The organism is Domibacillus sp. F004 (assembly GCF_057814295.1).
Genome location: NZ_JBVATB010000007.1, coordinates 115,343 through 172,053, shown reverse-complemented (window position 1 = coordinate 172,053; position 56,711 = coordinate 115,343). Strand labels below are relative to the sequence as shown.

At 42.4% G+C, this 56,711-nt stretch carries 65 protein-coding genes and 1 pseudogene (2 of these 66 running past the window's edge); 25 read left to right on the top strand and 41 right to left on the bottom strand.

Annotated features, from left to right (window positions below; translation table 11 throughout):
- The 4 genes from ACZYRN_RS16415 to ACZYRN_RS16400 all read right to left on the bottom strand — a co-directional run.
- Positions 1-93, bottom strand: the 5' end (the start) of a protein-coding gene (locus ACZYRN_RS16415; protein ID WP_488912705.1) for a YwhD family protein. The gene continues 414 nt to the left of window position 1, outside the view; only the first 93 of its 507 coding nucleotides appear in the window; its start codon is at positions 91-93; the stop codon falls past the left edge of the window.
- 13 nt (positions 94-106) lie between these two features.
- Complete coding sequence (locus ACZYRN_RS16410; protein WP_488912704.1) at positions 107-745, bottom strand: site-2 protease family protein; 639 nt, start codon at positions 743-745, stop codon at positions 107-109.
- Positions 746-837: 92 nt separating this feature from the next.
- Positions 838-2,148: an HD domain-containing protein gene (locus ACZYRN_RS16405; protein WP_488912703.1), complete on the bottom strand. Its 1,311-nt coding sequence runs from the start codon at positions 2,146-2,148 to the stop codon at positions 838-840.
- A 137-nt stretch (positions 2,149-2,285) separates the two neighbouring features.
- Positions 2,286-2,510 (bottom strand): YuzB family protein, encoded by a 225-nt coding sequence (locus ACZYRN_RS16400; protein ID WP_488912702.1) that lies wholly within the window; start codon positions 2,508-2,510, stop codon positions 2,286-2,288.
- 167 nt (positions 2,511-2,677) lie between these two features.
- On the opposite strand from ACZYRN_RS16400, the gene ACZYRN_RS16395 reads away from it, so the two are divergent.
- Positions 2,678-3,217 carry an RsfA family transcriptional regulator gene (locus ACZYRN_RS16395; protein ID WP_488912701.1) on the top strand — a complete coding sequence of 180 codons (540 nt, stop codon included), beginning with the start codon at positions 2,678-2,680 and terminating at the stop codon, positions 3,215-3,217.
- Positions 3,218-3,225: 8 nt separating this feature from the next.
- Here the strand turns inward: ACZYRN_RS16395 and lipL are convergent, their stop codons facing one another.
- Positions 3,226-4,059: an octanoyl-[GcvH]:protein N-octanoyltransferase gene (gene lipL, locus ACZYRN_RS16390; protein WP_488912700.1), complete on the bottom strand. Its 834-nt coding sequence runs from the start codon at positions 4,057-4,059 to the stop codon at positions 3,226-3,228.
- A gap of 115 nt (positions 4,060-4,174) precedes the next feature.
- On the opposite strand from lipL, the gene hemQ reads away from it, so the two are divergent.
- The 3 genes and pseudogenes from hemQ to gerQ form a co-directional block, all read left to right on the top strand.
- A complete protein-coding gene (gene hemQ / locus ACZYRN_RS16385; RefSeq protein ID WP_488912699.1) occupies positions 4,175-4,921 on the top strand; it encodes a hydrogen peroxide-dependent heme synthase in 747 nt (248 codons plus the stop codon).
- Between the two features lie 147 nt (positions 4,922-5,068).
- Entirely contained in the window at positions 5,069-5,491 is a 423-nt protein-coding gene (locus ACZYRN_RS16380; protein WP_488912698.1) for a cell wall hydrolase, read from the top strand.
- Between the two features lie 97 nt (positions 5,492-5,588).
- Positions 5,589-5,831, top strand: a pseudogene (gerQ, locus tag ACZYRN_RS16375) (spore coat protein GerQ); the annotation flags it as partial.
- 46 nt (positions 5,832-5,877) lie between these two features.
- Here the strand turns inward: gerQ and ACZYRN_RS16370 are convergent.
- The 4 genes from ACZYRN_RS16370 to ACZYRN_RS16355 all read right to left on the bottom strand — a co-directional run bounded on the left by ACZYRN_RS16370 (position 5,878) and on the right by ACZYRN_RS16355 (position 7,484).
- A complete protein-coding gene (locus ACZYRN_RS16370; protein WP_488912697.1) occupies positions 5,878-6,249 on the bottom strand; it encodes a DUF423 domain-containing protein in 372 nt (123 codons plus the stop codon).
- A 12-nt stretch (positions 6,250-6,261) separates the two neighbouring features.
- Positions 6,262-6,525, bottom strand: a complete 264-nt coding sequence (locus tag ACZYRN_RS16365) for a YwdI family protein (protein ID WP_488912696.1) — start codon at positions 6,523-6,525, stop codon at positions 6,262-6,264.
- Positions 6,522-6,701 (bottom strand): uracil-DNA glycosylase, encoded by a 180-nt coding sequence (locus ACZYRN_RS16360; protein WP_488912695.1) that lies wholly within the window; start codon positions 6,699-6,701, stop codon positions 6,522-6,524. The genes ACZYRN_RS16365 and ACZYRN_RS16360 overlap by 4 nt, the downstream gene beginning before the upstream one ends.
- Positions 6,702-6,800: 99 nt before the next feature.
- The gene (locus ACZYRN_RS16355) at positions 6,801-7,484 is read right to left on the bottom strand and encodes a uracil-DNA glycosylase (RefSeq protein WP_488912694.1); all 684 of its coding nucleotides are present in this window, start codon (positions 7,482-7,484) and stop codon (positions 6,801-6,803) included.
- 224 nt (positions 7,485-7,708) lie between these two features.
- Here ACZYRN_RS16355 and pdxK point away from each other — a divergent pair, with 224 nt between their 5' ends.
- Positions 7,709-8,503 carry a pyridoxine/pyridoxal/pyridoxamine kinase gene (pdxK, locus tag ACZYRN_RS16350; RefSeq protein WP_488912693.1) on the top strand — a complete coding sequence of 265 codons (795 nt, stop codon included), beginning with the start codon at positions 7,709-7,711 and terminating at the stop codon, positions 8,501-8,503.
- Positions 8,504-8,687: 184 nt separating this feature from the next.
- Here the strand turns inward: pdxK and ACZYRN_RS16345 are convergent, their stop codons facing one another.
- On the bottom strand, positions 8,688-9,260 hold the full coding sequence (locus tag ACZYRN_RS16345; RefSeq protein WP_488912692.1) for a nitroreductase family protein: 573 nt from the start codon (positions 9,258-9,260) through the stop codon (positions 8,688-8,690).
- 115 nt (positions 9,261-9,375) lie between these two features.
- Here ACZYRN_RS16345 and ACZYRN_RS16340 point away from each other — a divergent pair, with 115 nt between their 5' ends.
- Positions 9,376-9,723 (top strand): YojF family protein, encoded by a 348-nt coding sequence (locus ACZYRN_RS16340; protein ID WP_018394908.1) that lies wholly within the window; start codon positions 9,376-9,378, stop codon positions 9,721-9,723.
- A 27-nt stretch (positions 9,724-9,750) separates the two neighbouring features.
- Positions 9,751-10,452 carry a bacillithiol biosynthesis deacetylase BshB2 gene (bshB2, locus tag ACZYRN_RS16335; protein ID WP_488912722.1) on the top strand — a complete coding sequence of 234 codons (702 nt, stop codon included), beginning with the start codon at positions 9,751-9,753 and terminating at the stop codon, positions 10,450-10,452.
- 512 nt (positions 10,453-10,964) lie between these two features.
- Here bshB2 and ACZYRN_RS16330 read toward each other — a convergent pair.
- From ACZYRN_RS16330 to ACZYRN_RS16320, 3 genes are all read right to left on the bottom strand, one after another.
- On the bottom strand, positions 10,965-11,180 hold the full coding sequence (locus tag ACZYRN_RS16330) for a DUF6366 family protein (RefSeq protein WP_488912691.1): 216 nt from the start codon (positions 11,178-11,180) through the stop codon (positions 10,965-10,967).
- Positions 11,181-11,482: 302 nt separating this feature from the next.
- Positions 11,483-12,730, bottom strand: a complete 1,248-nt coding sequence (gene ilvA, locus ACZYRN_RS16325; RefSeq protein WP_488912690.1) for a threonine ammonia-lyase IlvA — start codon at positions 12,728-12,730, stop codon at positions 11,483-11,485.
- 43 nt (positions 12,731-12,773) lie between these two features.
- Positions 12,774-13,646 (bottom strand): Cof-type HAD-IIB family hydrolase, encoded by an 873-nt coding sequence (locus tag ACZYRN_RS16320; protein WP_488912689.1) that lies wholly within the window; start codon positions 13,644-13,646, stop codon positions 12,774-12,776.
- Positions 13,647-13,860: 214 nt separating this feature from the next.
- Here ACZYRN_RS16320 and ACZYRN_RS16315 point away from each other — a divergent pair, with 214 nt between their 5' ends.
- Complete coding sequence (locus ACZYRN_RS16315) at positions 13,861-15,198, top strand: YjiH family protein (protein WP_488912688.1); 1,338 nt, start codon at positions 13,861-13,863, stop codon at positions 15,196-15,198.
- Positions 15,199-15,278: 80 nt separating this feature from the next.
- Positions 15,279-16,361, top strand: a complete 1,083-nt coding sequence (locus tag ACZYRN_RS16310; protein ID WP_488912687.1) for an AI-2E family transporter — start codon at positions 15,279-15,281, stop codon at positions 16,359-16,361.
- 75 nt (positions 16,362-16,436) lie between these two features.
- Here ACZYRN_RS16310 and ACZYRN_RS16305 read toward each other — a convergent pair whose 3' ends face one another.
- Positions 16,437-16,562: a hypothetical protein gene (locus ACZYRN_RS16305; RefSeq protein ID WP_488912686.1), complete on the bottom strand. Its 126-nt coding sequence runs from the start codon at positions 16,560-16,562 to the stop codon at positions 16,437-16,439.
- Between the two features lie 104 nt (positions 16,563-16,666).
- Here ACZYRN_RS16305 and ACZYRN_RS16300 point away from each other — a divergent pair, with 104 nt between their 5' ends.
- Complete coding sequence (locus ACZYRN_RS16300) at positions 16,667-17,470, top strand: alpha/beta hydrolase (protein WP_488912685.1); 804 nt, start codon at positions 16,667-16,669, stop codon at positions 17,468-17,470.
- Here ACZYRN_RS16300 and ACZYRN_RS16295 read toward each other — a convergent pair.
- The 3 genes from ACZYRN_RS16295 to ybaK form a co-directional block, all read right to left on the bottom strand.
- On the bottom strand, positions 17,461-18,459 hold the full coding sequence (locus tag ACZYRN_RS16295; RefSeq protein ID WP_488912684.1) for a PRK06851 family protein: 999 nt from the start codon (positions 18,457-18,459) through the stop codon (positions 17,461-17,463). The genes ACZYRN_RS16300 and ACZYRN_RS16295 overlap by 10 nt on opposite strands.
- A 182-nt stretch (positions 18,460-18,641) precedes the next feature.
- Entirely contained in the window at positions 18,642-18,932 is a 291-nt protein-coding gene (locus ACZYRN_RS16290) for a hypothetical protein (RefSeq protein ID WP_488912683.1), read from the bottom strand.
- A 113-nt stretch (positions 18,933-19,045) separates the two neighbouring features.
- Complete coding sequence (ybaK, locus tag ACZYRN_RS16285; protein ID WP_488912682.1) at positions 19,046-19,498, bottom strand: Cys-tRNA(Pro) deacylase; 453 nt, start codon at positions 19,496-19,498, stop codon at positions 19,046-19,048.
- Between the two features lie 64 nt (positions 19,499-19,562).
- Between ybaK and ACZYRN_RS16280 the strand changes: the two genes are divergently transcribed.
- The gene (locus tag ACZYRN_RS16280; RefSeq protein ID WP_488912681.1) at positions 19,563-20,213 is read left to right on the top strand and encodes a LytTR family DNA-binding domain-containing protein; all 651 of its coding nucleotides are present in this window, start codon (positions 19,563-19,565) and stop codon (positions 20,211-20,213) included.
- Positions 20,214-20,335: 122 nt separating this feature from the next.
- A complete protein-coding gene (scpC, locus tag ACZYRN_RS16275; protein WP_488912680.1) occupies positions 20,336-21,856 on the top strand; it encodes a succinyl-CoA:acetate CoA-transferase ScpC in 1,521 nt (506 codons plus the stop codon).
- 206 nt (positions 21,857-22,062) lie between these two features.
- Here the strand turns inward: scpC and ACZYRN_RS16270 are convergent, their stop codons facing one another.
- Positions 22,063-23,904, bottom strand: a complete 1,842-nt coding sequence (locus ACZYRN_RS16270) for a cation:proton antiporter (RefSeq protein WP_488912679.1) — start codon at positions 23,902-23,904, stop codon at positions 22,063-22,065.
- Positions 23,905-24,105: 201 nt separating this feature from the next.
- Between ACZYRN_RS16270 and ACZYRN_RS16265 the strand changes: the two genes are divergently transcribed.
- From ACZYRN_RS16265 to ACZYRN_RS16255, 3 genes are all read left to right on the top strand, one after another.
- Positions 24,106-25,725, top strand: coding sequence for an ABC1 kinase family protein (locus tag ACZYRN_RS16265; RefSeq protein WP_488912678.1), 1,620 nt, complete (start codon positions 24,106-24,108; stop codon positions 25,723-25,725).
- 64 nt (positions 25,726-25,789) lie between these two features.
- Positions 25,790-26,683 (top strand): manganese catalase family protein, encoded by an 894-nt coding sequence (locus ACZYRN_RS16260; protein ID WP_488912677.1) that lies wholly within the window; start codon positions 25,790-25,792, stop codon positions 26,681-26,683.
- 98 nt (positions 26,684-26,781) lie between these two features.
- Entirely contained in the window at positions 26,782-28,335 is a 1,554-nt protein-coding gene (locus ACZYRN_RS16255; protein ID WP_488912676.1) for a diguanylate cyclase domain-containing protein, read from the top strand.
- 60 nt (positions 28,336-28,395) lie between these two features.
- Here the strand turns inward: ACZYRN_RS16255 and purU are convergent, their stop codons facing one another.
- Positions 28,396-29,304, bottom strand: a complete 909-nt coding sequence (gene purU / locus ACZYRN_RS16250; protein WP_488912675.1) for a formyltetrahydrofolate deformylase — start codon at positions 29,302-29,304, stop codon at positions 28,396-28,398.
- A 133-nt stretch (positions 29,305-29,437) separates the two neighbouring features.
- Here purU and ACZYRN_RS16245 point away from each other — a divergent pair, with 133 nt between their 5' ends.
- Together ACZYRN_RS16245 and gdhA are read left to right on the top strand one after the other, a co-directional pair.
- Positions 29,438-30,781, top strand: coding sequence for a sodium-dependent transporter (locus ACZYRN_RS16245; RefSeq protein WP_488912674.1), 1,344 nt, complete (start codon positions 29,438-29,440; stop codon positions 30,779-30,781).
- A 266-nt stretch (positions 30,782-31,047) separates the two neighbouring features.
- A complete protein-coding gene (gene gdhA, locus ACZYRN_RS16240) occupies positions 31,048-32,433 on the top strand; it encodes an NADP-specific glutamate dehydrogenase (protein ID WP_488912673.1) in 1,386 nt (461 codons plus the stop codon).
- 187 nt (positions 32,434-32,620) lie between these two features.
- On the opposite strand, the gene ACZYRN_RS16235 is transcribed toward gdhA, so the two are convergent.
- Both ACZYRN_RS16235 and dat read right to left on the bottom strand, forming a co-directional pair.
- Complete coding sequence (locus tag ACZYRN_RS16235; RefSeq protein ID WP_488912672.1) at positions 32,621-33,505, bottom strand: SGNH/GDSL hydrolase family protein; 885 nt, start codon at positions 33,503-33,505, stop codon at positions 32,621-32,623.
- Positions 33,506-33,584: 79 nt separating this feature from the next.
- Positions 33,585-34,415: a D-amino-acid transaminase gene (dat, locus tag ACZYRN_RS16230; protein WP_488912671.1), complete on the bottom strand. Its 831-nt coding sequence runs from the start codon at positions 34,413-34,415 to the stop codon at positions 33,585-33,587.
- A 150-nt stretch (positions 34,416-34,565) separates the two neighbouring features.
- Between dat and ACZYRN_RS16225 the strand changes: the two genes are divergently transcribed.
- From ACZYRN_RS16225 to ACZYRN_RS16205, 5 genes are all read left to right on the top strand, one after another.
- Positions 34,566-35,033 carry a GyrI-like domain-containing protein gene (locus tag ACZYRN_RS16225; protein ID WP_488912670.1) on the top strand — a complete coding sequence of 156 codons (468 nt, stop codon included), beginning with the start codon at positions 34,566-34,568 and terminating at the stop codon, positions 35,031-35,033.
- Between the two features lie 170 nt (positions 35,034-35,203).
- Complete coding sequence (locus tag ACZYRN_RS16220; protein WP_488912669.1) at positions 35,204-36,169, top strand: S-layer homology domain-containing protein; 966 nt, start codon at positions 35,204-35,206, stop codon at positions 36,167-36,169.
- A gap of 192 nt (positions 36,170-36,361) precedes the next feature.
- The gene (locus ACZYRN_RS16215) at positions 36,362-37,234 is read left to right on the top strand and encodes a cation diffusion facilitator family transporter (protein WP_488912668.1); all 873 of its coding nucleotides are present in this window, start codon (positions 36,362-36,364) and stop codon (positions 37,232-37,234) included.
- 190 nt (positions 37,235-37,424) lie between these two features.
- Positions 37,425-38,204: a Cof-type HAD-IIB family hydrolase gene (locus tag ACZYRN_RS16210; RefSeq protein ID WP_488912667.1), complete on the top strand. Its 780-nt coding sequence runs from the start codon at positions 37,425-37,427 to the stop codon at positions 38,202-38,204.
- 150 nt (positions 38,205-38,354) lie between these two features.
- Complete coding sequence (locus ACZYRN_RS16205) at positions 38,355-38,645, top strand: hypothetical protein (protein ID WP_488912666.1); 291 nt, start codon at positions 38,355-38,357, stop codon at positions 38,643-38,645.
- A gap of 97 nt (positions 38,646-38,742) precedes the next feature.
- On the opposite strand, the gene ACZYRN_RS16200 is transcribed toward ACZYRN_RS16205, so the two are convergent.
- The 4 genes from ACZYRN_RS16200 to ACZYRN_RS16185 all read right to left on the bottom strand — a co-directional run bounded on the left by ACZYRN_RS16200 (position 38,743) and on the right by ACZYRN_RS16185 (position 41,158).
- Positions 38,743-39,207 carry a GNAT family N-acetyltransferase gene (locus ACZYRN_RS16200; protein ID WP_488912665.1) on the bottom strand — a complete coding sequence of 155 codons (465 nt, stop codon included), beginning with the start codon at positions 39,205-39,207 and terminating at the stop codon, positions 38,743-38,745.
- A gap of 228 nt (positions 39,208-39,435) precedes the next feature.
- The gene (locus ACZYRN_RS16195; RefSeq protein ID WP_488912664.1) at positions 39,436-39,849 is read right to left on the bottom strand and encodes a (deoxy)nucleoside triphosphate pyrophosphohydrolase; all 414 of its coding nucleotides are present in this window, start codon (positions 39,847-39,849) and stop codon (positions 39,436-39,438) included.
- Positions 39,850-39,940: 91 nt separating this feature from the next.
- Positions 39,941-40,384, bottom strand: a complete 444-nt coding sequence (locus tag ACZYRN_RS16190; RefSeq protein ID WP_488912663.1) for a threonine/serine exporter family protein — start codon at positions 40,382-40,384, stop codon at positions 39,941-39,943.
- Between the two features lie 12 nt (positions 40,385-40,396).
- Positions 40,397-41,158, bottom strand: a complete 762-nt coding sequence (locus tag ACZYRN_RS16185; protein WP_488912721.1) for a threonine/serine exporter family protein — start codon at positions 41,156-41,158, stop codon at positions 40,397-40,399.
- A gap of 178 nt (positions 41,159-41,336) precedes the next feature.
- On the opposite strand from ACZYRN_RS16185, the gene ACZYRN_RS16180 reads away from it, so the two are divergent.
- Entirely contained in the window at positions 41,337-42,242 is a 906-nt protein-coding gene (locus ACZYRN_RS16180; RefSeq protein WP_488912662.1) for an AEC family transporter, read from the top strand.
- A 68-nt stretch (positions 42,243-42,310) separates the two neighbouring features.
- On the opposite strand, the gene ACZYRN_RS16175 is transcribed toward ACZYRN_RS16180, so the two are convergent.
- Together ACZYRN_RS16175 and ACZYRN_RS16170 are read right to left on the bottom strand one after the other, a co-directional pair.
- A complete protein-coding gene (locus tag ACZYRN_RS16175) occupies positions 42,311-42,886 on the bottom strand; it encodes a metallophosphoesterase family protein (RefSeq protein WP_488912661.1) in 576 nt (191 codons plus the stop codon).
- Between the two features lie 121 nt (positions 42,887-43,007).
- Entirely contained in the window at positions 43,008-43,148 is a 141-nt protein-coding gene (locus tag ACZYRN_RS16170; protein WP_488912660.1) for a hypothetical protein, read from the bottom strand.
- A gap of 57 nt (positions 43,149-43,205) precedes the next feature.
- Between ACZYRN_RS16170 and tnpB the strand changes: the two genes are divergently transcribed.
- Positions 43,206-44,366: an IS200/IS605 family element RNA-guided endonuclease TnpB gene (tnpB, locus tag ACZYRN_RS16165; protein ID WP_488912659.1), complete on the top strand. Its 1,161-nt coding sequence runs from the start codon at positions 43,206-43,208 to the stop codon at positions 44,364-44,366.
- A 176-nt stretch (positions 44,367-44,542) separates the two neighbouring features.
- Here the strand turns inward: tnpB and ACZYRN_RS16160 are convergent, their stop codons facing one another.
- The 3 genes from ACZYRN_RS16160 to ACZYRN_RS16150 all read right to left on the bottom strand — a co-directional run bounded on the left by ACZYRN_RS16160 (position 44,543) and on the right by ACZYRN_RS16150 (position 46,809).
- The gene (locus ACZYRN_RS16160) at positions 44,543-45,238 is read right to left on the bottom strand and encodes a DsbA family oxidoreductase (RefSeq protein WP_488912658.1); all 696 of its coding nucleotides are present in this window, start codon (positions 45,236-45,238) and stop codon (positions 44,543-44,545) included.
- A 67-nt stretch (positions 45,239-45,305) separates the two neighbouring features.
- A complete protein-coding gene (locus ACZYRN_RS16155) occupies positions 45,306-46,307 on the bottom strand; it encodes a PQQ-dependent sugar dehydrogenase (RefSeq protein WP_488912657.1) in 1,002 nt (333 codons plus the stop codon).
- Between the two features lies 1 nt (position 46,308).
- Positions 46,309-46,809: a dihydrofolate reductase family protein gene (locus tag ACZYRN_RS16150; RefSeq protein ID WP_488912656.1), complete on the bottom strand. Its 501-nt coding sequence runs from the start codon at positions 46,807-46,809 to the stop codon at positions 46,309-46,311.
- A gap of 37 nt (positions 46,810-46,846) precedes the next feature.
- Here ACZYRN_RS16150 and ACZYRN_RS16145 point away from each other — a divergent pair, with 37 nt between their 5' ends.
- Positions 46,847-47,404, top strand: a complete 558-nt coding sequence (locus ACZYRN_RS16145; protein WP_488912655.1) for a hypothetical protein — start codon at positions 46,847-46,849, stop codon at positions 47,402-47,404.
- Here the strand turns inward: ACZYRN_RS16145 and ACZYRN_RS16140 are convergent.
- The 11 genes from ACZYRN_RS16140 to ACZYRN_RS16090 form a co-directional block, all read right to left on the bottom strand.
- On the bottom strand, positions 47,401-48,201 hold the full coding sequence (locus tag ACZYRN_RS16140; protein WP_488912654.1) for a YihY/virulence factor BrkB family protein: 801 nt from the start codon (positions 48,199-48,201) through the stop codon (positions 47,401-47,403). The genes ACZYRN_RS16145 and ACZYRN_RS16140 overlap by 4 nt on opposite strands.
- A gap of 192 nt (positions 48,202-48,393) precedes the next feature.
- Positions 48,394-48,978, bottom strand: a complete 585-nt coding sequence (gene pduL, locus ACZYRN_RS16135) for a phosphate propanoyltransferase (protein WP_488912653.1) — start codon at positions 48,976-48,978, stop codon at positions 48,394-48,396.
- A gap of 103 nt (positions 48,979-49,081) precedes the next feature.
- Positions 49,082-49,792: a DNA alkylation repair protein gene (locus ACZYRN_RS16130; protein ID WP_488912652.1), complete on the bottom strand. Its 711-nt coding sequence runs from the start codon at positions 49,790-49,792 to the stop codon at positions 49,082-49,084.
- Positions 49,793-49,892: 100 nt separating this feature from the next.
- Positions 49,893-50,159, bottom strand: coding sequence for a phosphocarrier protein HPr (locus tag ACZYRN_RS16125; RefSeq protein ID WP_488912651.1), 267 nt, complete (start codon positions 50,157-50,159; stop codon positions 49,893-49,895).
- A gap of 155 nt (positions 50,160-50,314) precedes the next feature.
- Positions 50,315-51,346, bottom strand: a complete 1,032-nt coding sequence (locus ACZYRN_RS16120) for a zinc-binding dehydrogenase (protein WP_488912650.1) — start codon at positions 51,344-51,346, stop codon at positions 50,315-50,317.
- A 390-nt stretch (positions 51,347-51,736) separates the two neighbouring features.
- Positions 51,737-52,711: a class II fructose-bisphosphatase gene (glpX, locus tag ACZYRN_RS16115; protein ID WP_488912649.1), complete on the bottom strand. Its 975-nt coding sequence runs from the start codon at positions 52,709-52,711 to the stop codon at positions 51,737-51,739.
- 190 nt (positions 52,712-52,901) lie between these two features.
- Entirely contained in the window at positions 52,902-53,552 is a 651-nt protein-coding gene (gene dhaL / locus ACZYRN_RS16110) for a dihydroxyacetone kinase subunit DhaL (RefSeq protein ID WP_488912648.1), read from the bottom strand.
- Positions 53,553-53,565: 13 nt separating this feature from the next.
- Entirely contained in the window at positions 53,566-54,570 is a 1,005-nt protein-coding gene (locus tag ACZYRN_RS16105) for a dihydroxyacetone kinase subunit DhaK (RefSeq protein ID WP_488912647.1), read from the bottom strand.
- Between the two features lie 2 nt (positions 54,571-54,572).
- Positions 54,573-55,037: a ribose 5-phosphate isomerase B gene (rpiB, locus tag ACZYRN_RS16100; RefSeq protein ID WP_488912646.1), complete on the bottom strand. Its 465-nt coding sequence runs from the start codon at positions 55,035-55,037 to the stop codon at positions 54,573-54,575.
- A gap of 169 nt (positions 55,038-55,206) precedes the next feature.
- A complete protein-coding gene (locus ACZYRN_RS16095) occupies positions 55,207-56,478 on the bottom strand; it encodes an MFS transporter (protein ID WP_488912645.1) in 1,272 nt (423 codons plus the stop codon).
- Positions 56,479-56,564: 86 nt separating this feature from the next.
- Positions 56,565-56,711, bottom strand: the 3' end of a protein-coding gene (locus tag ACZYRN_RS16090; protein ID WP_488912644.1) for an MDR/zinc-dependent alcohol dehydrogenase-like family protein. 975 nt of this gene lie beyond the right edge of the window; the window shows 147 of its 1,122 coding nt (coding positions 976-1,122); its start codon lies off the right edge, out of view; its stop codon occupies positions 56,565-56,567.

Genomic DNA, 56,711 nt, shown 5'->3' with positions numbered 1-56,711 from the left:
CTCTAAGCTAAGCGATCCTTTTCCAAACCCTTTATGACCGTCTGTTGGATCATTTTTAATAATATTGAATCCAACTTTTTTCTTGTTTTCCATAAATCATTCTCCTTTACAAAAATAAACTAAAGATCGATTGAAAACCACCGATGACGGCTGGTATCGCTATACTAAAAATGGGCTGAATCGTGAACTGATCAAGTGGTGTAATAACTAAAATTAAAAAAATCAACACACCATACTGCTCATACTGCGTCATTTTCACACGCGTACGGGCCGGCACAAGATCTTCAATAATCCGGTAGCCATCAAGCGGTGGAAACGGCAGCAAATTGAATACGAACAAAACAACGTTAAGCTGCATCATCATAAGAAGCAAGTCAATAACGAACACAGGTGCATCATTCATCGCGAATACAAAAATGCCATAAGCAATAAATGCAATAAGAAAGTTGCTAAGCGGCCCAGCCAGTGACACAAGCACCCCAGCTAGTTTTGGATTTACAAAATTGCGGCGATTCACTGGTACAGGACGCGCCCAGCCAAATCCTGCAATTAAAATAAATATCGTACCGATCGGGTCAAGATGGTGCACAGGATTAAGGGTTAGCCTGCCTTGATCTTTCGCCGTATTATCACCAAATTTATAGGCGGTATATGCGTGTGCAAATTCATGCACAGTAAACGCGACGAGCAAGGAAATGATGACAAATGGCATTTGTTCAAGTTCAAAAGCCAGAAAACTTTCCAATGAAATGCCTCCTTTTAAGACAGAATAGGCGAGTTAAAAAGTCAATGATGATCATAGCAGGATAATGGCTGATTACTAGAATATTTCTGCTTTTATTTCCGGTAAATCTTTAAAATATCTCTAATTTTCTTTTTCGTTGTCCGATTTGATGATTCATCACGCAGAAAGTCTACTGGGAAATACAGTTTATGATCGGTGCGCCGCTTGCCTGAAATCGCCTTCATAATTTCAGAACGGGTTGATAGCTCCTGCAATGTGACATCATCTTTCATTAATAAATAAATTGGCTGACGCTCAGATTCGATGCCTGGACGGTAAAAATCATAAGGCAAATCAGATGAAGAATCGTGAACGAGATAATAGTCTGGATCAATGTCTGCTTCCCGAAACAATGCTTCCAATTCTGCATACTTTTGTGTCTCTTTCGCTGGATCAAACTCAATATATTTAAACAAATTTCGGTCCATAAACCGGCTGCACAAATCACGTAAAATCGCATCTTCTTCTTCCTGCCACACGTGGAAATAAAACATAACAACTGATTCATCCAGTTTTAAGTAGTCTATAAGTGTACAGTTTCCATTAAACAAAGACTTAAAGTGGGATGGCTCGTGCGCAAACGAATAACCTTCTTTGTACAATTCTTTCGCTCTATGTAACGTTTTCGAAAGCAATACTTCTGCACTCCGCGTTACCGGATGAAAATAAACTTGCCAGTACATTTGATAGCGGCTCATAATGTAATCTTCCACCGCATGCATACCACTCTGCTTAAAAACTGCCTGCTTCTCACGCGGACGGATCACACGCAAAATGCGCTCCATATCAAAATGACCGTAACTAACGCCTGTAAAATAGGCATCCCGCTGCAAATAATCCATCCGATCAGCATCTATCTGACTTGAAATTAAACTCACAACCAATTTATTTTCATATGTTTTATTTATGACCGCCGCTACTTTTTCCGGAAAATCATCACTCACTTTTGACAAAACATGGTTTATATCTGTCTCACCGAGCACAATGAGTTTCGTATATTCCTCATGATCAAGTGCGAATACTTTTTCAAACGAATGCGAAAATGGACCGTGGCCGACATCATGTAAAAGCGCGGCGCATAAGCTTAACAATCGCTCATCTCCATTCCACTCCGGTCGGCCATGAAACACATCATCAACAATCCGGCGCACAATCTCATACACACCGAGTGAATGATTAAACCGGCTGTGCTCGGCTCCATGAAAGGTAAAATAAGTTGTTCCGAGCTGGCGAATTCGGCGCAGCCGCTGAAACTCTTTTGTGCTAATTAAGTCCCAAATAACGGCATCTCGCACATGTACGTACCGGTGAACGGGATCTTTGAACACTTTCTCTTCCTTCAACTTCCGCTTCGCATAACTCATAACGTGCCTCCCACCAGTCCCTTTTTTTGTTTATTATAACGGAAATTCACATCTTTATGGGAAAATTTTCACGAAGGCAAGCATATACTGTTAAAAATATAAAAAATCACCTATTTCAGAAGAATAGGTGATGATATTTAGGACTTTATTTTCTTAACAATTTTTCCCATAAGCTCATCTTCTGTCAACGCCGCAACTGGACGATTATTTACAAATGCAAACGTCTTTTTACGGCCCGGCCCGCAGTATGACTGACATTTCACATCAATCGCCGCCTCGGGATCAAGTTTTTGAAGCTTTGGAATCAATGTTTTAAGGTCGACTGCCTGGCAGTCATCGCAAACACGAAATTCATTCGCCATTTAAAACATTCCTTTCTCTTGCATTCAACCGGTATTTTACATGGAAAAAAGCGTGTTTGCAAGCTTTCAATCTTCTTCATCCAAACGGTATAAAATGTGTATTCTCTGGCCATCCTTATTTTTAAAGACTATTTCAAAGACTATTTCTTAAAGGAGAGATGATTCAAATGAAAATTCGTCAAGATGCTTGGTCTGAAGAAAATGATTTACTGCTTGCTGAAACCGTTCTCCGACACGTGCGCGAAGGCAGCACACAGTTAAATGCGTTTGAAGAAGTCGGTGATGAGCTCAACCGGACATCGGCTGCCTGCGGCTTTCGCTGGAATGCTGTCGTTCGCCAACAATATGAGAAAGCACTCAGCCTCGCAAAAAAACAGCGTAAACAGAGAAACCGGACACTAGAGAAAAAAGTGCTTTACTCGCCGCCAACAGACGGAATTAATATGACAGATGTCATCGCTTATTTACAAAGCATGGAATCCATTGATCTGCTAAAAGCAGAAAATGAGAGACTACGTTCTGAAAATGAACAATTGCAAAATAAGTTGAATCAGATTGAACAATCTTCAGAAATTATGCAGGAAGACTATGAAACATTAATGAAGATTATGAATCGTGCCCGCAAATTCGTGGCACTCGATGATGAAACACCTGCTGTCACTTTCAAAATGGAACGTAACGGAAACTTAGAAAAAGTAGCGGAGTAACGGACCACTTATCCAAAAGCTTTTTCATTACGCTCAATCATACGGGTTAAATTCCAGTCAAACATATCTGCTTCAAAAGCAGTCATCTCGCCGCCTTCAAGCGGACCTCCGATTTCTTTTAGAGACTGTAAAAAGCGGATTAACACATCTTGAACCGATAAATGTGGACTCCCGATCAATTCAGCGAGCGATGACATTACTTCAGGCTGAATATCGGGATACGTCCACTTTGTTTCAGCATCCCGCTTTGCTGCTTCATAGAATTCACGAATTTGTTCAGCTCGATCGGCTCCGCTTCCATTTACACATACATAAATTTGTACAGCGACACCTTTTCTCAGACGGCGCTGTGAAATACCCGCAAATTTTTTCCCGCGAATACTAAGGTCATAGCTGCCTGGACAATACGATCCTACGATTTCATACGCATCAATTTTCACCTCTGAAAACATGTGGCGAATGAGCGCGTACATTGCCTCGTAACCTCGGTCAATATCGATTCCTTTTTCCATATCGGGTATAATGAGCGACAAATTGAGCACTCCTTCATCGAGCATTACAGCGAGACCACCAGAGTTGCGGACGATGACATGAAATCCAGCATCTTTTAATACTTGAAGACCGTCTTTTAAATAAGGTAGTTTTGTATCTTGAATGCCTAACACAACCGTGTCATGGTGGACCCAGGCGCGAACCGTTGATGGGCTCTTCTTTGCACCAACGGCCGTGCAAAGCGCATCATCAGTCGCAAATGAATGGATAGGATTGAATCCGGGTCCGTAAGACGATTGATCTATAAAGCGCCAGACAGGGCGGCGCAGGAGATCTTTTGATTGATCCATAGCAGTATATTCTCCTTCACAAAATACTCTCTTTTTACTGTAGCCTTATGATGGGAGTGATTCAAGTGTTTTATGGTATAGTGGGGATGAAACTAATTACATAGGAGTGATGATGATGAGTGAAGCAGCAAAAACGCTTGAAGGCTGGTATTGCCTGCATGATTTCCGGTCGATTGATTGGACAACATGGAAGATGATGCCAAGTGATGCACGCGAAAGTGCGATCAGCGAATTCCGTCAATTTCTTGCTACATTAGATGCGACGCAGGAGTCGAAAACAGGAAGCCATTCGTTTTACAGTGTTGTCGGTCAAAAGGCCGATTTCATGCTCATGATTTTACGTCCGACAATGGAAGAATTAAATGTGATTGAAAATGAATTTAATAAGTTGAAAATTGCTGAATTTACCATCCCTGCTTATTCATATGTATCGGTTGTGGAACTCAGCAACTATCTTTCTTCTGATGAAGATCCATATGAAAATCCGCAGATTCGCGCACGCTTGTATCCAGAACTTCCGAAAACGCAGTATATTTGCTTTTATCCTATGGATAAGCGCCGCCAGGGAGAAGACAACTGGTACATGCTGCCGATGAAAGAGCGGGGAAGCTTAATGCGCAGCCATGGTATGATTGGCCGTCAATACGCTGGTCTCGTAAAACAAGTGATTACCGGTTCTGTCGGATTCGACGACTATGAATGGGGTGTCACTCTTTATTCAGATGACGTGCTTCAGTTTAAAAAATTAATTTATGAAATGAGATTTGATGAAGTAAGTGCACGCTACGCCGAATTCGGCTCATTCTTCGTTGGCAACTTGCTAACAGACGAGAAATTCGCTCAAATGATGCATGTGAATTAAATAAAGTGAAACAGAACCGCGTCTTTATTAAGGCGCGGTTCTTTGCCGTCTGGATTTTCAGGATAAATGAAGAGATTTCATCATCAATAGAATAATCAATGCACACAGATTTTCATTTTTGCATACATTGCAAAGGGAGGTGTTGTTTTGGCAGTTGTTGCTCATACCGAAGAAGATGTGAAGCTGCTTGCCCGCCTGATGCGGGCCGAAGCGGAAGGCGAAGGACCACTCGGAATGCTAATGGTGGGAAATGTCGGGGTGAACCGGACGCGATCAGACTGTCTTGATTTTACCCAGCTGCGCTCTATTCGCGATATGGTTTTTCAGTCACCAGGCGGCTTTGAAGCAACACAGAAAGGTTACTTTTATCAAAGGGCGCGGCAGAAAGAAATTGATCTTGCCCGCAAAGCAATTAATGGCGGGCGATATCATCCAGCATCCAACGCACTTTGGTTTTTTGAGCCAGAAGGAGACTGCCCTGCTCAATGGTACGGTCAGTCTAACATCGGACGATACAAGTCACATTGTTTTTTCAGCCCGCTTCCATCTGTTTGTCCAAGAGTTTTTTAAATAAGGGGGAAAAATGAAGATGAATCCATACGGTTATATGCCAATGCCTGCTCAAGGACCAGTACCCGGTCAACCTGCTACGCCGCCTCGACCTGTCGTGGAAGAATCCTATATTGAAAACATTTTCCGGTTAAACCGAGGAAAAATGGTAACAGTGTATACGACATTTGAAAACAACAAGGAGTGGAACGCAAAAGTGTTCCGGGGACGTATTGAAGCAGCAGGCCGCGATCACTTAATTTTAAGCGAACCTTCTGGAAAACGTTACTTAATTCCACTTCTTTATCTTGACTATGCGACATTCGATGGTGAAATTGCGTACGAATACCCGTACCGTTAAAAAAGATGAGGGACCCTTATCCAGGGCTCCCCTCACCTTTTTTTCTTTACATATTTTTTACCGCAGCAATCATTACGAGCACCCACGCGATCAAAAAGGCAACACCGCCAAGTGGTGTGATGGCTCCAAGTTTGCTAATCGCTGTGACAGCAAGGACAAACAGACTCCCTGAAAATAAAATAATTCCTATGAGCATCAGCCAGCCAGACCAGTTTAATGCAGAGCTGTCTGGAAACTGCCCCATTAAAAAGCCGACAATGATTAAACCAATTGCGTGAAACATTTGATATTGGACTGCGGTTTGCCATATTTCCAAATACTTCGGTTCCACTTTTCCCTCAAGTCCATGTGCGCCGAATGCACCGAGTGCGACAGCTAGAAAAGCATTAATTGCGCCTAAAATAATAAATAATTTCATTTTTTTGCTCCTTTAAAAATCAAAAATAGAATCTCCGTTAGAACCATCATCTGTTGTGATCCGATCTGTTTGCTGTATGGTTGGAGGCGACTGCGTCATGACGGCCGGCTTCGTAACAGGATACGGTTCGTATGCATTTACTTCCGCTCCAAGCATTAACTCGCACATTGATTTAATCGCATACACATGCTTCTTGACGTCATCCGGTTTTGCGCTCTTCGCAGCAGCCATTTCCTGCTCAATCTTTGTCAGTACTTTTTCATGCGAAATATTCACTTTTTTCCACCTGCTTTCACAGCAAACTTATAACATGGATGCCCCGATGAACGACGAACGACAATCGATGGGATTTGTTTTGTTTTAAACTTATATGCATGGCAGCCACGCGGTGCTGCAGGATCCCACGTTACATAAAAATACTGGCACTTTAAACAATTTGGTTCTGCAGACAACGTTTTCTCCCCTTTCCCACAGATTAATGGGTAATAAATCCCCAAAGATGGACGATGCACTTTATTTTAACAAAAATCGACATGTTTCACGTGAAACCTTTACGACAATTCATTCAAACACCAGTTGATCGGTGCCTCTCCCATTTCCGTGAGACAATCATTCACCTTTGAAAATGGACGGCTTCCAAAAAAGCCCCGTGATGCAGACAATGGGCTTGGATGCGGCGATTGAATCACGCGATGCTTCGTTTCGTCAATTAACGAGCGCTTGCTTTGAGCCGGACGGCCCCAGAGCAAAAAAACGGCCGGTTTTTCCCGCTCACTAATGAGTGTAATAACACGGTCTGTGAAGGTCTCCCACCCTTTCCCCCGGTGTGAATGAGCTTGTCCATCCCGCACAGTCAGCACAGTATTTAATAGCATTACCCCTTCGTCTGCCCACTGTTTCAAATAACCATGATTTGGAACAGGACAACCGAGATCTGCGTTTAACTCTTTGTAGATATTTTTAAGTGACGGCGGCGGTTTAACACCCGGCTGCACCGAAAAACTAAGTCCATGTGCCTGTCCCGGACCATGATAGGGATCCTGTCCAAGAATGACGACTTTAACCTTTTCATATGGCGTAAAATGGAGAGCGTTGAAAATATCATCCATACTTGGATAAATAATGTTGTTTTTATATTCTTCTTTTAAAAAAGACCGGAGCTTCATATAATAGGGCGCGTCAAATTCGCTGGCAAGGAGTGGACCCCAATCGTTTTTTAAAATCTGTTTCGTCATTTAATTCACCTCATCGTCCATTATAATCGAGCCAGCCTTTATTTGAAAATAATGTGAGCAGGCAAAAATATGTATTTGTATATAATCAAGACGAATCTCGGCTTTTCACAGACATGAGGACCACAGCCATCCTAGCGGCCTTTGAAAAAGGTTGTTTTTTCTTGTGCATTTGCCGATAGTTTTTTACACTAAGGGCAGTGTATTTAGAAGGAGGAACTTTCACCATGAAAAAAACATTAACGATTGCAGGATCAGATACAAGCGGCGGCGCTGGTATTCAAGCCGATTTAAAAACATTTCAAGAACACGGTACGTACGGAATGACAGCTCTCACAACGATCGTCACAATGGATCCCGAGAATGGCTGGAGCCACGGCGTGTTCCCGCTTGCGATTGATGCGCTTGAAGCACAGTTGAAAACAGCCATGTCAACAGGCATTGATGCATTGAAAACAGGTATGCTTGCTACACCAGAAATCATCCAGACAGCTGCAGCATCGATTAAAGCAAATGGGGTAAATAAAGTTGTCATTGATCCGGTGATGGTTTGTAAAGGTGAAGATGAAGTGCTGAACCCGGAGGCGGCGGAAGCAACGCGTGATTTATTGCTGCCGCTTGCCACAGTGGTGACACCGAACTTGTTTGAAGCGTGGCAGCTATCCGGTGTCGGCCCGATCCGTACGATTGACGATATGAAAGAAGCAGCGAAAAGAATTCATAAGCTTGGCGCAAAAAATGTTGTTGTGAAAGGCGGTAAACAGCTAGAGCATGACAAAGCAGTGGACCTTTTCTATGATGGCAATGAATTTGTTTTACTTGAAGGTGAAAAACATAACACGACGTACAATCATGGCGCCGGCTGCACATTCGCAGCAGCGATCACCGCAAACCTTGCGAACGGCCAAGACGTAAAAACAGCGGTCAATCATGCGAAAGAGTTCGTTAACGCCGCGATTAAACATGGATGGAAGTTGAACGAATACGTAGGTCCGGTTATGCATGGAGCGTACAATCAATAATAAGTTTTGAGACCGCCTGGCTGCACGCCGGCGGTTTTTTAAAAAGAGTAATCGGAGTTTTTGCTCACTTATTTCATTTCCGACCGCTTGTCACATTTTTTGATCCCTCATACTAATTTCTGATCACTCCCCACGCTTTCTGATCAATTTCACCCAAATAAAAAAACGACTCTTAGGCCGTTTTTTATTTTCCAAAATACGTAATTTTTTGTTCAATTGGTGTGCGTGGCTTTGCTTTTGGCAATTCGTCATAGTAGCCGAATTGAAGCATAGCAAGAATTCGCTCGCCCGGTTTCACGCCGAGTGCTGTTCTAAATTTCGGTGCATCCACCCATGCTGGCGTTTTCCAGCATGTGCCGATTCCTTTCTCCCATGCGAGCAACTGTGCATTTTGAATAAGTGCACTCGCTGCAGAAAAGTCTTCCAGTCTTTCTTTTTGACGGGCATCTTCCGGCACCACCACAAAAACAAAGGCACCAGGCAGCTTAAATCCGGCAGTCTTTTTGTCCAGTTCTTCAGGCGATAGCGTTGTCCAATTCGGAATTGTGCATTCTTTCATCGTCATGCGGATCGCATCAAGTCCGCTTTCTGCTGCGACGATAAAGCGCCACGGTTCGCGGTTCCCATGGTTAGGCGCCCACGCGGCATCCGCTAAAACGGCAGTTATATCAGACTGCTCTACCGGACGGCCATTGAATTTTTTAATCGAGCGGCGTTCTTCAATGATTGTTTTTATCGATTGACTCATAACAGACACCCCTATTCAAATTATTATCCTTTCCCATCATACTCAAAAAGCTGGACTTTCGCCAATTGGATAAAATTTTAGTACAATGAGTAAAGAACTGATTTTGACTGGAGGGTTAAGCGATATGGAACCGATTTTACCCGAAAAAGTGCAGGAGCTCGTGGATCGATTTGCGGGTGAAGAAATTTATCTTCATCTGGAAACGACGAACGGCGCATATGCATCGCACTTTGACGAAAAGTTTTTCTCTGCAGGTGCCTACATCCGCAATGCAAAACTTACATATGAGCATGGCAAAATTGTTGGTGATGGACCATATCGAGTTGGATTAAAGCTCGAAATTGGCTGGGTATACGCAGAAGGATTGACGCATTATGGATTTGATGAAGACGGGCACTTGCTCATGGCGGGCCATGATTTTGACGGAAAACTGGCGGTTGCCTTGCAGATGGGTACAACGCCGTTCAAGTAAAAGGAAAGGATTGAGAACATGAAAACGATGGAAGTTGAACAGGAGCGGCATGTACTTGTTATTTTCCCGCATCCCGATGATGAAGCATTCGGCGTATCCGGCACGATCGCCATTCATACAAAACGCGAAACACCCGTTACATACGCGTGCCTCACACTCGGTGAAATGGGACGAAATCTCGGAAATCCGCCTTTTGCGACACGTGAGTCGCTTCCCGATATTCGCAAAGCAGAACTAAAAAAAGCAGCGGAAGCGATTAAGATTCAAGATTTACGTATGATGGGCCTGCGCGATAAAACGCTTGAATTTGAAGATGATCAAAAAATGATGAATATGGTGACCGACTTAATTAATGAGCTTGATCCATCGCTCGTGATTACCTTTTACCCGGGCTACTCGGTTCATCCGGATCATGAAGCAACGGCACGTGCTGTTGTGCGTGCCGTACGGGCAATTGATGAGGCAAAACGGCCCAAGCTTCATTGCGTAGCTTTCGCTAACAATACTGCTGAAGAGATTGGTGAAGCCGACATCCGTTATGATATCCGCCACGTATACGATCAAAAAATGGACGCAATGAAAGCGCACATTTCGCAGACGATCTGGATGTTAAAAGAGCTTGAAGCCGGTGTCGCACAAGAAGGAAGCGAACTGCACGATCGATTTAATTATGAGCACTTTTGGACGTACACATTTGATGAAAATGACAAAGTAACCGACATTAAATAAAAAAACGCAGGGCTTTAATTTTTACTGAAAGATATGAAAAACGAAGTTTAAGACTTTATATCACAAACACAACATATTGTTTAACAATAATAAGAAAAAAGAAAAGGAGTGGGATTCCCACTCTTTTTATCACGACATGTTTTTGTTTTTTATTAGGCTGTTTTCGTATAGATTGTTGCTTTCTTGACCAATTATACAACTGTGGAATTGTTAAGATGTGCATAATAAAAGATCTCAAAAAGTTAAAGACATATAAAATTAAACAGTAAACAAGGTAAAGAATAATATTCTTTACCTTGTTTTTTATCTTTGTTAACCAATTAAAAATACATCGTTAATAACGTCTGTTCTAAACCTCTAGCAGCAGACCTCTGTTGCCACAACCCTTTGTGAATGACGATGTTACACATAAGAAAAAGACCCTTATCGTCATTTACTTGGTAAACAACCATTCAGGTCTTCTTTCGTCATTTTTTACACGTCTTATGTGTATTTACCGAAATGAGGTCTTCTTACTTTAAGAATATTGATGCGACTATAAAACCTATTATAATAACAAGGATAAGTATTCCAGTACCCTTCCAACCTAAACTACCTACTAAATCAGCAAAGTTTCCAGTTTCAGCCCTATTAAACGCATCGTTCATATTTCCAGTTGGGTTTCTTTTTAATTCTTCTTGTCTTAGTCTTTCTCTTCTTCTTTCAGGTGTTTCTTTGTCTTCGCTCATTATCACACCCCCATTTTCTGTAATTCTAACATATGTTTCTTATTACTTTTTAGATAAATCTTACCTTTAAATAGATGTGGTAATAAAAGTGATGATAAAGATTTTAAATGTAGTGATAAATGGTGAAAAAAGCGCCAAAAAAGGTGTATCAACAATTTTGTTGATACACCTCTAATTTACATTGTTATACAACATGGGTCGTCGTAGAGTGAGTCTGTCTAAACTACAATAACTATAAATTCAGTATTACATATATGCCTGCGTTTTTTTACTTCACTCTGTTTTTTGTTCTGATTTCGCCTTTAAATCAGCAAACTAAATAGCAGCGGATCGTTATTGATTTCCATGTACGGGAAGCCGTTTTCTTTCATACGCTTCACGAGTGGGGCATAGTCTTCTTTGCATTTCAGCTCAATGCCAACAAGCACTGGACCTTCATCACGATTTGTCCGCTTCGTGTATTCAAAGCGGGCAATGTCATCCTGCTCACCGAGTACTTCAGCCATAAATTTGCGAAGTGCACCGGCGCGTTGCGGGAACGTGACGATAAAATAATGCTTGAGCCCTTCATAAATAAGTGAACGCTCTTTAATTTCTTGCATTCGTTCAATGTCATTATTGCCTCCGCTAATGATGCAGACGACATTTTTCCCTTTGATTTCATCTTTATAAAAATCGAGTGCCGCGACAGGTAATGCACCTGCTGGTTCAGCAACAATCGCACTTTCATTGTATAGCTGCAAAATCGCTGTACACACTTTACCTTCAGGAACAACGGAAATACCGTCGAGCACGTCCATGCAAATATCCATCGTCAAGTCACCGACTTGCTTCACAGCTGCACCATCAACGAATGGATCAATTGTATCAAGACGTGTAACTTCCCCTTTATTTAATGATGCTTTCATCCCCGCGGCACCGGCCGGCTCAACGCCGATCAATTTCGTATTCGGGCTGATGCCTTTTAAATACGAACCAACCCCTGCAGCTAACCCGCCGCCGCCAATTGCACAGAACATGTAGTCAATCGGCACCTGCGCGTCGTTCAAGATTTCAACGCCGACTGTGCCCTGTCCGGCAATCGTTCGGTGATCGTCGAAAGGATGAACAAATATTTTCTCTTCTGCTGTGCAATATTCCATCGCCGCTGTGTACGAATCATCAAATGTATCTCCAGTTAACACGACCGATACATTTTCACCACCGAATCGTTTCACCTGTGATATCTTTTGACGGGGTGTTGTCGACGGCATGAAGATTTTCCCTTCAATTCCAAGTGCATGGCATGAATAGGCGACACCTTGTGCGTGGTTGCCGGCACTTGCACACACTACACCTTTTGCCCGTTCTTCTTCTGTTAGACTACGGATAAAATTATAGGCCCCCCGTAGTTTAAATGAGCGGACAATTTGCAAGTCTTCCCTTTTTAAATATACATTGCAATTATAACGCGCCGATAAAATTTCATTTTTTTGAAGCGGCGTTCTGATGACAACATCTTTTAATACTTGATTCGCTACGACGATTTCTTCGATTGATACTTTCGACAAGGTTAGTTCTCCTTTTTTAGTACAAATTTTAAGAATTATTTTATCATTTAACCATACTTCGTTCTAGTGCATCTTCAATCGCCTGCGCGACACCATTTTCATTATTACCGGCTGTTTCAAATCGGCATGCCCGTTTAATGTTTTCATGTGCATTGCCCATCGCATACGAATACTTTACTTTTTCAAGCATGGATAAATCGTTGTAATTGTCTCCCACTGCCAAGGCATCATTCATCGACAATCCTTTAGACGTTAAAAAAGCTTCGAGCGCAATCCCCTTTTGGGCCAGCTCACTCGTTATCTCCAAGTTTTCATCCCCAGACGAACTAACAGCAATGCCTCCAATGCCTTCAAGCCGGTCTGATGCTTTTTGCAATAATTCATCGTCTGTTGAAAAAACAAAAAACTTGTAAATGTGTTGATCGATGTCGTGAATGATCGATTCATATTCATCTACCGGTAAAATGAGCTTTTCATCTACGCGCCGCTTTGCCTTTTCACGAATTTCTTCAACGGGTGTTTCTGGATGAGCCGATAAGACAATGTCAACGAGCAATTCAACCGCTTTATCCGGATTATCTGTGTATGCACCTTTGTTTGTAAACACTTCAAAATACACACCGATATCTTTTAAACGGCGGTAAATATTAGATGAAACCTCGTCTTTAAGTGCAGTGAATTGAACAATTTCGCCCGCTGTGTTGCGCGTTTCCGCTCCATTTACAGCAATAATCGGGCACTCAATTCCGGATCCTTCAAGTGCAAAGCGCGCCTCTGCATATGAACGCCCTGTTGCAACAATCACTTCCACACCAAGTTTTTGCGCTTTTTTAATCGCATCTCGATTTGCTTCGCTCACTTGCATTTTTCCGTTCAATAACGTGCCATCCATATCCGTCGCGATGCTTGTAATCATTCTTTTCACCTTCTCGTTTATGTTGAATTCCTTCTTATTTTAACATGAAATCACTTGGAAATACGTATAAAAGGTATGTGTGGTCAGCATTAATGATTAAAAGCGCTTTCAAAAGTCTGTATTTTATGAATATGATTGATTTCATGGATTTTCGGGAACAGTTGAACTAAAATGTGCAAGGTATGATTGTTTATACAAAGAAAGGATTTTATCTATGCATGAAAAAACATCCCCGTGGTTTTTTATTATCCCATCACTGATCGGGGTTTTGTTGTTTATTACGCCTGTTCCGGCCAAAGACGGGTTAACGATTCCAATTGCGATTATGTCCAATGCACTTCAAGATTGGATTGGCGAGTTTATCCCAACAATTATGACCGCTTTGATCGTCTTAGTTGCACTTGCGACGATTGCCGTGAAAATAACGCGTCCTGCTTTCGTGCGTCATTCTGCCTTTTTGGCCAATTTGTTTGATGTTTCACCGGTCTGGGCTGTTGTCCGCGTTGTCGGTGCTATTTTTGCGTTTATGACGTATTTTCAACTAGGTCCAAAAGCGATTTGGTCTGATGCAACAGGTGGCACACTGCTTATCAGCCTATTACCTGTCTTGTTTTCGGTCTTTTTGTTTGCAGGGCTCCTATTGCCGCTTCTTTTAAATTTTGGTCTACTTGAATTTGTTGGCTACTCACTTACAAAAGTCATGCGGCCTTTATTTAAATTGCCCGGACGGTCATCGGTTGATGCACTAGCTTCATGGCTCGGTGACGGGACAATTGGTGTACTGCTCACAAGCAAGCAATATGAAGAAGGCTTTTATACGAAAAAAGAAGCTGCGATTATTGGGACAATGTTTTCCGTTGTTTCCATTACATTTTGCCTTGTCGTCATCGACCAAGTCGGGCTCGCAAACTATTTCATTCCTTTTTATTTGACTGTTGTTTTAGCCGGAATCGCCTGTGCACTCATTATGCCTCGTATTCCGCCACTTTCAAGAAAAGCAGATACGTTTATTAATGAAAAACCTCGTCAAGCGGATGATGAAGCGATTCCCGAAGGTTATACAGCCTTCTCGTACGGCTACGAACAAGCAGTGAAACGCGCCGCCCAAAATAAGTTATCGGAAACTGTACAGGACGGCTTTAAAAATGTGCTTGATATGTGGCTTGGTGTTGCACCGATCGTTATGGCGCTCGGAACAACGGCACTTATTATTGCCGAAACAACACCTTTGTTCCAGTGGCTTGGCATGCCTTTTATTCCGCTTCTTGAATTATTGCAAATTCCGTTTGCACAGGAAGCATCTGAAACAATTATGATAGGATTTGCTGATATGTTCCTTCCTGCGATTATCGGTTCAGGGATTGAAAGTGAATTGACGAAATTCGTCATCGCCGCCTTATCGGTTTCACAGCTTATTTATATGTCTGAAGTAGGCGGACTGCTGCTTGGAACGAAAATTCCTGTTTCATTTAAAGATTTACTGATTATTTTTCTGATCCGTACACTTATTTCTTTACCAATTATCGCAGGTGTCGCACATATTTATTTTTAAAAAGCCCGGAACTATCCGGCTTTTTTTTTCGTATAAACGGGTAATTATGGTATGTTGACATGTAGAAAGGATGTGTCTATATGACAAATAAACTCTGGTTTCAGACCGGAATTGGCATATTACTTGCCATGCTTATTATTTTTATGTTTCAAGAAATTCGTGAAGTATTTAATCCCCTCGTGATTGTAGCAACTACCATTTTCCTGCCCGCGCTGCTTGGAGGCGTTTTATTTTATATAACGCGCCCGCTTATGAAGTGGCTTGAATCAAAAAAACTTCCGCGCTGGGCGTCGCTAAGTACCGTCCTTATCATAATTGGACTCGTCTTCTGGCTTATTTATGCTATTATTGGTCCAGTTGTGAATAATCAGGTAAGCTCACTCGGTGAAAATTTGCCTAACATGGTAAAAGAAGGTGAAAAGACGATGGATTTCGTTTTGAATCAAAAAGACCGTCTTCCGCCCGCTGCGATTGAATCACTTGAAAACATAACTAGCAGGCTGAACGAATATGTAATGGGCCTTAGTTCAAAGCTGATCGGCTTTGTTCAAGCATTTGTACAAGGATTGTTTTTACTTATCCTCGTTCCATTCTTTCTTGTGTATATGCTGAAAGACCATGAAAAATTTGCACCTTTTGTGGCTGGTTTCTTTTCAGGAGAACGAAAAACGTGGATTCGTCACACACTTCATGATCTGGATGTGACACTTCGTTCGTATATTCAAGGACAACTTCTAGTCAGCTTTCTCGTGGGCGTTATGCTTTTAATCGGATATTTAATTATTGGTCTGGATTACGCACTTTTACTCGCAATGTTTGGAATGTTTACAAATGTTATTCCGTTTCTTGGCCCTTATATCGCCGTTATTCCAGCTGTATTTATTGCCTTCAGTCAAGAACCGCAAATGGTCATTTACGTTGCGATTATCATGCTTATTGCCCAGCAAATTGAAAGCAACTTTATTTCTCCAAATGTTATGGGCAAAGCACTCGATATTCATCCACTGACAGTGATTACAATCATTTTGGCAGCTGGCAACATCGCTGGTCTCTGGGGAATTATTCTTGCTGTGCCAACCTACGCTGTCATTAAAACAATACTATCCAACTTATACCAAAAACGTACCGAAATTCGCGAAGCTGCGGGAAAAGAAGTTGATTAACAATTAGCCCCAAATAATCAAATATGATTTATTCGGCCGATTATCTAAAAATAAGAGCCTGCTGTCAGCAGGCTCTTATTTTTCTTCATCCGCACAGTTAAAACAAAGCAGTTTTCCATCTTCTTTCACACCATTCAAAAACCCTTCCATACAATAAATGGATTTCCCGCACTTTTCACATTTCCCAATGAGTTCTTTCATCAGCTTTCACCCGCCTTTTTCCATTATAAAACAGTGTGTATGTATTCGCAGAAGTTTTGTACACTATAAAGGGACAACAGGTTTACAGGAGAGGAAGACCGGTCATGCGCAAGTTCGGTTTATTTTTGGCGTCAGCTATTTTTATCTATGCAAGCTTTATAGCACTTTCTAACAATGATCATGCCGTATCAGAACATCAATATGTAGAATCGGTCGTTTTTGTGCACGGCTTTAAAGGGAATGCCAATTCCTTTAATACGATGATTGCTCGGTTTGAAGAGTACGGATGGGGGTCACGGGCATTGACAATAAATGTGACCAAGACCGGCCGTCTGCTCGTTCATAAAGAAACTTCCCTTCCTGATAAGCCTGTTTTTATTCAAGTATTATTTGAAAATAATCGGGCTTCATTTGATGATACAGCTCATGCTCTTGCATCGGTTATGCAAGCGCTGAAAAAGGAATATGGAATCGACCACGTGAACATCGTCAGTCATTCAATGGGTGGTGTTGTCTCCGTGAAGTTTTTGCAGGAATTGTATGACCCGTTAAGGCATCCTGTCACCGATAAACTCGTCACGATTGGCAGTCCGTTTGATGGTGTCGCCGGCGGCCGGTGGTTTACACAAAATACCGGCCCTGCCGTGTACGACTTAATGCCTGGCTCTCCTGCTCTTGCACAACTCGCTGCCGGACAAACACATTTTCCCACTGAAACAGACGTGCTGAATATTGCTGGCATTGGTGATCAAGTGACGCCGATACAAAGTGCGCTCCGCTTAAAAGCGATCGTTCCTAAAAAAAACTACCGTATTGATATTATTTATGATAAAACAATCAACCATAGCGGTCTACATGAAACACCGATTGTAGATACAAAAATCGGGCATTTCTTTTCCTATAAATAATTCCAGATCATTTCCGCCGTTCTTGAAGCAGCCGCGGGTGTAGCTGTTCGTGCAGCTACTTTTTCTTTATATGCTTCAAGCAAATGAGCTGTTCCTTCTTCCATTAGTTCAGCGTATCGTTTTGATAATGCAGCGATTTCTTTTGCATACTTTTCGTCTGTTCCAGGTTCAACAAGTTCTTTATATGTGTCAATGATCGTATCCACATCATTATTTCCAGGGAAATATTCATGAGGTGCCGTGCTGTCAAAAAGAGCAAATCCAAGTTCACGAACAATGACCATATCAATGCTCGCCGGATCAAAACCGCAATGGTACATTTCTGTCTGGTATCCTTTCTGCTCCGCTGCAGCCGCAATTTTTTTCATAAACGTGGATTTACCTGTACCCGCTCTCCCTTTAATTAAATATCGTTTCTTCAATCCTCTTGTCAGTTCTGGAATATAATCAACTGGCCCTGTCGGTGTAGCTGCCCCGAGAAAGCGGTGCACGGTTTTTGGTTTACCTCCAGATGCCGCCCCTTCCGGTAATAAGGCTGCAATCCACTGTTTTGCTAATTGATCTGCTTTTTCTGGATCAAATCGATTAATGAAAATGGATTCCCATTCGTCATGAATAAGCAGCGCTTCCCGAAAACAATCATAGGCGATATGCGCCGTTTTCCCGGCAGGCGGAGCAGACAGCAGATCCGGATGAATAGCTGCATGACGGACTGTCGCTTCAAATGGTCTATCTGGCGCCAGACTGCCACACCAGATCGCTTTGTTACCGACAATGAGCCCTTCCGGCATTTGTGCATTCCACGGACTGCGAATAGAATCAAACGGGACACCTTCTTTTTGAAACCGTCCCTCGATCTCTTTCAAACACTCCATCTGCGCACACTCTCCGCCGCCCCGAAGCAAAATAAACAGGTGTACATCCGACACATTTGTCTCCGCCATCTGCACAAATCCTCTTGACGTATGGCCTGACGTAAAATAAAGCATCCCCCCACCCCCTCGAGTCTAACTATATGACTGCAATAGAACATATATAACAGCGTTTCTCTGCACTTTCTCAGTTTTTGAACATTCATCCCTCTTTTTGACCGCTCGCCATGATTTATGACTACTGCACACTGTTCACATAAAATAAGCCGGTCCCCTAAAGGAACCGGCTGGTCTTTTATTTATCGTTTAAAAATATCGCTGTGTGCTTCCCGAATGCGAGCAAGTGCTTCGTCCACGCTTGTGAATTCAACGCCGATCGGATATTCGCTAATTCGTGTGACTGAACTTGCTTCACCTGTTGAACGGAGGACTTTAATACATTCTGCTGTTTCCTCTTCTGTTTCGTGTAAATCGCCTGCTTGATAACATGCGCTGGATTTCAGCATTTTCTCATATTGGACAACAAAATTTTCTTTTACTTCACTGGCGAAATATTTTTTCACGTCAAGAAGATTTTCAACGACCATCATATTAAGGGTCAACTCCTGTTTCTTTTAATGACTACAGTATACGAAAAAAAACAATGAAAAAGAACATTTTTACAGAGATGCCATGAACTTTACACAATTTGTTAACATTTTATTCAAAGTTTTTTCACAACTTCACAGACTGCAGCATTTACGACCTTCTTTAAGTCTGCCGGTGCCAATTCAATGTGTGCTCCAATCTTCCCGGCACTGACAATCATCCAGTTTAAATGTAGAGCACTTACGTCTATAAAAGTCGGATAGAGCTTCTTCATCCCAATAGGCGAGCAGCCCTTGCGAATGTAACCCGTCTGTTTTTGAAGTTCTTTCACTGGAATCAGTTCAATTTTTTTCTCACCGGCAGCACGAGCAGCCTTTTTCAAATCTAGTTCTTCTTCAACTGGAATAACAAATACATACAGTCCAGCTGCTCCTTGCGTGACAAGTGTTTTAAATACATTCCATGAAGCCTTGTCGGTTTTTTCATCTTTATTGTCATATTCATACACCTTGTATGCAATGCCGTCTGCATCAAGCAGCCGCATTGCATTTGTTTTCCCTTTTGCCACCGTGAATCACTCCATTTATATGTTAAAATTATTGTACTACAACCATTCAAAAGGAGTGGAGAAAATGGATCAATTTACCGTGTCTGGTATTATGGAAGTGATGAGAGAATTCTTCCCTTCAAACACATCAGTAGCTATCTCCAGCTGCGAAAAATTTATTTATTATCAGCCAAGCCGTCTTGTAGATTTGCATATTCACCCTGGCGATCCGATCAAAAAAGGCAGTGTGACACATCAGGCACTAATAGAAAAGCATCAAGTATCGATGTATATTGACAGCGATGTATATGGAATTCCCTATTACGCTACGTCCATACCCATTTTTGATCACACCGAAGTGAGCGGGGCGATTACAACCATCTATCCCGCAAAACCGTCGCCGATTGCGCGCAATATATTGACGATTAAATCCGAAGATAAGTGGTACCCGATTCCTTACAGTGATGTTATGTATCTTGAATCCGAAGGCCGAAAAACGAGAGTACAGGCACAGACTGGAAGCGGCTACCATAAACTAAATTTAACTGAGCTTGAGTTTACACTGCCGGATGATTCGTTTATACGTGTCCACCGTTCTTATATTGTGAACGTTCATTTCATTCAGGAAATTCAGCCAGATTCACATTCTACCTTTTTGCTTATCATGAAAAATAGAACAAAAATTCCCGTCACGCAGACGTATACGAGTGCGTTTCGGAAATCACTCAATTATTAATATACTGCCTGATGACGTGAAATTTCTTTTTCGCGTCTTTTTTGCGGCTTTTCATGCGAATACAAATGAAAGCCCTTTCATCATTTGTTACACTAATAAAAACGAATCGGAGGGATCGAATCGTGGATAAACACTTAAAAGAGCGATTACGAATGAATGAGTTACATACACGTATTGTGTCAGCAGATGAAGCGGCTTCTTGGGTTCAAGATGGCATGACACTTGGTTTGAGCGGATTTACACGGGCTGGTGACGCGAAAGCAGTGCCTATGTCACTCGTTGAACGCGCCAAAACAGAAACCTTTAAAATCAATATTTTTACCGGTGCTTCACTTGGCTTTGATCTTGATAAATTTATGGCGGAAGCAGGCATTATTAATAAACGCCTCCCTTTTCAGGCTGATTCATCTATGCGAAAAAAAATTAATGATGGCAGTTTATATTTTGTTGATCAGCACCTCTCTCACACAGCTGAACTGATTCGGAGTGAAGTATTGGATCCAATCGATTATGCCATTATCGAAGCCGTTGCCATTACAGAAGAAGGACTTGTCATTCCTGCCACGTCTGTCGGGAACTCTTCCATTTTTATAGAAAAAGCAAAGAATGTGATTATTGAATTAAATCTTGCCCAGCCAGCTGAATTAGAAGGGCTTCATGATATTTACAGCCCGAATGCGCAAGGAAAACGAGGACCGATTATGCTGACATCTATTGAGGAACGAATCGGTGAAATAGGCATCTCTGTCGATCTAGCTAAAATCAAAGGCATTGTTATTACAAATTCGCTCGATTCTCCTTCTACCATTGTTCCGCCAGATGAAGATACCGCACAAATGGCTGCCCATCTTATTTCTTTCTTAAGAGAAGAAGTAAAAGCAGGCCGGCTTACGAATGAATTGGCTCCTCTTCAATCAGGGATTGGTTCTGTTGCAAATGCAGTACTGCACGGACTTATTGATTCCGAGTTTGAAAACCTTGAAGTATATTCCGAAGTATTGCAGGATGCTGTATTTGATTTATTTGACCATGGCAAGATTCGCTTTGCTTCCGGCTGTTCTATTACGCTATCCGAAGAAAAAATGAATGATGTATATACTAACCTAGAAAAGTACCGGGATAAACTGCTCCTCCGCCCACAAGAGATTTCAAACCACCCTGAACTTATTCGGCGGCTCGGCTTATTATCTATCAATACCGCACTTGAAGCAGATATTTATGGAAACATTAATTCCACGCATGTATCGGGTACCAAAATGATGAACGGAATCGGCGGATCAGGTGATTTTGCCCGTAACTGCCGTACAGCTATTTTTGTTACGAAATCAACCGCTAAAAACGGGACGATTTCAAGTATTGTTCCTTTTGCTTCACACGTGGATCATACAGAACATGATGTTGATATTCTCGTCACTGAGCAAGGTTATGCAGATTTGCGCGGACTAGCACCGCGCGAACGAGCACTCGTTATCATTCATAATTGCGCACATCCAATGTATAAAGAGCAGCTGCTTGAATATTTTGAAGAAGCATCTTTGCGCGGAGGACAAACACCGCATATACTTGAAAAGGCCTTTTCATGGCATACACGCCTTGCCGATCAAGGAACCATGCTTGCAAAACAATTTTCTTTCTCTGTCTAACGTTAGACGTTAATTAATGTTGAATAATTCTGCTTTGTGTCTTTTTTATGGCATTTTGTACACTTTGTAATGAAAGCATTTTCAAAATCAAGTAAAATATTAAGTGATCAGCCGGTTTTAACCAGCTAACTATAACAATTATACATTCCATACTCTCTAAATTTACTGTCAGAAAAAGCAGTCCCTAGTCAGGGACTGCTTTTTCATTATGAATCTCGTCGCTTTTCAGCGATCTTTTCCTTTATTTTCATTAATTCTTTCACCGGCGGTACGAGGCTGATTACTTTATCGCCTGCCTCCCCTTTTGGCGAGTAGTCGCGTGTATAAAACTCCAGTCTGCCGGATGACTTCACAATGAACAACAACAAGGAGCCTTTGTCACGGTCACTCAAATATTGTTCATAGTCATACTGTTCAGTCAAATCGGTTTTCCGGATAACATAATTGCCAGCAACACGCATGTTTAACGCTTCGAAATGAGCTTCACTGTCAAACAACACTTTTCCGCCAACCGTTTTATTAAATTCTTTTGTCGTTTGCGTACGCTCCGGACCTGCTGCAATTTGAAACAAATTCACACGGCCTATTTCCGGTACAAATGTTGAGCAGATGAGCGCATTATACGCTTCATCATCCGTTGCAGCAATCATGTATTCATAGGGCGTCAGTTCGAGATGATATTCTGTGCTTTCTGATAAGATTTCACCATGGTATACCGGCAAATTCACCTGTCTAGCAGCATTCAGCCTCTGCCATGATTCATCTGCAACGAGGACTGGGATGTTCAATTCCTTCAGCGCTTGACCAAGCTTTGCGGTGAATGCATTCCCGCCAATAAGCAGTATACCCGGTTTATCTGTTGATGATAAGTCCAGCTTTTTCGCCAGCCAGCCAATCGAAAATCCATGCGCCACAACAGTTGAAAACACAAGTGCAAACGTGAGCGGTGTTAATAGTGCAGCATCTTCGTATCCTGCTTTAAGCAACGATTCTGCAAAATAACCCGATACGGTTAATGCCACAATTCCCCGTGGCGCAATCCAGCCGACAAGCGTTTTTTCTTGATTCGTCATATCCGTACCGATTGTTGACAGCCATATCGACAGCGGTCTTACAATAAACAGCATCAAAATAACAAAGGCAATAATGCGAATATTAAATATTTCTCTTAAAGTGTCCATTGTCAATGACGCCGTTAACATAACAAAAATAGTTGAAATAAGCAAAATTGAAATATTTTCTTTAAAATGACGCATGTCTTTTATAGAGGAAATATGCATATTCGCCATGACAATCCCCATCGCTGTGACCGCAAGCAACCCTGTTTCATGCATCATTTCATCAGCAATTGTAAAGCACGTAATCACTGCTACGAACACGGCCGGTGATTTTAAATACTCTGGAATATGTCCTTTTTCAAGTGCTTTGCCAAGCCCCACACCAAATACTATCCCGAGTATAACAGCAAATACAGAAGCAGCTAAAAAGACGAGCAATGTCGCAGCCGACACCGTACCTGTTAAAAATTTAATAAATTCAAATGCGAATAGAGCAAGAAGGGCACCAAATGGATCGACCACAATGCCTTCCCATTTCAAGATGGCTGCCGTGCGCGGCTTTAATTTTGCATGACGCAACAGCGGCAAAATAACCGTTGGCCCTGTAACAATGAATAAACCGCCAATGACGAATGCAACAGTCAATGATAATCCTGCAATGTAATGCGCGGCGAGTGATCCGAAAATCCAGGCGATAAATGCACCTAGCGTCACAATACGCCGGATCGGCTGACGAACCGTTTTGATTTCACGAAAATCGAGATTTAAGCTTCCTTCAAACAGTATAATCGCGACAGCAGCTGATATAATGGGCTGAAATAGGTTACCGAACACATCTTTCGGACTGATCCATCCGAAGAGCGGTCCAATAAGCAGCCCTGCCACCGCCATAATCACAATTGCCGGAAGTCGGAATCGCCATGCTATCCACTGGGAGGCAATCCCAATAAGGAGAATAATCATTAAATAAAATAACAATGAATCAAACATCACATCATCCTCTCTTTTGGTAAGTCTTTCTACATACTACCCCGTTTGTTTCTAAATTTCACGAAAAAAACCGCATTCGCATCATAAGAACCAGTCATTCTTCCTTTTTCTGTAATGGTACCAGAAACCCGAAAGTGTACAGTCGTGCCATGCATCCTGTAAAATAATCAATGAATGCTCATCCGGAAAGGACGGATTTTTTTGAATAAACTGGCTTTTTTCCGTATTTTTATTATCGTCAAAATGGCCGTTGTTTTCTTTTTGCAAATCACCGTTTTTGAACGGCGTCACCGGGGCAATTGGACAGATGAAACAAATATAAAATGGGAATCACTCATGAAAAAACAGGCAGCTAAGTATCGGCAGACCGCTCTTCATCTTGAAGGTTTATTAATTAAGATGGGACAGTTTTTAAGTACAAGAGCAGATGTCATGCCAAAAGCGTTCCTTGATGAGCTTGAAGACTTAATCGACCGTGTACCGGCCGTTCCATGGGAAGAAGCAAAAGCGATCCTAGAACAGGAATGGAATGCACCTGTTGAAAGCATAACAGCAGAAATCGACCAGCAACCGGTGGCGTCCGCTTCCATTGGCCAAGTGTATAAAGCGCGTTTGCATACGGGCGAGCTCATCGCAGTTAAAGTGCAGCGCCCAGACATTGATAGAATTATCGCTGTCGATTTTAAAGCCGTTCGCGTGGTGATGAAGCTTGCTAAACGGTTTACTAGGTTGGGTAAGCAAACGGATCTGCCCGCACTTTACCGAGAAATGACTTCGGTCATCGGAGCTGAACTTAATTTTCGTCGCGAGCTCGAAAATGGCCTCTATTTTAAAAAGCATTATGAATCGTTTTCAGACGTGGATATTCCTAGCTATAACAGGAATTATTCAACAAAAAAAGTGCTTGTTATGGACTGGATGGAAGCTGCCCGTATTACAGACCTTTCCTTTTTGGAACGAAACGGCATCGATCGGCAAGATCTTGCTGTCCGATTAACAAATATATTTCTAGAGCAGCTTTTGCAAGAAGGCAAATTTCATGCTGATCCGCACCCCGGTAACATTTTAGTGAAAGCAGATGGAACGATTGTACTCATTGATTTTGGCATGATAGGTCACGTGCCTCATGAAGATGCCGTCCATATTCGAACACTTATCGAAGGTATTTTAATTGAAGATTACGATCAGGTTATAAAAGGACTAGAGGGGCTGCGATTTTTACTTGCTCACGCGGACAAAGAGCGGATGAAACGTGTTATCCGCGCGATGGTCAATGCCTATATGTCGCAATCATTCACACAGATGGATGACTTTGCTGTTGAGCTGCTCGAGGAAGTACAGCAAATCGTCAAAAAGGAACCGGTACAGCTTCCGGCGGAATTTGCGTTTTTAGGACGAGCCGTTTCGACTTTTATCGGGCTGCTGCATATTCTGGACCCCGATATCGATTTAATCGAAGTCGGTCGAAAGCCAGTGATGGACTGGCTCAGGAAACATGCAGGCGAAACGAGCCCAAAGCAAATTCTTGTTCAGTCTCTTCGCCCGCTCTTATCATTGCCCCAAAAAGTATTAGCGGTACTCGACGAACCACGTCTGCAGCGCGAACTGCAGGACACGCATCAAAAACGAAAAGAGGCAGAGCGGTATGTGTTAAATAGCCGGCGTGATGCTCTCCTTTTTATCGCCATCACTTTCCCCGGAGCCGCCGCTTCCCCATTTGTTGATTCTGAACTCGTTATATATGGCGGTCCCGCTCTATTTGCACTCTCTGTCTTTCTTTACATTCGCGCAGTCCGTACACATAGACAATTTACAGCGTGACATTCACCCTTCTTTTTTTCATGCATACAGTAACAGCGTGAATAAAAAAGGAGGGTATCTGTACATGTTTAAACGAATGAATCAAATGGTAATCGAACTTCCTATACCCGAATATGGATGCGCCAACTCAGCAGCAGCCGTTCAGGAACTTCTCGGCGGCAAATTTGGGGAAATGTCAACGTTGAACAATTATCTGTTTCAGTCGTTTAACTTTCGCCAAAAAAAGAAACTAAAGCCATTTTATGACCTGGTTGCTAGTATTACAGCAGAAGAATTCGGTCATGTTGAACTTGTCTCAAACACGATTAATTTATTATTAAAAGGAACGACATTTGACGCCGATCCTGATTGCACGCCTCTCCAAAACGGCCTCAACAAGCGGAATACTCACCACTTTATTGTTAGCGCGCAGACTGCTCTTCCATTCGACTCGATGGGACAGCCTTGGACTGGCAACAATGTATTTTCAAGCGGCAATCTTACGCTGGACCTTCTCCATAACTTTTTCTTGGAAACCGGTGCGCGCACCCATAAAATGCGCGTCTATGAAATGACCGACCATCCAACAGCCCGGGAAATGATTGGCTATTTACTTGTTCGCGGCGGTACGCATATTCTCGCCTATGCAAAAGCCATTGAAATGATTACAGGTGCCGATGTAACAAAAATGATTCCAGTGCCTGATTTGTCCAATTCAAAATTTGATACGACACGTAAATTTGAAGAACAGGGTTTAAATAACGTGTTGTATACATGGAATGATGCTGGTGAATATGAAGGCATTCGACAAATTTGGAAGGGCAAAAATCCAGAAAATAATAAAACGTTAAAAGTGATAGAAGGAACCCCAAAAGGAGCTAAAATTCCCAATCTTGATGATCTGCCCGAAGAATTTGCTCCTGGTATTAATCAAGATCATTATGAATATGTAGCAAAGAAGCTGCTTGACAATATATAAAGGTTCATAATTCTCATACTATAGACTCTTTTTTGTTTACTAAGCTTTCCAAACAATGTACAGTAATAGGTATACACTACTAATATGGAGAAAAAGCAATGAGCCTTCGGAAACAGATTAGTGTCTTTTTTTTACTGGCCACGGCAGTTATTGTGATTACTTTATATGTCGCATCGCATATTTTTATTTTGAACAGCTTCACAACCCTTGAAAATAAGAGCGATTCCGAAGAGATGAAACGTGTCTTGTTAGCTGTTGACAAGATGGAAACACAGCTTGTCAATCGTCTCCATGACTACGCTGATTCAACTGTTATTAGAAATGCAATTACCGAAAAGAATACAGATTTATCCTCTTTTTTTGATGACAATACTTTTTTGGCTAAACAATTCACATCGGTTCTTTTAATGAATAAAGATGGCGACATTATTTTTCAGAAAAAAGTGAATTCTCAAACAGGTGTAAGCAACAAGAACGCACCTGGCCTTCTATCGTTCCTGCAAACCGAACCAGGCTTAACTGCTGACGGTCCTTTTTCCGGTATCTATGTTGCCGATAATGACGCATTGATCATCGCATTGAAACCGATCACGTCGAATAAAGGTGACTTGATTGGTACAATGATGATTGGCCGTTATTTTGATCCTCTTACGATTCGGACTTTGCGCAGCGATACGCGGCTCCCTGTTGTTTTTGAAAGTCCAATGGATATGGCAATCCCGAAAGAAATATCCGATCCAAGTGGATTGATAATGAATGCGTCCACCTGGATTAAACGCAATAGCGAATCAACGCATACGATCTATGCACCCCTCTATGACTATAAAAGAAAACCGGCTGTAATTGTCGGTTTTGAAGCACCACGCGACATTTACCTACAAGGCCGGCAAACAATGTTTCTTTGGGTCATTTTTACAATTACCATTACAGCTGTTTTAGCCATGACCGGGCTATACTTATTGAATACGCTTATTTTCAAACGACTCAGCTTGTTTGTCAAAACAGTGGCAGACATTCGAGCAAAAAATGATTTATCCTTACGGCTTCCCGTAAAGGGATACGATGAAATTTCAAAACTAGAACGAGAATTTAACCGGCTCCTGTCCTCAGTCGAACAATCTCGTTCGCAAATTGTCAAACTTGCGTATGAAGACAGCTTGACAAGGCTGCCAAATCGAGCCTATTTCTTTAAAGAAGCAGACAACAAATTAAAAGCACATAAAGCAATCGGTGCCGGTGCGGCTATTATGTTTATGGATCTTGATGGATTTAAGCAGGTAAACGATCAGTATGGCCATGAAGCAGGCGACAATCTCTTGAAACACGTCGCTAACATGCTCCGCGAAACGTTGCGCACCACCGATCTTGTCTCTCGTCTTGGTGGTGATGAATTCATTTTATTCATTTCAAATGTTCACAACTATGAAGATGTTTCGCATGTTGCCAAGCGTGTTCGTGAATCGATCAGTGCACCGATCGACCTGAATGGACAGATTGCTTACGTTTCATCAAGCATCGGCATCAGCTTTTATCCGGATCATGGGACCGAATTAAACTCGCTCATTTCATATGCAGACGAAGCAATGTTTATTGCTAAAAACGCTGGGAAAAATCAATACTCTGTTTACAAAGAACCTGCCGTAATGGAATAAGCGACAGGCTTTTTCAATAAATAAAAAAAGGCCGGACACAAGTCTCCAGCCTTTTTTTGCTTATTGAAAAACGATCGTTTTATTGCCATGGACAATCACACGGTCTTCAAGATGCCATTTTACTGCACGAGCGAGCACACGACGTTCAATCGAACGGCCAATTTTCTTTAAATCAGCTACATGATCACGGTGATCCACACGCTCAATGTCCTGCTCGATAATCGGGCCTTCATCCAGATCATTCGTCACGTAATGCGATGTTGCACCGATCAGTTTCACACCGCGGTTATAAGCTCGCTCATACGGACGCGCACCAATAAAGGCCGGTAAAAATGAATGATGAATATTAATAATTTTGTTTGGATAACGTTCAACAAATTCCGGCGTCAAAATTTGCATATAACGAGCGAGCACAATCACATCAATATCATACTCTTCCACAAGCCGGGCCTGCTCCTCTTCCACCTGCTTACGAATGTCTTTATTAGCCGGAATATAGTGGAATGGAATACCCAGTGACTCCACCATTACACGCGCATCTTCATGATTTCCCGCGACGAATGCAATATCCGTCTGCAAGTCACCGCTCTGCCACTCCCACAGCAGCTCAAGAAGACAATGAGGCTCTTTTGAAACGAATATCGCGGTTCTTTTCCGATCACCACCGTAGGCAAAACGATAATCCATCTTAAACTGTTCCGCAAGCGCTTCAAAGTCTGTCTCCATCTTTTGACGTTTGTCAGCAAGCGACTCGCAGTCAAACTCAATGCGGATAAAAAACGTTCCGCCTGCAGGATCACTCGTATACTGGCTTGATTCAATAATATTGGCTTCCTGTTCAAACAAAAACTTCGACAGTGCCGCTACAATACCTGCTCTATCTGGACATTTCACAAGCAATCGGCCACGATTTTTCAGATGGTTTCCATGTTCATCTCTTTTTTCTGATCCATTTATATTTACAGTCATTGGGTACACTCCAGTTGTCATATTAATTACTTCATTATAGACGATTTCACACGCATTGAAAATATATTCGGCCTGTCCTGCTTTTTCATGCTATAGTGGGATAATGAAAATCCCATAAATGGAGGCGATTATTATGGAAAAAACGGAACAATGGTCGTCGAAAATCGGCTTTATTTTATCATCGGCCGGAGCGGCGATCGGTCTCGGTGCAATCTGGAAATTTCCGTATGTGACCGGGCAGAGTGGCGGTGGAGCGTTTTTGCTTTTGTTTATCCTTTTTACACTTTTAATTGGCTTGCCAATGCTCATTTCTGAATTCATTATTGGACGCGGGTCCGGCCGTGAAGCGGTCAGTGCCTACAAAAAACTGGCACCGGACTCGTTTTGGACAGCAATCGGCAAAATTGGTGTTGTGGGCTGCTTCCTGCTTTTATCATTTTACAGCGTTGTCGGCGGCTGGGTGCTCATTTATACAGGTATGGCTCTCTTTGGAAATGTCATTGACAGCGGTGATGCTGGCGCCTTATTTGGTGCTGTGACGGGGAATCCGTGGATGACAATCGGTGGGCATGCGGTATTTATGCTTTTAAACATTTTTGTCATCTCCGCCGGTGTGCAAAATGGCATCGAGCGGTCCAGCAAATACATGATGCCGCTATTATTTATTTTCTTCATCATTCTCGTTGTAAGGTCGCTAACACTTGACGGCGCAATGGAAGGCGTGCGCTTTTTTATGCAGCCGGATTTCTCGGAAATTACCGGCGAAGCGGTGTTGTATGCACTCGGCCATTCGTTCTTTTCACTAGCAGTCGGCTTTTCATGCATGGTGACGTACAGCTCGTACTTAAATAAAGACGTCAGCATCCCGGCATCAGCAGGGTCGGTTGCCTTGATGAACATTTTCGTGTCAGTGCTTGCCGGTTTGGCTATTTTCCCAGTCGTCTTTGCTTTCGGTTTTGAGCCAGCGGAAGGACCGGGTCTGCTATTCGTTGTTCTGCCATCTGTCTTTTCGCAACTGCCATTTGGTGAACTATTTTTATTCATGTTTCTTTTATTGTTCTTATTCGCAACACTTACATCATCGTTCAGTTTGCTGGAAATTATTACAGCAGCGTTCACGAAAGGCGAACAATCCTCGCGGAAAAAAATCTCATGGATTTCCGGTCTAATTGTTTTTCTTGCTGGCATTCCAGCAGCACTTTCATTCAGTACATTATCGGATGTTCTTTTATTTGAACGAACCGTTTTTGATGTGACAGACTTTCTCGTCAGTAATATTCTTCTGCCGCTTGGCAGCTTACTCATTGCGTTATTTATTGCATGGCGTATGGATAAGCAACTGGTAAAAGAGCAATACTATTTAAGCGCGAACAAAATGGGCAGTACGTACTCAATCTGGCTTCCATTAATGAGGTGGGTGGTTCCAATTACCATTATCATTGTCTTTATTTACACGATCAGCCAGTTTAAGCAATAAGAAAAACGTTTGCGAAATGATGAACATTTCGCAAACGATTTTTTTATTCATTCTTTTTTGAGATGAAAACTATCATTTTTTTAAAAAATCGATCTCATTTTAGTATAAAAAGCCCTTTTTCACTTAAATAATGCCTGTTTTTCGCCATCCATTTTAATCCATATCAAATAGTCATTGTTTACATCCCAACAAAGCATTGAAGAGATGAATGAATCGGAATATGATGTTCTTAACTTAAATTATTAATTATGAAAGTGGGGCTTTACATGACAACCATCACGAATGAAATAACACAAGGTGAATTCCAAGCGGCAAAGAAATATGTCGATGATGTATATAAAATCGTACAAAAACGCAATCCCGGAGAAAGCGAGTTTCACCAAGCTGTACAAGAGATTTTCGAATCATTGACACCGGTTTTCGCAAAATACCCTAAATATATTCAACACAATATTCTTGAGCGTATGGTAGAACCGGAACGCGTTGTTTCTTTCCGTGTACCTTGGATTGATGATAACGGCAACGTACAAGTTAACCGCGGTTTCCGTGTTCAATTCAGCAGTGCAATCGGACCATACAAAGGCGGTCTTCGTTTTCATCCATCTGTAAACGCAAGTATCATTAAGTTCCTCGGTTTCGAACAAATTTTTAAAAACTCACTGACAGGCCAACCGATCGGCGGTGGTAAAGGTGGTTCTGATTTTGATCCGAAAGGTAAGTCAGACAATGAAGTAATGCGCTTTACACAAAGCTTTATGACAGAGTTATATCGTCATATCGGTCCAGACATTGACGTGCCTGCTGGTGATATCGGTGTTGGTGCACGCGAAATTGGCTACATGTTTGGACAATACAAACGTCTTCGCGGCGGTTACGAAGCGGGCGTCTTAACTGGTAAAGGTCTTCAGTATGGCGGAAGCTTAGCGCGTACAGAAGCAACTGGTTTTGGAACAGTATACTTTGTAGACGAAATGCTACAAGATAAAGGCAAAACATTTAATGGCCGGACAGTGGTTGTATCTGGTTCCGGCAACGTTTCAATCTATGCAATTGACAAAGCAACACAGCTTGGTGCAAAAGTCGTTGCATGTTCTGATTCAAACGGTTATATTTATGACCAAAACGGTATTAATTTGGAGACCGTAAAGCAATTGAAAGAAGTTGAGCGCAAACGTATCAGTGAGTATGTGGACATTCATCCAACTGCACAATATGTAGAAGGCTGCTCAGGTATCTGGAGCATTCCATGTGACATCGCGCTTCCATGTGCAACACAAAACGAAATCGATGCAGCAGCAGCACAAGTGCTTGTTGATAACGGCGTAAAAGCGGTTGGTGAAGGAGCGAACATGCCTTCAACGCTTGAAGCCATCGAAGTATTCTTGAAAAATGACGTTCTATTCGGTCCTGCAAAAGCTGCAAATGCAGGCGGTGTAGCAGTTTCTGCCCTTGAAATGGCACAAAACAGTGCGCGTCAGCCATGGACATTTGAAGAAGTAGATGAAAAACTTCACAACATTATGAAAAATATCTTCAAAAACAGCAAACATGCTGCAGCTGAGTTTGGTCATGAAGGCAACCTCGTTGTTGGTGCCAACATTGCCGGCTTCATTAAAGTAGCGGACGCAATGATTGCTCAAGGTGTCGTTTAATAACAAAAAAGCACCCCACTTATGTGGGGTGCTTTTTTGTTAGCTCTTTTATAAAAGTTGTTGATGTTGGACTCACTATCCGCTCGGTCAAAAGATGTCCCGAACCACAGTCTCAGAACAAAATGAGCCAAAAAGTCATTTAATCAACAACCGTGTTTAACATAGCCTTTTGTTAACTAAAAATGCCTTATAATTGAAGGCGCTCTTCTTTTTGTAGTTCTTCCTTTGTACATCCTTTTATCGCAGCAACCTGTTCTTCAGACCGATCAGACGCAACTTCTTGTTTTCCTTCTGCCATTTTTCTGAGTTCCTCAATTGGCACCGGTTCCGGCAATTGATTAAGCAACGACTTTGGAATTTCCGGGCTCCCCGGTGCATAAACAGCCAAAAATGCATTCGCCATTTCTAAGTAACCTGCAGGTCCCGGATGAACGTCACCCGGATTTGACAAATAATCGACAGCCTTTGTTCCGAAACGGTTAGCCACCGGTATAAACGTGGCGCCTGCCCTTTCTGTTTCCTGTTTAATAATGTCGTTTAACGTATTAAGCTGCTCCGCCACAGCTGGTTTATGCTGGTCAAAAACGTGTGGATATGGAAAGTAATACCCCATTGAATATACATCGGCATCCGGATTTAATTCCTTAATTTTATGCAGCAGCACTGCGTAATCTTCACGCACCCTATTTAGGGCAAAGGCTGCAGTAATGGCGTTAAACGTCAGCGTACCACGCGAAGGATCATGTTGAATGAGCGGCAATAAATCGTTTGCACCTGCTGAGATTGTAATGAGGTCCGCTCGCTCGATCAAACGCTTTCCAGCAGCACTTTCTACCTGCTTAATGACCTGACGGACGGTGTACCCCGGCACAGCCAGCTCTTTCGAATAGATTTTTGGCTGTATGCTCATTGCGATCATATCTGCATATCCTGCACCGATTTCCCGGTTTGGTGTCTGTCCTGCAGCCAGTGAATCACCGATGGCCGTATAGTTCGGCCCGGCTGCATGCACGACCTGTGTACCGAAGAAACTTAAACATAACAAGCAACCAGCGATGCTTCGCCTTAACATAACGCCCCACTCCTTAATAGTATTCTTTCTATTTTACCAAAAGGAGGGTACTTTACACATAAAACTAATGAACAGTTCTTTATACTCTCTTCAAAAATTCCTCATACAATGCCGCCGTAACCGTTCCCGGACGCCCATCGCCAATCTTCTGGCCGTCCACTTCCGTTACCGGCACTATTTCTAAGCTTGTGCTTGATAAAAAGGCTTCATCCGCATCCAGCAATTCGTCCGGTGTAAATGACTGCTCCTTCAGTGTAATGCCAAGCTCCACTGCAATTTCTTTCACGGCAATCCGTGTAATACCATGTAAAATATGATTCATTGCAGGCGCTGTCAAAATTTCACCGTTTTTCACAATAAAAAAGTTCGAACTCGATCCTTCCGTAATAAAGCCGTCGCGAATAAGTACCGCTTCAAGAGCGCCTGCTTCAAATGCTTCCTGCTTAGCCAAAATATTTGGAAGCAAGTTCAATGACTTAATCCAGCAATGTTGCCACCGTTCATCAGGCAGCAGCTTTACTTTCACACCGATTGCACGAATGTCCTCTGTTATAAGCTTAAATGGCTTTACAGTCATCGAAATAGATGCTTCTACATTTGGAAATAAGTGATTGCGAGGTGCAATACCACGCGTTGCCTGCATATACACGTCGCAGCTCTCCAGGCCGCTCCGCTCAATCAAATCCTCCACAATCGCTCTAATGTCTTCAGCTGTTTTTCCAATGTTCAGCCTAATAGCACCTGCACTTTTAAAAAAGCGATCCATATGTTGACTCATCATAAACGGGCGTCCATTATATACTCGTATGAATTCATAGACACCATCACCAAACTGATGACCTCGTTCCTCTATTGGTAAAACTGGATCGCTTGAATGAATGAATTTCCCGTTCAAATAGCCAATCGCCATATTTAAAAGCCTCTTTTCACATATTTTTCTTCCCTCATTATACTTACTTTTCTGAAAGATTAATACCATATATATGAAGGGGCAAGCTTGAATAAGACAGTGTGGATACGCAGATAAGGGGGTAAAGAAAGAAGTAAAGGAGCTGATAATATGGATCCAAAAATTGTAAATATGCGTACTGTGACGGCTATTGGGTTTGAAATAAGCGGCACACAGGATGAAATTAATGCACTTAGACCTAAATGGACAAAACGATTTTTGGAAGCAGCAAGCCACATTCCTGGACAAACAGACGGAAACTTAATGGATATTTGTTTAAAACGTGCAGGTCAATTGTACACGCACTGTATCGCGATGGAAGTGAATAAAATTGATATCATTCCATCCGGTATGACGAGTTTAACTATTCCATCCGGATCGTATGCACTTCTCGAATTTCATGGAAGCGATGACGAAATTCCCTTTGCTTTTCGTACCATCTTGCAATGGGCGCGTGACCATAACATCAGGCTCGATGCAAACGAGTTCCGTATTGACGTAACGATTGAAGAAGGCTTCCACCATTTATACTGGCGGCTTGCTGATAAACGAAGTGAAGCAATTGAAGAAGCTGTTTGAAATGTTCAAAAGCTGTTCACTGCCGTGCAATAAACCTATCTGAATTGGCGAATGTCTATAAAGGAAAATATGTGTCTTATTTCCCATTTTTGACATTCGGTATATCAAATCCTTTTCTTCGTTGTTACACTATAGACAAGTACAATTTCATTTTATAATGGGGTGTGGAGATGAAAAGGATATTACGCAGTTTATTTGCAGCAGTTTTAGTGATTGCTTTACTCATTCCAATTGCAAGTCCTTCAGCAGCTACAGTAGAAAACAACTCATCTGGCACAACAGTACAATTGAATGGGACAAGCGCTGCTGCTGTACAATTCAACGACGTGCCTGCTGGCTTTTGGGCAAAAGATGAAATCGATTATCTTGTACAAAAAGGCATTATTCAAGGATACAAAAATGGGAAATTCGGCACAAATGATTCCGTCAAACGGGAACATGCCGCCATTATCTTAGCAAAAGCACTTGGCATTCAAAATGAGTCGGCACCGAATCCTGGATTCCGAGATATTCCGACATCTCATCCTGCATACAAATCGATCGCAGTCTTAACAAAACATGGTGTTTTCAGTAAAGCGAACTACTTTAATCCGTCTGGTAAATTGAAACGTTCTCAAATGGCAAAAATAATTGCAGAAGGCTTTAACATGCAGCCTTCATACATCGTCTCATTTAAAGATGTCAAAAGCACAGACTGGTTTTATCAATATGCATCATCGCTTGGCAGCGCTGGTATTGCGAGTGGCAGCAACGGCTACTTTATGCCTTACAGCGTCATCAACCGGACCGAGTTTTCTGTCTTTGTAGCACGTGCACTTGAAGCAAAATTCCGGACGGGTGTTCAAGTAGGCATTAAAAGCGCCGTTCATGAAGCAGATGGCCGCATTAAAATGACACTCGTCCTGTACAACAACTCTCGCAATAAAGTGTTTAACATTAAAGGCCAGTACAAATTATACGCTGGAAAGACAATTGTCGCGGATATGGCTTCACCTCGCTCATTCGACAACATTGTTATCGATGCCAACCAACAAAAAGTGGTAACCGCTTATTTTGCCCGTCAAGAAGTGAAACAAAGGCCAGCTTTGCAAAGCCTGTCTCTCGACTATGAACATTCATGGAGTTATTACCAATAATTTAAGAAAAAGGCTATCCAGATCAGATATTTTGACTTGGATGGCCTTTTTTTTGCATCAAAATTGAATGGCTTTCGACCATTTGTAGCACATGTACAACTTGTTGTACCGTGTACAATCTTGTTGCCATAGACCCACCCGAATAGCATCTGCTATGATGGATACATTATTTTTTATTGGAGGAACCTTCTTGTGGATACTGCTTATGACAATCTTAAAAAGGGAGAACAGGGCGCTTGGATCAGTATTATCGCTTACCTATTTCTTTCAACATTAAAATTAACGATAGGCTGGATTGGTGCTTCAGAAGCATTAAAAGCAGACGGTCTCAACAACTCAACCGATATCATCGCCTCCATCGCTATTTTAATTGGCTTAAAAATCGCCCGGAAGCCGCCCGATGAAAATCATCGTTACGGCCATTTTCGTGCGGAAACCGTTGCTTCCCTAATCGCCGCTTTCATTATGGCATCTGTCGGCATTCAAGTACTCATCGGCGCTGGCACGTCGCTTTTTCACGCTGAACATGAAACGCCAGACATGATGACAGCATGGACCGCTCTTTTCGCAGCTGCTGTCATGTACAGCGTCTACCGATACAACGCACAGCTCGCTAAAAAAATTAACAGTTCCTCTATCCTAGCTGCTGCTCATGACAACCGTTCAGATGCACTGGTAAGTATCGGTGCCTTCGTCGGGATTATCGGCGCACGGATTGGTATCGACTGGCTTGATCCATTGACTGCTTTCATCGTTGGTTTAATCATTTTAAAAACGGCCTGGGACATTTTTGCTGAAGCCGCCCTCACCTTAACAGACGCATTTGATCTCCATAAAATTGAAGACATAAAAAAGTCCGTTGAAAAAGTACCTGGCGTCCGCGGTGTGCCAACTATTAAAGCACGTTCACACGGCAACGTCACATTCGTCGACGTCGTCATTTTAGTCGATCCGGATTTAAACGTCATCGAAAGCCATGAGATTACTGAATATGTGGAAGAATCCCTGCTGCAAGAACATGATATACGCGCCACCCATATTCACATTGAACCGAACGGCCACTAAATAAGTGTCCGTTTTTTCTCTGCAAAAAAGCAGAAAATTATTTTAAATTTGCTTATTTCTTTAATAGTGAATCGCTCATGCAACAAATTATTTTTCATTATACATATGTTCCCAAGTATTCCTGCTATTGTTCAAACAAACGTCCTTTGTTAGTATGGTAAGAGAAGATTAAAAAACAAAGGAGACCAATATGAATCAAAAAATTATTTTTTTCGACATAGACGGCACTCTGTATGATCACGATAAAAAGCTGCCCGCTTCAACAAAGCAGGCGGTCCGTGACTTGCAGGAAAAAGGATATGAAGTGGCGATCGCAACTGGGCGTGCACCTTTTATGTTTAAAAATTTGCGTGAAGAACTCAATATTGATACATTTGTCAGCTATAACGGCCAGTATGTCGTATTTAAAGGCGAACCTATTTACAAAAATAAACTTAATAAAGAAGCGCTTTTGAGACTGACAGACGTGGCGATTAAACGCGAAAATCCGATTGTGTATATGGATCACGAAAATATGGGACGGAACACTCTACATAATGAAGATATGACCGTCGGAATCAATTCATTAAAAGTCGACTTTTTCCCATCACATGACCCGAATTACCATGAAGGAAGGGACTTGTATCAATCCCTCTTATTTTGTAAAGAACCGGAAGACAAATTATACGAAGAAGAGTTTCCTGAGTTTGACTTTGTTCGTTGGCATGTTGTTTCGGTCGATGTCGTTCCGGCAGGCGGCTCCAAAGCAAAAGGCATTCAAAAAATCATCGACAGACTCAACATCGCGCCTGAAAATATTTATGCATTTGGTGATGGTTTAAACGATGTGGAAATGCTTGAAACAGTTGTGAACAGCGTTGCGATGGGGGATGGACGCGAAGAAGCGAAAAAAGCGGCCAAATATGTTACGACAAACGTAGACAAAGACGGCATCGTAAACGGACTAAAAATGGTTGGACTGTTAGACTAAAAAGTAAAAAATGGCGGCTTGCTTAAAAGCGGGCCGTTTTTTTCTGTACAAAAAATCCTTTGTATATGCATAAATAATAAAAATGTGGTCAAAATAATGGACAAAAGGACAGATCGCTATACACATTAGAGAAAAGAGGGGTTTATGTTTATGAGTACATTCTCCAGTTTTATTGAAATGAAGCAATGCTTACAAGAAAATCCTCAAATGGCAATGGAAGTAGAAGCTGTACATGTAATTGAAGATGAATTCACAAACTTGGATTATATTCTTTATGCCCCAAGCTCGGTCACCTTTTCTAATAAAGGATATTACAGGCTCGCTCATAATCAAAAATGGCTGACTGTTCATTTTGAAGAAATGTCCAATGAAATTGCCTGTATTGAATATGGAATGACGGGGCAACAATGGAAAGAACATAGCTGGTCGAAAGTCGTATAAAATTCCCCACCTGAAGGAAAAGTGGGGAATTTCAATCTATACGATTAACCGTTCTCACACTAGCATGTATCTTACCCTAAAAGCAGCCACCGTTTCTTCAAACTGAATCTCTATCTTTCCTCATAAACAAAAAAACCGTTTCTTCAACAGGCAGTATCTCCTGCTTAAAGCCTTTATACCCTAACTTTTCATACAGTGAAATATTTTTCTCACTTTTGCTTCCAGTAAACAATTCAAATGAAGCCTCCGGAAAAAAAACCTCAATCTCCTGCATCAGCTTTTTGCCAATCCCTTTATTTTGATGATCCGGATGCACCATCAACTTGCCGACATGACAAACGCCGTCTTTCTCATATGCTCTCACAGAACCAATGATCTTTCCATTTTCAACATATTTCAATACAATATTACTTTCAAATGCTTGCTTACTGTCTTCCAATGTCTGTGTTAATGGCTGAATGGTGTAATCGTTATAAATCTCCGCTTCTGCTATGTATGCGAGTTTTTGCAGCGAAAGAATCTCTTCCGCGTCCTGTACTGTTGCTTGTTCTATTGTGCCCAAATGAATTTCTCCTCTTTTCTATTCCTTCATTCTTTTCAAGCTCTTCTAGCAATGATGTCAAGACATTTTCATTTTTCTTTACATTATTGACTAATAGCTTAGGTTTATAACTTCCGGATTTATCAGCATTTTGATCAATAAACCCCTTGTATAGGGATGCTTCTAAATTTTGAATAAAGTTCTCCACTTGATCACCTGTCACTGCTCATTTTTTATTCTCAGCCATGCTCACTGCTCTTGTTTATTGACTTGCTCCGCTAACAATTTATCAATCGTTGGAATATCCGCGGGTGCCCAAATGAGTGTATCGAGTTCATTTCTCGGCACCCAGCGGAGTTCGGCATGTTCTTCAGCAGTTGGCGCGCCATCTATAATACGGCATTTATATGTAAGCAAGTTCACGATGACAGCTTCGTATTCATGTGTGACTTCTTCAATCTTCTCCCCTACCTCGACTGTACAAGTGAGTTCTTCCATTACTTCTCTTTTCAAACTTTGCTCCGGTGTTTCGCCTTTTTCAATTTTGCCGCCAGGGAACTCCCATAGGTTTGGAAGTGTCATCATTGGGGAACGGAGAGCGCATAAAATATGCTGCTGTTCATTTTCGATGACAGCACCGACAACACGGACAGATTTTTTCAATTGGCATTCCCTCCTTTTAAGTATGTATTACTCAATTTTTGACTATCCGCATCCGTTTTCATAAATTTCCTCCTAGTTTGCCGCGGTGGATCTATTTTCTAGCCGGTGCTTTTTTCCGCATCAGCAGCTGATAAAATACGTCAGATAAGATTAAGCCAAGGGCGATAGAACCTGAAATCATGAAGGCTTTAGCTGCGAAATTCACTGCGTTGCCATAGTCATTCTGTACGAATGCGCTCATTGCCCGGTAAGCAATGCCACCCGGAACAAGCGGAATGATACCGGCAATCGTAAAGATAATGACAGGCGTTTTGTACAGTCTTGCATATACATGCCCAATGACAGCGATTGTAAATGAGGCAGCGACTGTGGATGCCAATGGATCGACGTTGTTTTCAGATAAAAAATAGTAGGCCATCCAGCCGGCCATCCCAACCGTGCCGCACTTTACCAGCAATTTTTTCGGCACATTAAACATGATGCCGAAGCTTGCCGCAGCGAGAAAACTAAACAGCACATTCGTTAAAATGGTCACATCAACATCCCCTTAAATCAATGTCATAATAATCGCGATGCCTGTTCCAATCGCGAGTGCCGTAAGCAATGCTTCTGCTCCTTTCGCTAATCCTGAAATAAAATGACCCGCCATTAAATCGCGCACGGCATTTGTAATAAGTAGACCTGGCACGAGCGGAATAAGCGCACCAATGATAATCCGATCCAGGTCACCGCCAAAACCAATTCGATAAAATAGATAAGCTGCAGCACCGCTGACAAGCGCTGCAATAAATTCCGAGAAAAACATCGTCGGCACCATGTCCGCAACTTTTAAAAGAATAAAATAAGCGAGTCCGCCAGCTATCATGGCAGGAAGCACGTTATCCAAGCTTCCTTTTAATAAGATCACAAAGCTTCCACTCGTTGAAGCAGCTGCTAGTATTTGAATCCAAAAAGAAAAAAACATCGGTGCTTTTTGAATGGCCTTTAATTCACGGTATGCCTGCATCGGCGTCAGTTCCCCTGCGCTGATTCTCCGGGAAATCGCGTTAACTGCACTCACCTTATACAAATCGATCGTCCGATTGGAAATGCGTATCAGTTTTGTTTTCGTCGGCTCGTCTGTTTCAATTGAAAACATAATGCCCATCGGTGTCACAAAGCTATGTGAATCGCGAATGCCGTATGCCTTTGCAATTCGCATCATCGTATCTTCCACCCGGTACGTTTCCGCACCATTTTCTAACATTATCTTCCCTGCCATTAAACTGACGTCCATTATGCCATACTTTTCTTCAAGTTCGGCATCCATCACAACATCACCCCAATCGTTGTCAATGCCCTCATTATAGCGCATCATGTTCACACAAAAACAGCCGTAAAAGAATTCTTTTACCAGCTTCATATAAAGATTGGGCTGCCCCTATTTGGAAAAAAGATGTTCTGGTATGATAGAGAAAAGCAGACACTCAGACGGAGATGAACAGATTTTGGACTTATTAACGATTATTTTGCCGGCCTTTTTAATTTTTTTGACTGGCTACTTGGGACAGAAGTGGATTGGATTCGATATTAAATCGATTTCGATGGCTGCTCTTTATTTAATGTCGCCGTTTCTTGCGTTCCGGACGTTTTACGCCAATGAATTAACGATGGAGTACGTTTACATCACCGCTTTTTGCCTGATCTTATCCTTGTCATTAATTATCGTTGTGCTCATCACTGGCCTTTTCATGAAAGCATCCCGCCCGAAAATGGCCGCAATGATTCTGGGCGGCGTTTTTATGAATAGCGGCAATTACGGCGCACCGGTTGTATTGTTTGCCTTTGGGGCGGCTGGATTTGATTATGCGGTCATTATTATGGTGTTTCAAGCCTTTTTGATGAACACGATTGGGTTGTTCGCGGCATCATTTGGCGGAGAGGATGAAACATCGTGGAAACAGTCGCTTCAGCGTGTTGTGCGCATGCCCGTGGTCTATGGCGCGGTCCTCGGGGTTATCTTACAGTTGTTACATATACATATTCCCCCAACGTTTATGGACGCAATCAGCCTCGTCGCCGATGCGTCGATTCCGACAGTTATGCTCGTCCTCGGCATGCAGCTCGCCGTCATTGCGACAAGGCGAGTCGCCTATAAATATGTGGGTGCAGTCACCTTCATCCGAATGATTGCATCACCACTTCTTGCCGTGTTAATCGTATCGTTCATGCCGATCAACGACTTGCTGAAAGATGTCATGATTTTGCTGGCGGCCATGCCTGCTGCGGCGAACACAACGATGTTTGCCATTCAATTCGGCACAGAGCCGGATCTTGTCTCATTTACTACACTGGTGACAACGTTATTAAGCATTTTGACGATTCCGCTCGTTTTGTTTTTACTTGGTGTATAACGAGCATTTACTTAGTTTTCGTAGTCGCTTACTCAGCTTTCAGACACTTTACTCAGTTTCCGAACATCTTACTCTGATTTCATAAAAGTCACGGTGCGCGCGGCGGCGTCATACAGTACCCATTCGCGTGTGCCCCAAACGGCGCCTGCATTAATGCCGTATCTTCTCTTCTTTAATTGTACGGGGACTTCGTATGAGAATGACAGTCGTTTCCCTTTCCGGTACAGCCCCGCTTCATGGCTGTGCCCGAAAAAGAGAAGCGGCGGTTCCGTTTTAGGCAGCACCGGTATCCAGTCTTTCGTCCACTTCCACTGGTGGCCATGCATCAGTACAGCCCCCTCAATCGTTATGCGCTCTGGCAAATGGTCAAAATAACTTCCGCCGGTCACTTTCATAATACGCTCTTCCTGATTGCCCCGAACCGATGGAAAGGTCAGCAGTGACACGAATTCTTCCGACCAGACTGCCGCTTCTCCCAACCTTGACAATCGAATCGTCACTGCTTTTCTTTTTCCAATTTTAGATTCAAACAAATCGCCTAACCCAACTATTTCCGCATTTGGAGCCGTAAGCGCAATATGAGCGAGCACCGCTTTCGTGTCCTGAATGCTAGAATGCAAATCGCCAAGCAATGCATACTCCATTCTCCCGTCACCTTCCATAATAAATATTTTTTATCATTTTCCCGACAGAAGACTCCCTCTTCAATCGTGTGAAGGGCATAGCCCAACGATAAGAGGGAGATGAATGTCGGTAGGCGTTAGCCTAAGCTTGTTTTTGAAGACCTTTACGGATTAGCTCATAAACCGCACCAGCAAAACTTGAAATGTGATTTTCTTTTTGGTACACCTCTATTTCCTTGACTAATTCAGCCGGAAACTTGATGTGTTTTGGAATACGCTCCATGGACAATCCTCCTCATAAAGTGTACACTGAGAATACACTAAAAGGAGGTGAAAATCAATGCCAATTCATAAAGCATATAAATTCCGCCTCTACCCAAACAAAGCACAAGAAATCTTAATTGCGAAAACAATCGGTTGCTCTCGTTTTGTATTTAATCACTTTTTGGCGAAATGGCAAGACGCTTACAAAGAGACAGGGAAAGGCTTGACGTACAATGCTTGCTCTTCTCAACTGACACAACTGAAAAAAGAGTTAATTTGGCTGAAAGAAGTAGACAGCGTTGCGATTCAGTCCTCGTTGAAAAATCTTGCTGACTCTTATTCACGATTCTTCAAGAGACAGAACAAAGCACCACGATTTAAGTCCAAAAAGAATGCGGTTCAATCTTACACAACAAAGCACACGAACGGCAATATCGCCATTGTAGACAATAAAATCAAGTTACCGAAACTTGGTCTTGTCCGTTTTGCAAAAAGCCGTGAAGTGGAAGGGCGCATTTTGTCCGCTACCATCAGACGGAATCCTAGCGGAAAATACTTTGTGTCCATTCTTGCGGAAACAGATGTACGATCACTTCCGAAAACCGGTTCTTCCGTTGGCGTTGACGTGGGACTGAAAGACTTTGCCATTCTTTCGGACGGAACGGTGTACAAAAACCCAAAGTTTTTCCGTTCGCTCGAAAAGAAATTAGCCAAAGAGCAACGCATTCTCTCCAGACGGAAAGAGCGGGCAATCAAGCGAAAGCAGCCCCTTTTAGAAGCCAAAAACTATCAAAAACAAAAGCAGAAAGTGGCGCGCATTCACGAGAGAATCGCGAATGCCCGAACGGACTACTTGCACAAAATCTCTACTGATCTTGTCAAAAACCACGACATCATTGGGATTGAAGATTTGCAAGTATCAAACATGCTCAAAAACCACAAGCTTGCCAAAGCCATTAGTGAAGTGAGCTGGTCGCAGTTCAGAACCATGCTTGAGTACAAGACAAAGTGGTACGGTAAGCAAGTGATTGCTGTATCTAAAACCTTCGCAAGCAGTCAGCTTTGCTCAGCTTGTGGTCACAAACATAAAGACGTTAAGAATCTTGCTTTGCGTGAATGGACTTGCCCTTCTTGCGGCGTTCATCACGACCGAGATCGTAACGCAGGAATGAATCTAAAACAAGAAGCTGAACGTATCTTAGCTTCTTTAACCGCAGGAACTGCGGGGCTAGCCTAATCAATAACTGACAGTTACGTTAGTGATCTTAGGAATCCCCCACCTCTAAGCGTTAGCGTAGGTGGCGGGTAGTTCAAGATACGTCCTGTACGTCAAAAAACCGCCTTGCTCTTGGCGGTTTAATTCGTGAAGCGATAGGAAACATTGAATACAAATTGGTACTGCTTTTAACCGATTCATTTGTTGCCGTCAAGACTATCACAATCATCATCGGCGCACCATTCCGTTTTTGTAGCCGTCACCTGTTCCTCTGCCTCTACTTTATGGAGCACCTGCAAAAACGACTCTATAGGCTGTGCGCCTGATACCGCATATTTCTCATTAAACACAAAAAACGGTACACCCTGCACCCCAATCTGTGCCGCTTCCTCTTGATCGGCGCGTACCTGTTCGCTATATCGGTCACTCTCCAGCACCTTCAAAGCTTCTTCTTTAGGTATTCCGGTTTCTGCAGCTAATTCCGCAAGAGAGGCAGAGTCTCCGATATGCTTTGATTCCGTGAAGTACGCTTTCATTATACGTTCCGTGAACTCCATCATCTTTCCTTGTTCATTTGCATAATGAGACAGACGGTGCGCATCGTGTGTATTTGCTGGGATAAGCGTATCCATTTGATAATCAAGACCCGCTTCTTTCGCCTGCGCTGTCATCTGATCATTCATCGCTTTTGCTTTTTCACGCGTCATTCCATATTTCCCTGCAAGCATATCATGAATGTCCTGATCCGCTTTTTTTGGTGCATTCGGATCGAGCTCAAAGCTGCGAAACTCAACCTTTACGTTTCCATCAAACTGCTCGATCGCTTGCTCAAAGCGGCGTTTTCCAATGTAACAAAACGGACAGGCAAAATCCGACCAGATTTCTACTTTCATCTTCGTTCCACTCCTTTTCTTAAGAGTAGAGTACATTTAAATGTTACGCAAATGATCTGCCCGAATGCTACTTTTTCACTCGATACAACTTATCATCATCCTCTGCTGGATTGCCCCTGCCATCAGTGTTATTTGTAACAAAATAAAGAAATTTGCCGTCTGAAAATACATCCCGTATACGGCCGTATCCTTTTATTTCTTTTAAGACTTCGCCCGTTTCTATATCGATTTTCAACACAGCTTCGCCCCTTAACGACGAGTTGTATAATACTCCACCGTGCCAAGCCATGCCGGAAGGGGCCCATGTGTCATTAGCACCGGACACGATAAGCGGTGTTTCCAGTCCATCCATCTTTTCAAGTCCTTCTATCTTTGGCCAGCCATAATTGTTTCCCTCTTTAATGATATTGATTTCGTCGTTCGCCGATTGTCCGTGTTCGGAAGCATACATTATTCCATCCTCTGACCACGCAATGCCTTGTGGATTTCGATGGCCCGAGCTGTAAATAGTTGCGTTGCCTGATTCACTCACACGAACAATTTTCCCGTTCAATGACTTTATATCCTGCGCAGTATCAGGTTCTGCAGCGTCTCCGATCGTCACGTATAAAGCCTTATCCGGTCCGATTTCAAGGCGTCCTCCATGATGGACATTGCCAGAACGAATGTGGTCCAGCACGACTTTTACTTCACGCCATAACGCACCAGACAATTCAAGCACGACGACACGATTATACGGTTCGCCATCTTTATCATATGTATAGTAGGCATAGGCCTGGCGCGACTCATCAAAGTCTGACTTCAAAACGAAACCAAGCAAACCCGCTTCCGACACATTTGAAAGCGATTCAGCTAGATCGACTTGCTGACGTTCAACCTTACCGTCTTCTATTTTCGCAATGGTTCCAGGCCGTTCGGAGATGTAAAAAACATCTTCTGACTGATCAATGGACCATGGTACATCAAGTCCAGTTGCCACTTCTTCAATCAATTTGCTTTCTGGCTGCACCGGCTCCTGAATACCGCAACCCGATAATAACAAAAATCCGGCTACCCATTTTTTCGCCATCCTATCCGTCCTTTCTCCAATAATGAATTGATACAATGTCCCCAAACTTCTTCACATCCGCAAGCGTAAATGCCGATTCGCTCCCTTTTGGGATAATGGCTACATACAGATCATCAGTCAGCCCATTTTTGAGGCAGTCTCTTACGGCTTCGCCACCCCCAACGATCCATACATCATCTTCTGCAGAAGATTTTGCCCATTTCAGAGCATCGGATGTAGCCTCATTTATAAACGTCACATGCTCTGTTTCACCAGTCAGCATCCGTGACAAGACAAAACACGGCTTGCCCGCATATGGAAAGTTATTCGTGAGCTGCAACACTTTTTCGTACGTTTTCCGCCCCATCACAAGCGAGCCAATTCCATCATAAAATGCGCCATATCCGTTATCACTACCGTCAGTCGTCACATCTTCCAGCCAATCGACCGAGCCATCTTCACGTGCGATGTATCCATCTACACTTATTGCAATATAAAGTATGATTTTTCCCGTCCCTGCCATCCTTCCTCTGATATAATTAATCCAAAAGGAGATTTAAATGAACAATATTATACCGATTCATTTGCGCGAACTCGATTCGATTCGAAACCAATTTTCTGCTTACTTTGAACAGCATGCAGATGAAGCTGAACTTAACCGCCTGTACCATACATGGATTCCTCTTCTTAGCACATATGTGACCGATGATTCCATTGAATCAGTAATCGACGATTGGTATGCACTCATCGAACATCCATATATATGGTTTCACTATATAGAAGAAATACAGGCAGGATCAACGCGTCCCATCGTCAATGATACACTTGAAGCATGGAAATTGCCCTTTGTTTTTGCTGGCATCCGAACAGGGGAGCACACGTACTACAATTGGTCCAATAGCAGCGAGTGGGCACTGACAGATATAACAGGTGATCACTTCATCGGCATTGCATTGCCCCTTCAGGAAAAAAACCATGCTGTTATTCACCACTATTTTGAGGCAAGTGAAGACTTTTTTGAATTACTTGAAGATCATTTTAAAAACAGCCCGCATACGTCCAGACAGCTCTATTTAAATCGCCTGTATTTAACGTGTCTAGCACATCTTAGTGACTAATTTCGTGTCCGCTCTGCATTAAGCAGTCCACCAAGTAGAATAACGACTGCTGTTAAGTAAAACCAGAGAACAAGGACGATAATTCCAGACAGCTGGCCGTACAATCTTGTATAGCTGACGGCAGCTGCGTAACTTTCGAACAAGAGTGAGCCAATTTGCCAGCCAAGTGCTGCAAAAATAGCACCTGGCAGGACAAAACGGAATGTTTGCCGTTCATTTGGAATGATTTTGTAAAAAGCTGTAAAAAACAAGATTAAAAAGGCTGTTCCGATGCCCCATTTTACAATTGGCCAAATGGTCAGCCAGCCGGACCAAGCTTCAATTGTGATGGACTCGGCAGCGATCCATTGCAAAAGACGTTCTGCAAGTGGGATGAACAATGATAGCGGCACCAAGACCATAAGGATCACTGTCACTCCAAAGTCCCGAAGCAGTCCTTTCCAAAAAGGCAAGCTTCGCCCTTTTCCACTCACATCACGAAATGACCGTCCGAGTGACTGCACAGCCATCGAAGACAGCCAAAACGTGGAAAGTAAGCTGATTGACAGTACTTGGCCTTTTCCTGTAGACAAAACGGAACGAACGTTTTCTTCAATAAGTGTATACGAATTACTCGGGGCATAGGGCCTTATAAATTTGAGAATGGCTTCTTGATCGACCGGAAAAAAACTGACTAGTGACAACATAAATATCATAAATGGAATAGCCGATAAGAGTAGATAATAAGCCGTCTGTGCGGCTTGATCATAGAAGCGCTCGTTAAAAAAACGAGCAATCATTCGTTTTATTACCCCCATCTGCATCACCCCTTTTTATTCGATTTTTACCCGATTGTAGCGGCTTTAGGCAAGATGTGCGTGTAAGATAGCCCTCCAATAAATGAAAAACGAAAGCCAAGACAGAGCAGCACAATTTTAACGGTTTTGTATAGGGCAGCGCATCCTGTACGACAAAAAAGCCGCCGCAAAATGCAGCAGCTTTTCTACCTGTTACGCCCAAATTTCGCCGGTTGCACCTTTTGAGATAAACCCGGCGTTTGCTTCGTCTGTATCAATGTGCATTTCGAGTGCGTAGCTGTCTGACACCCGGATGACGACGTTGCGGAATGACACAGGACGCTCTCCTCCTACTTCTACAGTTACAATTTGACTATTTTCAACGTTGTATTTCTTTGCGTCTTCTGTTGTCATATGAACGTGTGCTTTTGCAATGATCAAGCCTTCTGACAATTCAATTGAGCCAGCTGGACCAGTGATTGTTACTGCTTCTGATCCTTTAATATCACCTGATTCACGAAGCGGTGGTTTTGCGCCAAGCTTTATTGCATCTGTAAAGCTAACCTCTACTTGTGTCGCAGGGCGGCATGGCCCTAAAACGCGAACACGTGCAATTTCGCTTTTCCTGCCGGCAATTGTCACTGTCTCTTCAGCTGCGAATTGACCCGGCTGCGATAAATCTACACGTTTCGTTAACTCGTGTCCCGATCCAAACAAAATGTCAAGATGTTCCCTTGATAAATGCACATGCCGTGCTGAAACAGCAACAGGGATTGTTCCATGGTTTGTTAAAGTCATCTATCTTCCAGCCTTTCTGCTTATCCATAATGGTCTCCTGCCTATTTTACATGATTGAAACGAAATCAATACACACAACTTGCTTTTTCATTTGACTTCTTTATCAACAAATACATGTTTTTCGCTTTTTTCCGACGGCATTCCTGTCTTCCACTTTCTTGATATAATCCGTTGCAAGCGGAACTTTGCAAGCCGTATTGCCGACATCGACATGGACTTTTCCAATGGCTTCAGCCACTTCTTTTGCTCGTTCATGCATTGGTTTGCAGTACGCCCCAGCACAAATAACGAAATTGTTCATCGTATAACGCACACGGTTCCTTTCTGAGTGGATCGTATCTTCCACTTGCTTGAGCAATTTTTCCACTTCATCGACATCCACTTCTTCATCCCGTGTAATCGATAAATAATTGCTATACGCACTCCATCCGGCAACGGCGATCATTTCTTCATCTGCCCGCATCCATTCCCGTGCGAGTTCGAGCGCAAAGAGCGATGCTGCCGTAACCTGTGCAACTGTATATTCGCTGATCATATACCAGTAAGCGCGATGCACCCATTCGTTCAGCTGTTCTTTCGTCATCTCTTTCGGCTTGACTGTGAGTCCTGCCAAATACATCGCATCACTATTACCCGAATTATATAAATCATAAACGAGCTGTTGATCTTTTTTCACATCTTTTACAAAATGCTTTTTCAAATCACCGACTTTCACACCGAAAAATGGCTCCTTCGCGCCATGCCTTGAAAATGTTTTTTTCGTCTGATCCGTACCGAACTGCTCCAGCTTTTTCATTACATCTTCATATGTCATTTTTCAGCACCCTTTTCCATCCTTATTCTTACATCTTTTTATTCTCTGCAGGATACAAAAAAATCATCGAAACGGATTCGATGATTTTTCAAGTGAGTTATTATTCGCCAAGACCTTGTGATTTAATTGTTTCTTCCAGTGCCACAAGTGCTGCGTCAGCATCTGATCCATTAGCAGCAATTTTTATAGAAGCGCCTTTCGGAATGCCAAGGGACATAACACCCATGATGGATTTCAAGTTCACACTTTTGCCATTGTAATCTAATGTAATATCCGAGCTGAACTTAGAAGCTGTTTGAACAATAACCGTCGCCGGACGCGCGTGAATACCTGTTTCATCAATAATTGTAAATGTTTTTACAGACATTATAAAACTCCTTTATTCTTAAATTGTTTCGACTGCACTTATTATAAATTAAAGTATGGCCGAATACTATCTTAAACCTTGTTCTGCTTTAATAAAACATCCCACTGTTTAACATTATACCAAAAACAGGGCCGTTTTCTCGATCATTTCAACCTTTATGATTCGAGAATGACTTTAATTTGATTACCGGAACGAACAGCTTCAAAACCTTCACGCCACTGTTCAAGAGGCACAATTTTGGTGATCATTTTATCCGCATCCACTTTTCCTTCTGCTAACAGGTTTAGTGCGATCGGCCATGAACTCGGTTTTTGTGAACGTGTTCCCACGTATGTAATTTCCCTTTGGATAATCGATTCCTGATCAAGCAGGTTTGCTTTATTAGCAAAAATACCCACCTGGACAAACGTTCCTTTTTTCTTGACAAGCGGCAAGCCTTGATTGAGCGCCTGCACCGCACCCGAGCATTCAAATAGTTTATCGACACCGTAGCCATCTGTATGTTTCATCACAACTTCTGTTAAATCTTCTTTTTGTACGTCAACGACAACATCTACGCCAAGTGATTTCGCCAGTTCCAATCGCTTTTCGTCTTTCGTAATACCCGCTAATATAACAAACGCTCCCTGTGCTTTGACAACCTGACACTGCAATAAGCCGATCGGTCCTGGACCGAACACAAGGACTTTTTCGCCTTCTTTAATTGTCGTTTTTTCAAGTGCCGCATGGACGCAGCAAGCTAGCGGTTCAGCGAGTACCGCTGCTTTTAAGCTCAACTTCTTAGGCAAAACGTGGACACTTTCTTCACGTGATACGACGTATTCCGCAAAGCTTCCGTTAATCTGCGTACCGATACCTTTTCGGCTGGAGCATAAATTATAGTCTTTCTCACGGCAATATTCACATTCTCCGCATGTTTCAAATGTCGTCTCACTTGTTACCCGGTCGCCCACTTTTACTTTCGTTACATTTCTCCCAATTTCTACGACCGTTCCAGAAAACTCATGTCCGAGCACGACAGGCGTTTTCGAATTGCGGTATTCTCCTGTAAATGTGTGCATATCCGTTCCGCAAATTCCTGTATAGGCCACTTTAATTTTCACAAGATCACCGGTTGCTTTCGGCTCCTCAATCGTTTCGAGATTCATATTGTCATAACCTGGCGCCGTTTTTATGACTGCTTTCATTATATGGGCTCCTCTCCATTCGGAATTGTTAACACTTTTCCATGCATTTCTTCTTGATTTAAAGGATTAATGATCTATTCACAAGTCAAGCTGTCTCGCCTCTGCCGGTTCTCATCCAAAAACATGATGACACATCCTTCATTAAAGCTAATTCTATCACGGATCATGTTTTTTATTTACGCTTTTGTTTTTATTTTCTGATTATTCATACACAAATTGTACAGCATGAGAATTAACAAAAAAAGCCCCGGCCGTCAGCGGTTAAACTGATGACCAAGGCTAGAGGGGGAGGATGATTAAATCCGCTCTTTAAATTGTAACGCGGCATTTCCAATCGCATCGATAGCTGCGGGGATTACATAAATGATTAATTAATCAATATCTGTTTTATCAGGTGAATAATACCTCGTGCTGCGCCTCAATAAATTGTGCATGCCCCTTTTTCACAACAAAAGAATGAGTGGCCATTTTGCCATTTTCTTTTTTATAAACCCCTTTTAAAAGAGGACCATCTGTAATGCCCGTCGCAACAAAAAAACAGTCGTTTGATTTCACAATATCATTCATTGTTAACACGGCATGCGGATCAGCAAGTCCCATCTTTAAGCAGCGTCCTAATTCCTCTTCCGTTTCTGGAATCAGTCTGCCTTGAAAATCGCCGCCGAGGCATTTCAAAGCCACCGCTGCAATGACTCCTTCCGGTGCACCGCCAGTACCTACAAGAATGTCAGCGTCTAGGTCATCAATAGCCGTTGCAATAGCACCCGTAATATCAACATCGGAAAATAACCTCACTTTCGCGCCTGCTTCAAATACTTGCTTCATTAAATAGTCATGACGGGGACGGTCCTGGATCATCACCGTTAATTCACTTGTATCTTTGTCGAGCGCTTTTGCGACGGACTGCATGTTTTCGATAAGAGACGCATTTATATCAATACAGCCTTTTGCTTTCGGTCCGACAGCGATCTTTTCCATATACATATCTGGCGCATGCAGAAGGGTTCCCTGTTCCGAAACAGCAATGACTGCCAGCGAATTATCCTGTCCTTTCGCTACAAGAGTGGTTCCTTCGACTGGATCAACGGCAATGTCTACATGAGGGCCGTTGCCAGTACCAAGCTTTTCACCAATATACAGCATCGGTGCTTCATCCATCTCTCCTTCACCGATGACGATAACGGCATTCATATTTATGCGATTCATTTCATTACGCATTGCTTCTGTCCCAGCACCATCCGCTTCATTTTTATTTCCTTTCCCAATCCATGGATATACTCCAATCGCTGCTTTTTGTGACACTGTTAAAAACTCACCCGCCAGTGATTGAATACATTCTCTTTGTTTAATGTTTAATTGAGACAATGTTTTCGTCCTCCTATTTATTCAAAATTATGGATTTTTATGCATTTATAATTAATCAACAGTGCAGTTTATATAAAGTGAAACTTCCACCCGTGGGGGTTTTACTGCCCGTTAATCTGCGATAAAAAAATCATCCGCCCGTCAACATTATTTTGACTTTGATGAGCGGATGAATCTATTTTCATTATTATTACGCCACTTGAGTGGATTTAATTGTCGTTAAAAATGTATCCAAAATAAAGTAAGCAGATGTAGCACCAGGATCTTTTGTCCCTAGAGAACGTTCTCCAAGACGACTTGAACGACCGCGTTTAGAAAGCATTTCCTTTGTTGATTCCATCCCTTGCTCCGCTGCTGTAACGGCTTCAGAAAATGCAGCTAAAAAGTCTTCCGATTTTTCAAAGTTAGTTTGGAGGCTTTCGAGTGCTGGCTGCAATGTGTCGATCATCGTTTTATCGCCGACTTCTGCTTTTCCACGTTCTTTAATTCCTTCAACAAATGCGACCCAAAAATCTTTCAATTCCGCATCTGTTACTTCCAATTTTCCTTGAAATGCTTTTGCACCTCTCATAAAACCTGTTGCATAAAGAGGGCCTACAGAAGAACCGACAGCGCTAAGAAATGTGCGGCCTGTTGTAATGCAAACCTTGCCGCAATCCTGTTCGTCTTTCAATTCAGCTTCAAGTTTCTCGTTTACAGCTTGCCAGCCGATAGACATTGTGACACCGTGATCGCCATCACCAAGCTTACGATCCAGTTCACATAAATATTCTTTTTGTTCTTCAATCATCGCCACAACGTTCTTCAAAAAGGTTTTTAAATCTTCAGCAGTCATTTTCATCTTATATCACTCCTTATTTTTGAACGTACATTGGACAGTCTGCTGGATGATCCACAAACTCGGCCAATTCTTCGTCTAATTTCAAAATAGTTACAGAGGCGCCGCCCATTTCAAGAGATGTGCTGTAATCCCCCACGTAAGATCGATGAATTTCAATACCCTTTTCACTTAAGAGCTGTTCAACACGTCTGAACATAATATAAAGCTCCATACGGGTTGTTGAGCCTAATCCGTTGACTAGAACAGCCACCTTTTCACCCGATTCAACCGGCATATCAGCTAAAATGTCATGTACAAGACGATCCACCACTTGATCGGCAGGCTGCAATTCGCCTTTTTCAATTCCCGGTTCCCCGTGATGGCCTAGACCGATTTCCATTTCATTTTCTTCAAGTTCAAAGCTTGGTTTTCCTGTTTGCGGAAGCGAACAAGGTGTTAAGCCTACACCCATTGTACGCATATAATCATTGGCTTTTTGTGCAACGCGAACTACATCGTCCAGGTTATAGCCTTTGTCCGCTGCTGCACCTGCTGCTTTCGTGACAAAAAACTCGCCAGCGATCCCTCTGCGTTTTTCTTTTTCTTCTTTTGGCGCAGAAGCTACATCATCGGTAACTAACACAGTGCCTATTCGAATACCACTTTCAAGGTCAGCTAATTCCGCCGCCATTCCAAAGTTCATTACGTCTCCAGCATAGTTCCCGTATACATAAACGACACCTTCACCTTTGTCGATGGCTTTCGTTGCTTCAAGAATTGGATCTGGAGGAGGAGAAGCGAAAATATTGCCGACTGCGACGCCATCGGCCATTCCATCGCCCACATAACCCATAAATGCCGGTTCATGGCCCGAACCGCCGCCAATTAAAACGCCTACTTTTCCTTCACGTGTTTCTTTTGCTGTAACGAGTGATCGCGCATTCTCTTCCAGCTGTCTGACATGATTAGGATACGCTTTCACGTACCCTTCAATCATTTCCTCTACAACAACCGTTGGATTATTAATAAGCTTTTTCATCTTTATACGGTCGCCCCTTTCAAGTATTGCTCCTCTTTATCCATAATTTGCTGTATTTTTCTTGCGGAGTTTCCCCCAGGAAACTCAGACTCTAAGTATACTTTTACTACATTTTTAGCGGGCTCAATCCCGATCACTTTTGCACCCATTGTCAAGACTTGTGCATCATTACTTTTTTGGGCACGTTCCGCTGAATATGTGTCATGACATAATGCTGCTCGAATACCCGGTACTTTTCCTGCTGCAATGGCCATGCCAATCCCTGTTCCGCAAACTAAAATGGCACGATCCACTTTATTCTGGTTAATATCACTCGCTGCTTGAAACGCAACACCCGGATAATCGATCTCTGTACAAGAATCTTTAGAGCCGTAATCGACAACTTCATGTCCTAGCTCCTCAATGTACGCTTTCAAGCTATCTTTCATATCATAAGCATTATGATCAGAACCTAATCCGATTTTCATTATATATCGTCCTTTCACTATTTTCTTCTTTTAAGTTTCTTTATTATATTTTTTCATTTTATTATCAAAAAGTCAATATTTACTTTCTTTTATTTTTGTTTATTTTCGTTTATTGAATTTAATTAAAAAAATTGAGAACATCTTTTAAAAAAGACGTTCTCATTATTTTTTAATGAGCAGTACGAGCCGTTGCTGAAACGTTGCCTGCTGCTTCATCCTTTGGTAAGGTAACAAATCTCATAATTAATGCACTGATTAAGTATAGACCTGAATAAATCCAAAGAATACCTACTGTGCCTACACTGCCGATAAATAAACCAACAATTGCTGGACCAACAAACGTGCTTAATCCTGCACCCAGATTTAAAACAGACATCGCGGCTCCCCGATTTTCAGGAGCAAGGGATGGAATTAAAGCAGAAAGCGGTACGAAGGCGGCTACACATGCTCCAAAGATTATTGCGGCAATCGTTGTAGCCCAATAGTTTGGTCCCATATATAATGGAATGTAATAAAGGGTCATGATGGTGATAGCACATCCTACACCACCGAACCACATAACTGTATTTCTCCAGCCTAGTTTATCACCAACAATTCCCCAAATAAGGTTAAAAATAACATTACTTGTCCAAAGTGCAGCATAAATTTGCAGCCATTCTGTGCGTGTAAAACCGATTTCGATCATATACGCCGGAAGAAAGACAACAAGCCCGTAAGCACCGGCCGTGTTAATTGTCCGAACAATTCCGCCAAGTCCAACTTTTGGCCGTTCAAATGCGATCGTAATCCCTTTTGAAAGATATTTCATCATTTCTGCTTTTGATTCAAATTTCTTTCGATTACTGCCATCGTCTTTATTTAATACAATCGCAAGGATCGCGCCAAGTGCCACAAAAATCAAGGCACTCCAAAGTGTTTTCATTTCGCCCAAATAAGGCAATACTAAACTTGAATAATACGCACCGAGAACATTCAACCCAGCAGCAAATGAAACCCAGAACCAGCCTACAGCTGTGCCAAGTTTCTCCGCTGGCGCGTAATAAGTAAGCCAAACTAGAAATGCGTATGAAAATAAAGGATACCCTAACCCGCGAAGAGCATACGTGGGAAGCATAATGGCCAAGTTCATCGTTGGAAGGCCGACTAGTAAAAAGATCAGTGTACCAATAACAAATAAAGCAACACCTATCGTCATCGTTTTACGCGGACCTAATACTTCAGCAAGTACTCCTGAAAACCATGCTGAGATCGCCACGGCGAAACCGTATACACTAAAAAGCAAGGCAGATTGTTGAACGGTCAAACCGTTATCAATTAAATAAGAAGATAACCAGCCTTGTTCCAGCCCGTCCCCAATCATAAACAGCATTACGCCAAAATACCCCATGGCCATTTTGGAGTCCATGCCAAGTTTCCCTAAAAACCCCTGGTTTATATTCATAACCTTCTCCCCCTTTATTCATCCCATTTTCAATTAGAACTATAGGTTCCTGTAATAATGTAGGAACCTATAGTAAATTTATCACTTTACAAATTTGGATTAAGCACTACTTTTAAAGACTCTGATCCATTTTTCACAAGCTGGAATCCTTTTGCGAATTCTTCAAGCGGCAATTCATGTGTAACAACACCTTCAGTTGGAAGGTCGCCGTTTGCAATTCCTTTAATGACCGG

Coding starts and splice junctions, on each gene's coding strand:
- ACZYRN_RS16290 (WP_488912683.1), bottom strand. CDS start 18,932: ATGATGGTCGTTGAAAATCTTCTTGACGTGAAAAAATATTTCGCCAGT.
- ACZYRN_RS16145 (WP_488912655.1), top strand. CDS start 46,847: ATGAACAATATTATACCGATTCATTTGCGCGAACTCGATTCGATTCGA.
- ACZYRN_RS16235 (WP_488912672.1), bottom strand. CDS start 33,505: ATGTTAAGGCGAAGCATCGCTGGTTGCTTGTTATGTTTAAGTTTCTTC.
- ACZYRN_RS16370 (WP_488912697.1), bottom strand. CDS start 6,249: ATGAAATTATTTATTATTTTAGGCGCAATTAATGCTTTTCTAGCTGTC.
- ACZYRN_RS16105 (WP_488912647.1), bottom strand. CDS start 54,570: ATGAAAAAGCTTATTAATAATCCAACGGTTGTTGTAGAGGAAATGATT.
- ACZYRN_RS16295 (WP_488912684.1), bottom strand. CDS start 18,459: ATGCTTTATTTTACGTCAGGCCATACGTCAAGAGGATTTGTGCAGATG.
- ACZYRN_RS16330 (WP_488912691.1), bottom strand. CDS start 11,180: ATGAGCGAAGACAAAGAAACACCTGAAAGAAGAAGAGAAAGACTAAGA.
- rpiB (WP_488912646.1), bottom strand. CDS start 55,037: ATGAAAATCGGATTAGGTTCTGATCATAATGCTTATGATATGAAAGAT.
- gdhA (WP_488912673.1), top strand. CDS start 31,048: ATGACAACCATCACGAATGAAATAACACAAGGTGAATTCCAAGCGGCA.
- ACZYRN_RS16280 (WP_488912681.1), top strand. CDS start 19,563: ATGGATCAATTTACCGTGTCTGGTATTATGGAAGTGATGAGAGAATTC.
- ACZYRN_RS16220 (WP_488912669.1), top strand. CDS start 35,204: ATGAAAAGGATATTACGCAGTTTATTTGCAGCAGTTTTAGTGATTGCT.
- ACZYRN_RS16355 (WP_488912694.1), bottom strand. CDS start 7,484: ATGACGAAACAGATTTTAAAAAACGATTGGGGTCCACTCCTTGCCAGC.
- ACZYRN_RS16245 (WP_488912674.1), top strand. CDS start 29,438: ATGGAAAAAACGGAACAATGGTCGTCGAAAATCGGCTTTATTTTATCA.
- ACZYRN_RS16205 (WP_488912666.1), top strand. CDS start 38,355: ATGAGTACATTCTCCAGTTTTATTGAAATGAAGCAATGCTTACAAGAA.
- hemQ (WP_488912699.1), top strand. CDS start 4,175: ATGAGTGAAGCAGCAAAAACGCTTGAAGGCTGGTATTGCCTGCATGAT.
- ACZYRN_RS16225 (WP_488912670.1), top strand. CDS start 34,566: ATGGATCCAAAAATTGTAAATATGCGTACTGTGACGGCTATTGGGTTT.
- bshB2 (WP_488912722.1), top strand. CDS start 9,751: ATGGAAGTTGAACAGGAGCGGCATGTACTTGTTATTTTCCCGCATCCC.
- lipL (WP_488912700.1), bottom strand. CDS start 4,059: ATGGATCAATCAAAAGATCTCCTGCGCCGCCCTGTCTGGCGCTTTATA.
- ACZYRN_RS16185 (WP_488912721.1), bottom strand. CDS start 41,158: ATGGATGCCGAACTTGAAGAAAAGTATGGCATAATGGACGTCAGTTTA.
- pduL (WP_488912653.1), bottom strand. CDS start 48,978: ATGACTTTAACAAACCATGGAACAATCCCTGTTGCTGTTTCAGCACGG.
- tnpB (WP_488912659.1), top strand. CDS start 43,206: ATGCCAATTCATAAAGCATATAAATTCCGCCTCTACCCAAACAAAGCA.
- ACZYRN_RS16210 (WP_488912667.1), top strand. CDS start 37,425: ATGAATCAAAAAATTATTTTTTTCGACATAGACGGCACTCTGTATGAT.
- ACZYRN_RS16155 (WP_488912657.1), bottom strand. CDS start 46,307: ATGGCGAAAAAATGGGTAGCCGGATTTTTGTTATTATCGGGTTGCGGT.
- ACZYRN_RS16315 (WP_488912688.1), top strand. CDS start 13,861: ATGCATGAAAAAACATCCCCGTGGTTTTTTATTATCCCATCACTGATC.
- ACZYRN_RS16255 (WP_488912676.1), top strand. CDS start 26,782: ATGAGCCTTCGGAAACAGATTAGTGTCTTTTTTTTACTGGCCACGGCA.
- ACZYRN_RS16320 (WP_488912689.1), bottom strand. CDS start 13,646: ATGATTACAAGCATCGCGACGGATATGGATGGCACGTTATTGAACGGA.
- ACZYRN_RS16125 (WP_488912651.1), bottom strand. CDS start 50,159: ATGTCTGTAAAAACATTTACAATTATTGATGAAACAGGTATTCACGCG.
- purU (WP_488912675.1), bottom strand. CDS start 29,304: ATGACTGTAAATATAAATGGATCAGAAAAAAGAGATGAACATGGAAAC.
- ACZYRN_RS16300 (WP_488912685.1), top strand. CDS start 16,667: ATGCGCAAGTTCGGTTTATTTTTGGCGTCAGCTATTTTTATCTATGCA.
- ACZYRN_RS16140 (WP_488912654.1), bottom strand. CDS start 48,201: ATGGGGGTAATAAAACGAATGATTGCTCGTTTTTTTAACGAGCGCTTC.
- ACZYRN_RS16395 (WP_488912701.1), top strand. CDS start 2,678: ATGAAAATTCGTCAAGATGCTTGGTCTGAAGAAAATGATTTACTGCTT.
- ACZYRN_RS16340 (WP_018394908.1), top strand. CDS start 9,376: ATGGAACCGATTTTACCCGAAAAAGTGCAGGAGCTCGTGGATCGATTT.
- ACZYRN_RS16270 (WP_488912679.1), bottom strand. CDS start 23,904: ATGTTTGATTCATTGTTATTTTATTTAATGATTATTCTCCTTATTGGG.
- ACZYRN_RS16405 (WP_488912703.1), bottom strand. CDS start 2,148: ATGAGTTATGCGAAGCGGAAGTTGAAGGAAGAGAAAGTGTTCAAAGAT.
- ACZYRN_RS16400 (WP_488912702.1), bottom strand. CDS start 2,510: ATGGCGAATGAATTTCGTGTTTGCGATGACTGCCAGGCAGTCGACCTT.
- dat (WP_488912671.1), bottom strand. CDS start 34,415: ATGGCGATTGGCTATTTGAACGGGAAATTCATTCATTCAAGCGATCCA.
- ACZYRN_RS16170 (WP_488912660.1), bottom strand. CDS start 43,148: ATGGAGCGTATTCCAAAACACATCAAGTTTCCGGCTGAATTAGTCAAG.
- dhaL (WP_488912648.1), bottom strand. CDS start 53,552: ATGAAAATGACTGCTGAAGATTTAAAAACCTTTTTGAAGAACGTTGTG.
- pdxK (WP_488912693.1), top strand. CDS start 7,709: ATGAAAAAAACATTAACGATTGCAGGATCAGATACAAGCGGCGGCGCT.
- ACZYRN_RS16175 (WP_488912661.1), bottom strand. CDS start 42,886: ATGGAGTATGCATTGCTTGGCGATTTGCATTCTAGCATTCAGGACACG.
- ACZYRN_RS16260 (WP_488912677.1), top strand. CDS start 25,790: ATGTTTAAACGAATGAATCAAATGGTAATCGAACTTCCTATACCCGAA.
- ACZYRN_RS16095 (WP_488912645.1), bottom strand. CDS start 56,478: ATGAATATAAACCAGGGGTTTTTAGGGAAACTTGGCATGGACTCCAAA.
- ACZYRN_RS16120 (WP_488912650.1), bottom strand. CDS start 51,346: ATGAAAGCAGTCATAAAAACGGCGCCAGGTTATGACAATATGAATCTC.
- ACZYRN_RS16160 (WP_488912658.1), bottom strand. CDS start 45,238: ATGAAAGTAGAAATCTGGTCGGATTTTGCCTGTCCGTTTTGTTACATT.
- ACZYRN_RS16150 (WP_488912656.1), bottom strand. CDS start 46,809: ATGGCAGGGACGGGAAAAATCATACTTTATATTGCAATAAGTGTAGAT.
- ACZYRN_RS16305 (WP_488912686.1), bottom strand. CDS start 16,562: ATGAAAGAACTCATTGGGAAATGTGAAAAGTGCGGGAAATCCATTTAT.
- ACZYRN_RS16130 (WP_488912652.1), bottom strand. CDS start 49,792: ATGACATATGAAGATGTAATGAAAAAGCTGGAGCAGTTCGGTACGGAT.
- ACZYRN_RS16310 (WP_488912687.1), top strand. CDS start 15,279: ATGACAAATAAACTCTGGTTTCAGACCGGAATTGGCATATTACTTGCC.